Origin of the sequence: Pseudomonas sp. RL (assembly GCF_000647775.1) — a bacterium.
GTDB classification, from domain to species: domain Bacteria; phylum Pseudomonadota; class Gammaproteobacteria; order Pseudomonadales; family Pseudomonadaceae; genus Serpens; species Serpens flexibilis.
The window spans coordinates 54,720-111,406 of the sequence record NZ_JBOY01000001.1 but is presented as its reverse complement, the minus strand read 5'-3'; the positions used below and the strand labels follow the sequence as shown (position 1 = coordinate 111,406).

The window sequence follows — 56,687 nt, the reverse complement described above, 5'->3', positions numbered from 1 at the left end:
CCATGCAGGGCTCCTCCCGACATCCAAGAACCTAGGTATAGATCACTCCCGGACTCGACGAAGGCAGCGCTGCAATTCCCGAATGCTTCATGTAGTATCCCGCGGCTCGGACTACAAGAACGAAACTACTCCCGCGTCCGGGTTAAATCGCAGAGATTCAAGTGAGGCAAGTGATGACTGAGCGCGTTCAAATCGGTGGCTTGCAGGTCGCCAAAGTCCTGTTCGACTTCGTGAACAACGAAGCCATTCCCGGCACCGGCGTCAGCGCCGATGCCTTCTGGGCCGGCGCTGCGAGCGTCATCCATGACCTGGCGCCGAAGAACCGCGCGCTGCTGGCCAAGCGCGACGCGCTGCAGGCCCAGATCGATGCCTGGCATCAGGCGCGCAAGGGTCAGGCCCACGACGCGGTCGCCTACAAGGCGTTCCTGCAGGAAATCGGTTATCTCTTGCCCGAACCCGCCGACTTCAAGGTGACCACCACCAACGTCGACGAAGAAATCGCCACCATGGCCGGCCCGCAGCTGGTGGTGCCGATCATGAACGCGCGCTTCGCCCTGAACGCCGCCAACGCCCGCTGGGGCTCGCTGTACGACGCGCTCTATGGCACCGACGCCATCAGCGAGGAAGGCGGCGCCGAGAAGGGCAAGGGCTACAACAAGGTTCGCGGCGACAAGGTCATCGCCTTCGCCCGCGCCTTCCTGGACGAAGCCGCACCGCTGGCCACCGGCTCGCACGTCGACGCCAGCGGCTACAGCATCGTCGGCGGTCAGCTGCAGGTGTCCCTGAAGGACGGCAGCACTACCGGCCTGAAGGACGCCGCCAAGTTCGTGGGCTTCCAGGGTGAAGCCGCCGCACCGAAGGCCGTGCTGCTGAAGAACAATGGCCTGCACTTCGAAATCCAGATCGACCGCAACAGCCCGATCGGCCAGACCGACGCGGCCGGCGTGAAGGACATCCTGATGGAAGCGGCGCTGACCACCATCATGGACTGCGAAGACTCCGTGGCCGCCGTGGACGCCGATGACAAGGTCATCGCCTACAAGAACTGGCTGGGCCTGATGAAGGGCGACCTGGCCGAGTCGGTCAGCAAGGACGGCAAGACCTTCACCCGCACCATGAACCCGGACCGCAGCTACACCGCCGCCAAGGGCGGCGAACTGAGCCTGCACGGCCGCTCCATGCTGTTCATCCGCAACGTCGGTCACCTGATGACCAACGACGCGATCATCGACAAGGATGGCTTCGAAGTACCGGAAGGCATCATGGACGGCCTGATCACCAGCCTGATCGCCATCCACAACCTGAACGGCAACACCAGCCGCAAGAACACCCGCACCGGCTCGGTGTACATCGTCAAGCCGAAGATGCACGGCCCGGAAGAAGTCGCCTTCGCCAACGAGCTGTTCAACCGCGTCGAAGACGTGCTGGGCCTCAAGCGCAACACCCTGAAGGTCGGCATCATGGACGAGGAGCGCCGCACCACCGTCAACCTCAAGGCCTGCATCCAGGCCGCCAGCGAGCGCGTGGTTTTCATCAACACCGGCTTCCTCGACCGCACCGGTGACGAGATCCACACCTCCATGGAAGCCGGCGCCATGGTGCGCAAGGCCGCCATGAAGGCGCAGAAGTGGATCGCCGCCTACGAGAACTGGAACGTCGACCACGGCCTGAACTGCGGCCTGTCCGGTCGCGCGCAGATCGGCAAGGGCATGTGGGCGATGCCCGACCTGATGGCCGCCATGCTGGAACAGAAAATCGGCCACCCGATGGCTGGCGCCAACACCGCCTGGGTACCGTCGCCGACCGCCGCTTCGCTGCACGCGCTGCATTACCACAAGGTCGACGTGTTCGCCCGTCAGCAGGAACTGGCCAAGCGTCAGTTCGCTTCGGTGGACGACATCCTGACCATTCCGCTGGCCGAGAACACCAACTGGACCGCGGAAGAGAAGCAGAACGAGATCGACAACAACGTACAGGGCATCCTCGGCTACGTGGTGCGCTGGATCGATCAGGGCGTGGGTTGCTCCAAGGTGCCGGATATCAATGACATCGGCCTGATGGAAGACCGCGCCACCCTGCGCATCTCCAGCCAGCTGCTGGCCAACTGGCTGCGCCACGGCGTGATCAGCAAGGAGCAGGTCATCGAAAGCATGAAGCGCATGGCCGTGGTGGTGGACCGCCAGAACGCCGGCGACGCCGCCTACAAGCCGATGGCGCCGAACTTCGACGACAACGTCGCCTTCCAGGCGTCGCTGGAGCTGATCCTCGAAGGCACCAAGCAGCCCAACGGCTACACCGAGCCGGTGCTGCACCGCCGCCGTCGCGAGTACAAGGCCCGGAACGGTCTGTAACCCGCAAACGCTGTGAAAAAACCGCCCCCCCCCGGGGCGGTTTTTTTATGCCTGTCGACGTTGAAGATCGGGTGATCCGGGCCGACACACCTGACGCGCACTTAGCTTTTAGTCATAAAGCGACGTATAATGTCATTCTGACATCGCAGTGTTCAGGCAGCCCCCGCCGCCATGGAGTTCCTCGTGTTCAAGAGTCTGTCGCTGACTGCCAAGCTTTCCCTGGTACCAGCCGTGGCCCTGCTGGGCCTGATTCTCTTCGTCGGTCACACCTCTCTCCAGCTTGCCGAGACCAACGATCGCCTGCTGGTACTGGAAAGTCGCAGCTATCCGATTCTGGAACAAAGCGATGCGGTGATCTTTCAGTTCTCACGCCTGCCGGGGCTGCTCAACAATGCCGTCAGCGCGGGCGAAGCGACGCTGGTCGATGAGGCTCGCCAACTACTCGCCGACATCGAGACGCAACAACAGCAACTGGGCACCCTGCTGAGTGACGCGCAGCGCAGCGGGGAACTGCGGGCCTGGCGCGAGGCGGTCGCGGCGTATGGCCAGAACGCTCTCGAAGTCTCGCGTCAGTTGATAGACGGTTCGGCTTCGTTCGGCGACCTGGGCGACAACCTGCAGCGCATGACTGCCGATCTCGAGCGCGCCCAGGCCCTGGCCTCCGTCTTCCGCACCAGCGCCTACCAGGACTTCCAGCGGACACTGGCCTCCACTCGCAGCGACAACGTCGCGACCACCCAGCTGGGCATCGGCCTCAGCATTTTGCTGATAATCCTGGTGGGCTGCGGTGCCTGGTGGGTGACCGCCAACATCATGAGCAATGTGCGTCGGGTCATCGCCTCCCTGCGCGCCATCGCGAGCGGCGATGGCGATCTGACCCGGCGTATCGAAGGCGTCTCCAATGACGAAATCGGTACCATGATCCAGCTGTTCAACGCCTTCCTCGACAAGTTGCAGGCCACGATCCGCCAGATCGTCGAGGCGGCCAGCCCTCTGGCGCAGATGTCGCAGGACCTCTACCGGCTGACCAGCGAGGCGGAGCGCAACGCCCAATCCCAGCAGGAGCACACCGACTCCATCGGCCGTGACATCCTGACCATGTCGGAGCGCATCGAAGAAGTTGCTCAACGCTCCCGCCAGGCCTCCGACGAGGCGGGTGCCGCTTCGCAACAGGCCAATGCCGCCCGGGAAAACATCGGGGCTCTCGCCGGCGGTATCCAGGACCTGGGCAACAGTGTGATGTCTTCCGTCACCGCCATGACGCAGCTGGAGCAGGAAACCCAGGAAGTCGGCTCGGTTCTCACGGTGATCCGTACCATCGCCGAACAAACCAACCTGCTGGCCCTCAATGCCGCCATCGAGGCGGCGCGCGCCGGCGAACAGGGTCGCGGCTTCGCCGTGGTTGCCGATGAAGTGCGCAACCTGGCGCAGAAGACCGCCAGCTCCACGGAACAGATCCAGGAAATCATCCAGCGCCTGCAGCGCAGCGCCAACGCGGTACTCGATGCCATGACATCCAATGGCGCGAAAGCACGCGCCAGCATCGAACGCTCCAGCGAGGCAACCCGCCTGCTGGATGACATCGCCCGCACCGTCGGTCAGATCGACACCCTGAATGCGGCCATTGCCCGCTTCACCCAGGAGCAGATCGGCCTGTCGAGCTCGATACAACAAGAAACCCGGGTGCTGCAGCAAGGCGCCCAGGCCACCGCTCACGGTGCCGGCACCACCACCCGGCTCGGCGAGCAACTGGTCAGCACCGGCGACCATCTGCACGCAGCCACCGCTCAATTTCGCGTTTAACTCTCAAACCTTCGGGGACTTTCCATGCCTGCATTTCGAGCCATTGGCCTGGCAGCCGCTTGCCTGGCCATCACCCCAGCCTTCGCGCTGGAACAAGGCGACTACCGCTTCAATGCCTTCGGCACTGCCGCCGTCACCTACCTGGGAGGCGAAGCAGAGGGCCGCAACTACGGCATCAATGGCCAGACCACCGATTCCTGGCGCGGCGACCAGTTGTCCAAGCTAGGCACCCAGATGAGCTATGGCCTCACTGACAGCCTGAATGCCACCGCCCAACTGACCGCCAAGGCCGAGCAGGATTCTTGGAAAGCCAATCTCGAGTGGGCATACCTGGCCTGGCAGGCCAATGATCACGTCCTGCTGCGTGCCGGCCGGTTGCGCACCGCGACCTACATGTATTCGGAAACCCTCGACGTCGGCTTCAGCTACCCCTGGCTGCGGCTGCCCGACGAGGTCTATGGACAGATCCAGCTGTCCAACTACGAAGGTGTCGACGTGGTCTACAGCCTGCCGCTGTCCTTCGCCACCCTGAATATCCAGGCCCTCGCCGGTCAGGCCAAGGATCGCGACTATTACCTGTTTGATGAGTTCTACGACACCGATTGGGACAATCTGGTGGGCGCCAGCCTTAGCCTGGCCAGCAACGATTACGGTACCCTGCGCGTGGCCTACAACCAGGCCAAGCTGACCATCGACAACCCGCTGCTGGGCATCGCCGACAGCAAGGGCAGCTTCCTCAGCGTCGGTTACCAGTACGATGACGGCAGTTGGATCAGTGCCAACGAATGGACTCGGCGTACCATCGACGGCCCGATGAGTCCCGACCAGAACGCGTTCTACCTGATGGGCGGCCGCCGCCTGGGCGATTTCCTGCCACACCTCACCTATGCGCAGCTGGACGAGGAGAAGGGCGCACGCCAGTCGTCCTGGACCCTGGGCCTGAACTACAGCCTGATGCCGAACGTGACGCTCAAGGGCGAGTACAAGCAGGTCAAGACCGAGAACGGCTTCGAAGGCATGTTCGTGCCCTCAGCCCTCGAAGTGCTTAGCCAGAACATTCCGGACTTCGACGGCGAGATCATCAGCCTCGGCATCGACTTCGTATTCTGAGGAGACCGACCATGTCGCTTATTTCCCGCATTCTTGGCGTGATCACGCTGAGCGCGCTGGCCGGCGCAGCCCAGGCCCAGGTCGCCGTGATCATTAATCCCGCCGCGCCCAAAGCGCCAACCCAGGCCGAAGTCGCAAACATCTTCCTCGGCAAGGACAAATCCCTGAAGGGCTTTGACCTCAAGGGCTGGAATTCGACCAAGGAGAAATTCTACGGGCAGGTCACCAGCAAGAACGAAGCCCAGCTGAAATCCTACTGGTCCGGCCTGATCTTCACCGGCAAGGGTCAGCCGCTGGCCAGCGTGGCTGACGATGCCGCGATGGTCGCCCAGATCGCCGCGGAAGCGAATGCCATCGGCTACGTCGATGCCGCCGCCGTGACGCCGGCCGTCAAGGTGCTGTTCACGCTGCCGTGAGCCACCCAGAACCCCGGCCAGTGGCCGGGGTTCCAATATCCGGGCTCTAGACTTACGTCCAATGTCGATGCGCGGGTCGACGCACCACCATGCGAAACGACAAGAAGACACCCGGAGGCTCCATGAGCAAGGCAGATGCCTTTGCCGAGGCAGGCAAGACTGCCGTTCTGCAGAACATTCAGGGCACCATCGAATTCCTGCAGAAGCACCCGCCATTCGACCAGATGCAGCAAGGTCATCTGCTGCGCCTGGTGGAAAACTGCCAGTTGCGTTTCTATGCCCAGGGGGAGTCGATCCTGCATCCGGACGAAGGCCCGGTGCAGCATTTTCACATCGTCAAGCAGGGCCGTGTGCAGGGCAAACGCAGCCATCCGGGCGGCCGCCAGGACACCACCTTCGAAATCAGCACCGGTGAGTGCTTCCCCATCGCCGCGCTGCTCGGCGAACGGGCGACCCGCACCGCCCACGTGGCCGGCACGGACTGCTTCTGCCTGCTGCTGCCGCGGGAAATCTTCGTCGAGCTGTTCAGTCTGTCCGCGCCGTTTCGCGACTTCGCCCTGCGTGGCGTGAGCAGCCTGCTCGACAAGGTCAAGCAGCGGGTACAGCTGCACGCGGTGGAAAGCCTCGGCGAAGACTACTCGCTGGATACCCGCCTGGATGAACTGGCGCACCGCGACCCGGTGGCCTGTTCGCCGGACATGCCGCTGCGCGACGCCGTGCGCCTGATGCACGAGCAGAACGTTGGCAGCATCATCGCGGTGGACGACCAGCAAAGCCCCGTCGGCATCTTCACCCTGCGCGATCTGCGCCGGGTGATCGCCGCAGCCAGCGCCAGCCTGGAGCATCCGCTGCGCGACATGATGACTCCAAACCCCTTCCACCTGCCGCCCTCGGCCACCGCCTTCGATGCGGCCATGGCAATGACCGAGCGGCACATCGCCCACGTCTGCGTGGTCGAGAACGACCGGCTGGTGGGCGTGCTGTCCGAGAGGGACCTATTCTCCCTGCAGCGTATCGACCTGGTGCACCTGGCCCGCACCCTGCGCCATGCCGACAGCGTGCAGGCCCTGGCGGACCTGCGCGAGGAAGTCGGTCGCCTGGTGGAGCGCATGCTGGCCCACGGCGCCAGCTCGACACAGATTACCCAGCTGATTACGTTGCTCAACGACCACACCGTCTGCCGGGTGATCGAGCTGACCCTGGCAGAGATGGGCGATCCCGGCGTGCCGTTCAGCTGGCTGTGCTTCGGCAGCGAGGGGCGCCGCGAGCAGACCCTGCACACCGACCAGGACAACGGCATTCTCTTCGAGGCGCGCGATGCTGCCGAAGCGGCCCTGCTGCGCGGCAAGCTGCTGCCGGTCGCCCAGCGCATCAACCAGCACCTGGCCACCTGCGGCTTCACCCTGTGCAAGGGCAACATCATGGCCGGCAACCCCGAGCTGTGCCTGTCGCGCAGCGAGTGGTCGCGCCGCTTCCAGAGCTTCGTGCGCGAGGCGACGCCGGAAAACCTGCTGAGCTCGACCATCTACTTCGACCTGCGGGTGCTTTGGGGGCCGACGGATGGCTGCCAGGCGCTGCAGAAGGAGCTGCTAGCACTGATCGCCAGCAACAGCACCTTCCAGCGCCTGATGGCCGAGAATGCCCTGCGCCATCGTCCGCCGGTCGGTCGCTTCCGCGACTTCCTGGTGGTGCGCAAGGGCGCCGACAAGGACACCCTGGACGTCAAGGTGCAGGGCCTCACGCCGTTCGTCGACGGCGCCCGCCTGCTGGCCCTGGCCAACGGCATCGACGCGACCAGCACCCTGGAGCGCCTGCACCTGCTGGTGCTCAAAGGAGTTATCGACGAGAAGGATGGCGCGGCCTATGAGGAGGCCTACCATTTCATCCAGCAGGTGCGCCTGCAGTTGCACCAGAAGCAGAGCCGGGCCGGGCTGCCATATTCCAACCGCCTCGACCCGGAAACCCTCAACCACCTGGATCGTCGCATCCTGCGAGAATCCTTCCGCCAGGCTCAGCGCCTGCAGAGCAGCCTGGCCCTTCGGTACCAGCTATGAATTCACTTGCCACCTGGTTCAGCCGGCGCAGCACGGCGAGCCTGACCGACAGCCAGCGACAACGTCTCGACCGCCTGCGCGACCCCGCGCCGCTTGCCGAGCAGCCCCTGTTGAAACAGCGTTTCGTGGTGGTTGACGTGGAAACCACAGGACTCAACGTCAGCCGCGACCAGGTCCTGTCCATCGGGGCGGTTGTCATCGACCAGGGCGGCATTCCGCTGGGCCAACAGTTCGAGCGCACCCTGATGCGCGAATACCGCACCCCGGGACCCAGTGTGCTGATTCACGGCATCGCCCCCAGCGAGATCGCCGCCGGTGACGACCCAGCCGAAGTGCTACTGGATTTCATGGAGTTCGTGGGTGACAGCCCGCTCCTGGCCTTCCATGCCCGCTTCGATCAACAGATGCTGACCCGCGCCATGAAGGAGAGCCTGGGCTACAAGTTCCGCCACCCCTTCCTGGATCTGGCCGAGATGGCGCCGATGCTCTGTCCGCAGATGAGCAAGCCGCAGGCCGGCCTGGACGACTGGCTGGAGCTCTTCGGCCTGCAGGTGCAGCAACGCCACAACGCCTGTGCCGACGCACTGGTCAGCGCCGAACTGGCCCTGGTGCTGTTCAACCGGGCGGTGCGCCAGCAAATAGAAAACGTCGGGCGCCTGGCTGAGCGGATGCGGAGCTGGCAGCGTCGACAGAACGCCCATTCGTTCTGAAGCCGGACATAGGGCGGTCAGCGCCGTTCCGGCCGCCGCCCCTGCGGACCAGCCAATAAAAAACCGCGCCGAAGCGCGGTTTTTCCATAACAGCCAACCTTATGCCGCCAACGAACCCTTGAGCTTGTTCATGGCGTTCTTTTCCAGCTGGCGGATGCGCTCGGCGGAAACGTTGTACTTGGCGGCGAGTTCATGCAGCGTGGCCTTCTCCTCGGCCAGCCAGCGCTGGTAGAGAATGTCGCGGCTGCGTTCATCAAGCCCCTCCAGCGCCTCGTGCAGGCTGGCGGTGGAACTGTCGCTCCAGTCAGCATCCTCCAGCTGGCGGGCCGGATCGTAGCGGTGGTCTTCGAGAAAGTGTGCCGGCGACTGGTAGGCGCTGTCGTCGTCGGCGTCGTTGGCCGGGTCGAAGGCCATGTCGTGGCCGGTCAGGCGGCTTTCCATCTCGCGCACTTCGCGCGGGGCGACGCCCAGGCTGTCGGCCACCCGCTCGACTTCATCATTGCTGAGCCAGGCCAGACGCTTCTTCTGGCTGCGCAGGTTGAAGAACAGCTTGCGCTGCGCCTTGGTGGTGGCGACCTTGACGATGCGCCAGTTGCGCAGGATGAACTCGTGAATCTCGGCCTTGATCCAGTGCACGGCGAACGAGACCAGGCGCACGCCCATCTCAGGGTTGAAGCGCTTGACCGCTTTCATCAGGCCGACGTTGCCTTCCTGGATCAGGTCGGCTTGGGCCAGGCCATAGCCGGAGTAGCTCTTGGCGATGTGTACCACGAAGCGCAGGTGAGCCAGCACCATCTGCCGGGCCGCTTCCAGATCCTGCTGGTAGAACAGACGCTCCGCCAATTCACGCTCCTGCTCCTGCGACAGCAACGGAATGCTGTTGACAGCATGCACGTAGGCCTCGAGGTTCGCGCCAGGAGCCAGGGCATAGACAGGTTGCAGAGAAGTTGACATGCAGGTCCTCCAAAGACGATGCCGGGGCAGTGTAGCACCTAGCGCTGAGACAGTGAATTGACCCCAAAAGTTCCCGAAGCAAGGGCGGCCGACCCGTCTGGCCCGGCCCTCCAGGCTAGCGGGGCGCCAGATCCCGCAGGTGCCGGGCCACCGCCAACCAGGCGCCGATATAGCCCAGCAGCACCGCACCAAGCACCAGCGATACGCCATCGGCCAGCGGCACACCGACCAGGCTGAAGTCGCTGTCGTAAAGCCCGGCCAGGCGTACCACCGCCGCGTTGAGCCAGGCCAGCCCGAAGGCCAGCACCGCCCAGGCCAGCAGGCCCGCCCCCAGCCCGTAGAGGGCGCCAAGGTAGAGGAACGGACGCCGCACGTAGCCATCGGTTCCCCCGACCAGCTTGATGACCTCGATCTCGGTACGGCGATTCTCGATGTGCAGCCGTATGGTGTTGCCGATTACCAGTAGCAGGGTCAGCACCAGCAGCACGGTCACGCCGAACAGGAAACGGTCGCCCAGCGCCAGGATGGCACCCAGGCGCTCGACCCACAGCAGATCGAGCTGCGCGAGCTCCACCCCCGGTAGCTCCGCCAGACGCTGGCGCAAGGCTTCCAGCTCGGTCTTGTCCACGGTGGACGGCGTGACCAGGACGCTGCCCGGCAAGGGGTTGTCCGGCAGCTCGCGTAGCGCCTCCGCGAGACCGGAAACCGCCTGAAAATCCTTCAGTGCCTGCTCGCGGCTGATCCAGTCGGCCTGCTCCACCTGCGGCATACCAGCGATGTCGTCGCGCAGCGTCTGGCCTTCGGCGTCGCTGACGCTCATCTCCAGGAACACTGATATGCGCGCGGCGTGCTGCCAGGTGCCGCTGAGCCGTTCGACATTATCCAGCAGCAACGCCAGCCCCATGGGCAGGCAGAGGGCGATGGCCATCACCAGGCAGGTGAAGAACGAGCCGAACGGCTGCTGCCACAGACGCCCAAGGCTGTCACGCAGACTGCCGCGATGGCTGTCCAGCCAGCCGTGCAACTGGCTGGACAGGCTCGGGCCACGGCGTACGGGTTTATCGGCGCCAGCGTCCGTACGGCGAGTGGCGCCACGTCCGGCGGGTCGCAAGTTGGGTTGGCGGTGGACAGTCATTCGGCGGCTCCATCGCCGATCAGGCGGCCACGCTGCAGGGTCAGCATGCGGTGACGCATGCGCGCGATCAGCGCCAAGTCGTGGCTGGCCACCAGCACAGTGGTGCCCAGTGCGTTGATGTCTTCGAACACGCCCATGATTTCGGCTGCCAGGCGCGGGTCCAGGTTGCCGGTGGGCTCGTCAGCCAGCAGCAGCGCCGGTTCATGCACCACCGCGCGGGCAATGCCGACGCGCTGCTGCTGGCCGGTGGACAGATCGTTGGGGAAATCCTTGGCCCGGTCGCGCAGGCTTACCCGGGCCAGCGCCGCATCCACGCGCTCGGCGATCTCCTGGCGGGACAACCCGAGAATGCGCAGAGGCAGGGCCACGTTGTCGAACACGCTGCGATCGAACAGCAGCTTGTGGTTCTGGAACACCACGCCGATCTGCCGGCGCAGGAAGGGGATCTCGGCGGTGGTGATGGTGGACAGGTCCTGCCCGGCCAGCAGCACCTTGCCCGTGGACGGCCGCTCCATGGCCAGCAGCAGGCGCAGCAGCGTGCTCTTGCCCGCGCCGGAATGCCCGGTGATGAACAGGAATTCCCCCGCTTCGACCTGGAAGGACAGCTCGTGCAGGCCGATGTGGCCGTTGGCGTAGCGCTTGCCTACCTGATCGAAGCGAATCATCCAGTTTCCTTTTCGGCGAACAGGGCGCGCACGAAGTCATCGGCGCGGAAGTCGCGCAGGTCGTCGATGCCTTCGCCGACCCCGATATAGCGGATCGGCAGGCCGAACTGCTTGGCCAGGGCGAAGATGACCCCGCCCTTGGCGGTGCCGTCCAGCTTGGTCAGCGCCAGGCCGGTCAGGGTCACCGCCTGGTCGAACTGGCGGGTCTGGTTGATGGCGTTCTGACCGGTACCGGCGTCCAGCACCAGCAACACCTCATGGGGCGCCGTCTCGTCCAGCTTGCCGATCACGCGGCGCACCTTCTTCAGCTCTTCCATGAGGTTGTCCTTGGTGTGCAGACGGCCGGCGGTATCGGCAATCAGCACGTCGACGCCGCGGGCCTTGGCGGCCTGCACCGCATCGTAGATCACCGATGCGGAATCCGCGCCGGTGTGCTGGGCGACCACCGGGATGCGGTTGCGCTCACCCCACACCTGCAGCTGCTCGACCGCGGCAGCGCGGAAGGTGTCGCCGGCAGCGAGCATGACCTTCTTGCCGTCCTGCTGGAGCTTGCGCGCGAGCTTGCCAATGGTGGTGGTCTTGCCGACGCCATTCACGCCAACCACGAGGATCACGTAGGGATGCTTGGCGGTATCGATGACCAGCGGCTGCTCGACCGGAGCGAGCAGGGCGCCCAGCTCGGCCTGCAGCGCCTTGTACAGGGCCTCGCTGTCGGCCAACTCCTTGCGGGCGACGCGCTTGGTGAGGTTTTGCACGATGGCGGTGGTGGCTTCGACACCGACGTCGGCGGTCAGCAGGCGGGTTTCCAGCTCGTCGAGCAGGTCATCGTCTATGGCCTTCTTGCCCAGGAACAGGCTGGCCATGCCTTCGCCCAGACTGGAACTGGTCTTGGACAGGCCCTGCTTGAGCCGTGCGAAGAAGCCCACCTTGTCCCCGGCGGGCTTGACCGGCTCAGCCGCGGGCGCTTCCGGCTCAGGCTCCACGGCAGCACTGGGTTCGGGTTGCATGATCTCAGCCACCGGCTCCACGGGGACGGCAACCGGCTCGGCCTCGGGGATCGGGGTTTGCTCGGGGGCAGGCGTGTCAGCTTCCGGTTTCGCTGCGTCCTGCGGTTTCTTGCGCCACCAGCCGAACAGGCCTTTCTTCTCGCCAGCGTCGGGCTGGGGCTTCTTGTCGTCGTTGGAACCAAACATTGCCGGACTATCTCAAAGGTGCGCCACGCTCGGGCATGGCCGCCGGGAAACGGGATTGGGTATCCTAGCACCTCATCGCCCGGCGGCGTTAAACCTCCCGGGCCGCCGCACAGGTCCCTTTCAAGGTCTCCTCATGAAGCATGTGATCCTGCGCCGCGCCGCGCTGTTGCTCGGCTGCCTGTATTGGCCCCTGATGGCTGTTGGGGCAGCGCCCCAACCCACCCATGAATTCATCCTCGACAACGGCCTTAAGGTCATCGTCCGCGAAGATCATCGTGCGCCGGTAGTGGTCTCCCAGCTCTGGTACAAGGTTGGCTCAAGCTACGAGCAGGCCGGGCTGACCGGCCTGTCTCATGCCCTGGAGCACATGATGTTCAAGGGCAGCGAGAAGCTCGGCCCGGGCGAATCCTCGCGCATCCTGCGTGAACTGGGCGCCGAGGAAAACGCCTTCACCAGCGACGACTACACCGCCTATTACCAGGTGCTGGCCAAGGATCGCCTGGCGGTGGCCTTCGAGCTGGAGGCCGACCGCCTGGCCAGCCTGCAACTGCCCGCCGACGAGTTCGCCAGCGAGATCAAGGTGATCCAGGAAGAACGCCGCCTGCGCACCGATGACCGACCCAGCTCGCTGGCCTACGAACGCTTCAAGGCCATGGCCTACCCGGCCAGCGGCTACCGCCTGCCCACCATCGGCTGGATGGCCGACCTCAAGCGCATGACCGTCGACGACCTGCGCGCCTGGTACCAGCGCTGGTACGCGCCCAACAACGCCACGCTGGTGGTGGTCGGCGACGTCACCCGCGACGAGGTGGAGCAACTGGCCCGCCGCTACTTCGGTCCGATTCCGGCCCGCGAGATCGTCCCGGCCAAGCGCCCGCTGGAGTTGGCCGAGCCCGGCGAGCGCCGCCTGACCCTGCACCTCAAGACCCAGCTGCCCAGCCTGCTGATGGGCTTCAACGTGCCCGGCCTGGCCACTGCCGAGAATCCGCGTGACGTGCACGCCCTGCGCCTGATCGCCGCGCTGCTCGACGGTGGCTACAGCGCCCGCCTGGCCAGCCGCCTGGAGCGCGGCGCCGAGCTGGTGAGCGGCGCCTCCGCCTGGTACAACGCCCACGCCCGTGGCGACAGCCTGTTCGTGCTGTCCGCCAGCCCCAACGTGCAGCAGAAGCGCACCCTGGAACAGGTGGAAGCCGCACTGTGGGAGCAGCTCGACCTGCTCAAGCGCGAGGCGCCCTCGCCCGAGGAACTGCAGCGGGTGCGCGCCCAGCTGATCGCCGGGCTGGTCTACGAGCGCGACTCGATCACCGCCCAGGCCACCACCATCGGCACCCTGGAAACGGTCGGCCTGTCGTGGCGGCTGATGGAGCGCGAACTGGAGGAACTCGAGGCAGTGACCGCCGAGGACATCCAGCGCGCGGCGCGCACCTATTTCACCCGCACGCGCCTCAGCGTCGCCCATGTGTTGCCCGAGGAGGCCGCCCGATGAAATCGTTTGTGAGTCGCAGCCTGTGCGGGCTGCTTGCCCTGGCACTGCTCGGCGGCTGCGCCAGCGGCACTGAGCCGCGCTTGGCGTCGCTGGCCGCACTGAAGGGTGAAGCCCCCGCCCGACGTGATCTGGACATTCAGCAATGGCGCACCGCCGAAGGCGCCAAGGTGCTGTTCGTCGAAGCGCGCGAGCTGCCGATGTTCGACCTGCGCCTGACCTTCGCCGCCGGCAGCAGTCAGGACCGCGGCGTACACGGCCTGGCCCTGCTGACCAACGCCATGCTCAACGAGGGCATCCGAGGCCAGGATGCCGACGCCATCGCCGCCGGCTTCGAGTCCCTCGGCGCCGAGTTCGGCAACGGCGCCTACCGCGACATGGCGGTGGCCAGCCTGCGCAGCCTCAGCGACCCCGCGCGCCGCGAGCCGGCGCTGACCCTGTTTGCCGACGTGGTCGGCCGCCCTACCTTCCCCAACGATGCCCTGTCACGTATCCGCAACCAGCTGTTGTCGAGCATCGAGTTCAACAAGAAGAATCCGGGCAAGCTGGCCAGCCAGGCGCTGTTCGAGGAACTCTACGGCGCGCATCCCTACGCGCATCCCAGCGAAGGCACCGCCCGGTCGCTGAACGGCATCCGCCAGGCCCAGCTGCGTGACTTCCACCGCCGCGCCTACACGGCCAGCAATGCGGTGATCGCACTGGTCGGCGACCTGTCGCGCAGCGAGGCCGAGGCCATCGCCGCCCAGGTGTCGCAGGCGTTGCCCAAAGGTCCGGCACGGCCCCGGACCGCCGAGCCCGTGGCGCCCGCACCCGGCCATCGGCATGTCGAGTTCCCCTCCAACCAGACCCACCTGCAGATCGCCCAGTTGGGTATCGCCCGTGGCAACCCGGACTACGCGGCGCTGTATCTGGGCAATCAGGTGCTTGGCGGGGGCGGCTTCGGGTCGCGGCTGATGGAGGAGGTGCGCGAGAAGCGCGGCCTGACCTACGGCATCTATTCCGGCTTCAGCCCCATGCAGGCGCGCGGGCCTTTCATGATCAGTATGCAGACCCGCGCCGACTACAGCGAAGGCTCCCTGGCACTGATCAAGGAGCTGGTGCGCCAGTTCCTCGCCGAGGGCCCGAGCGAAACCGAGTTGCAGCAGGCCAAGCGCGAGCTGGCCGGCAGCTTTCCGCTGAGCACCGCCAGCAACGCAGCCATCGTCGGCCAGTTGGGCGCTATCGGCTTCTACGATCTGCCGCTGGACCACCTGGAACGTTTCGTGGAAGAGGTGCAGGGGTTGAGCGCAGAACAGGTCAAGGCGGCCATGAACCGCCACCTGGATCCGGACGCCTTCGTGGTGGTCACCGTCGGCCCGACGGTGGCGCAGAGCGAACTGCCGCCGCCCACCGGGTCGACCCAGCCGCAGCCCGCCGGAGTACCGCACTGATGCGCCGACCGAACACCCCCGCGCCCAAGGCGCACGGTGGCACGGGCCAGTTGCGCATCATCGCCGGCGACTGGCGCAGCCGCCGTTTCAGCTTCCCCGACGGCCCCGGCCTGCGCCCGACTCCGGACCGGGTGCGCGAAACCCTGTTCAACTGGCTGGCCGCGTATGTGCCGGGCGCCCGGGTGCTCGACCCGTTCGCCGGCAGCGGCGCACTCTTCCTTGAAGCCCTGTCGCGCGGCGCCGGACAGGCTCTGGCGCTCGACCTCAACCCCGCCTCGGTAGCCTCCCTGCGTAGCCATCTGCAGACCCTGCAGTGTGCCGATGGCCAGGTGCAGCAGGCCGATGCGCTGCGTTACCTGGCCGAGCAGCCGGCGCAGGCGTATGACCTGGTGTTTCTCGATCCGCCGTTCCACCAGAACCTGTTGGTGCCAGCCTGCGAGCTGCTGGAGGAACGCGACTGGCTGGCCCCCGGCGCCTGGATCTACACCGAAAGCGAAGCCGTCCCCTCGGCCCTCGGCCTGCCGGCCAACTGGCGACTGCACCGCGAGAAGCATGCCGGGCAGGTGTACTACAGCCTCTGGCAGCGCCAGGCGTAACGCCGGCAGCGTGCAAGCGTTTGCACAGCGCCCGGCCGGTCCATCGCACCGGAGCGTGGCGGCCATGGCCGGCGCGCTGCTGCGCAACAATCCGCTGGGCCTGAGCAATGCGTTGCGCACAATTGAGTGCGGCCACGCGCAAAAGCCCGCCCACGCCGGCCGATGAAGTCGGCCAAGCCCTTGAACCGCGAGGGATACGGGAAGCTGGCACGCTCCTTGACTCAACTCCAGCCTGGTTCCCGAGCGATCCGCTCGGCATCCGGCGAACGGAGCGCGTGACTCCGCCCGCCTGATCGCGCCCATGGAACGGGGCGTTTCTGCGACGAGGGATAGTCATGTCGAGCACCCGCCTTTCTGTGCAACTGGCCGACCGGGATTGGCGAGTCCTCGCCTTCGAGGCCCAGGAAGCCATCGGCGAGCCGTACCGCATAGTGCTGCGCCTGGTGGCCGAGCACTCCGACCTGCCGCTGGACACGCTGCTGCGCCAGCCCGCCTGGCTCGACCTCGGCAAGGGTCGTGGCCTGCACGGCCTGGTCTGGCGCGCCACGCAAGAAGAAACCGGCAAGCGCCTGAGCCATTACCGCATCGAGCTGCGCCCGGCGCTGGCGTGGCTGGAGCAGCGCCACAACTGCCGGATCTTCCAGCAACGCAGCGTGCCGCAGATTCTCGCCGCGCTGCTGGCCGAGCATGGCATCCAGGGCGACGCCTGCCGCTTCGCCCTGGGCAGCGAGTATCCTCCGCGCGAGCACTGCGTGCAGTACGCCGAGAGCGACCTGAACTTCCTGCAGCGCCTGTGTGAAGAGGAAGGCCTGCATTTTCACTTCCAGCACCAATCAACCGGCCACGCACTGGTGTTCGGCGACGACCAGACCGTCTTTCCGCGGCTTGAAGCCACCCAGTGCTACCAGCCCGAAGCCGGCGCTCCCTCGCTCAGGCGCTTTGGCGTGCGCCTGGAAACCCGCAGCGCCAGCGTCACCCTGCGCGACCACGACTTCAACCAGCCGCGCCTGCTGCTGGAGGCCCAAGCCTCGGTTGAAGACAGGCAAGCAGCCGGCCTGGAGCTGTACGCCTATCCGGGCCGTTTCGATGACCGCAGTCAGGGCCGCCTGCGCGCCCGCCGTTTGCTTGAAGCCACGCGCCTGGACTGCCGGCAGGCCGAGGGCAGCAGCGACCAGCCACTGTTGGCCTGCGGTCACTTCATGGACGTACGCAACCACCCGCGCGAAGACTGCAACCAGCTCTGGCTGTTGACCGGGCTGCAGCACCACGGCTACCAGCCGCAGGCACTGGAGGAATATGCCGAAGCCGACCCGCAGGGAACCGCTGGCCAGCCTGGCTACCACAACCGTTTCACCGCCATACCCTGGGACGTGCCGGTTCGCCTGGCGCCTCGGCATTTGCGACCGCGCGTGCCGGCTACGCAAAGCGCAACAGTGCTTGGCCCGGAGAACGAGGAAATCCATTGCGATGCAGAAGGCCGCGTGCAGGTGCAATTCCACTGGGAGCGCCAGCCGCAGGACTTGAACACACGCGCCTGGCTGCGCGTGGCCAGCGGCTGGGCCGGCAACCGCTACGGCGCCTGGCTCCTGCCCCGGGTTGGCATGCAGGTGCTGGTCGGCTTTCTGGACGACGATCTCGACCAGCCGCTGATCACCGGCTGCCTGTATGACGCCGAGCACACGCCGCCCTACCCGCTGCCCGAGCACAAGACCCGCAGTGTCTTGCGGACCCGCAGCACGCCGGACGGCCAAGCGGGCAACGAGCTGAGCATCGATGATCGTGCGGGTGCCGAACAGCTCTACCTGAACGCCCAGCGTGACTGGGAGCAGCATGTGCGCCACAACCTCAGCATGCGCATCGGCAACCGACATCGGGAAACGGTGCAGGCCAACAGTCACAGCGAACGCCGGGGCGAGGAGCAGCGCATCATCCACGGCAACCGCCTGGTGGAACTCAAGGCCGACGACCACCTGAGCACGCAGGGCAGCCAGCACGTGAAGCTGGGGCAGGGGCAGTTCATCGAGGCGGGCCGGGAGATCCACCTGAACGCCGGGGAAAGGCTGGTGATCGAGGCGGGCAGCGAACTGACCGTGCAGGCCGGCGGCAGCTTCATCAGGCTGGATGCCGGGGGCGTGAGCCTGGTGGGGCCGCAGGTCAAGCTGAACGCAGGAGGCAGCGCAGGACAGGCCCGTACCGCCCAACCGCGGCTGCCCACACCCCCGCAGATGGGGCAAACACCCACAGCAGTGGCCACCCCATCCCGCTCGGCCGAGCGCCCACCGGCGCCTTCGGCACCTCCGCAACCCTCCCAGAGCCAGATGGCGGCCGCGCGGATCACGCGGGAGCTGGGCGCCAGCCGCTGCCCGGTGTGTGAATCCTGCGGCGAGGGACAGTGCCAGCCATGACCACCTCGCCCGCCCACTGGCTCAGTGAACAACAACGTCTGGGCCGCGACCTGTACCTCATCCTCGACCCGCTTGCCGAGGCCGAGCTGAGGGCCAGCCGCCCGGCGTCTGGAACGAGCCTTAACCTCTATGAGGGCAGCGAGGTGTCCCACCTGGCGGCAATCGGCCCCCGTCTGCTCGGCGTGGAGGATGCCGAGGCGGATTGGCTGCGAGCCTGGCTGACGCAGCCGGAGCGGAACTGGGGATGGCTGCTCAGCGCCAAGCCGCTCGACCTCCAGCGACTGGCCGGGCACTGGACGCAACGGTCGGTGGTGCGGGAGCAGGGCCGGCGTGTGCTGTACCGCTTCCAGGACAACCGCGTGATCGCCCGCCACCTGCAAGCCCTCGAGCCCGAACAGCGCCCCCTGCTGCTGGGCCCCGTTGCCAGTGGCCTGGCCTGGGACGGCCAGCGTTGGCAGCGCTTCGAAAACCCCGCGCCCGGCCACTACCCGGTGCCGGGTGACGCGCCCTGGCTGCAGCTGCCAGAGCCCGGCGCGGTCGCCCAGGCCATCCGCCGCCACAACCTCGAGCAATGGCTGTGGCAAAGCCACTGCGCTGCGCTCTGCCGCCTGCTCGAAAAGCGGGACCTTGTCTCCTGGCTGGACGAACAGCTGGCCCAGGCCGACATCTGGGGCTGGCACACCAACGAAGCGGTGAAGTTTCTGCTGGCCCATCAATTGCAGCCCGCGTGGGCCGGGCACGCCGCCTGGTCACCGCGCGAAGGCGAGCTTCCCGAGGCTCATCTGGCGCGTTGCCGCCGCACCTTTTCCGAGGCCATGGCATGAACCGATACCTGTTACGCCCCCTTTGGCTGGCCCTGCTGGCTGCGCCCTTGGGCGGCTGCGGAACTCTCGGCAGCCTGTTTGCCGAGCGCTTCACCTTCGAAGGCGAACTGCCCGCCGATTTCGCCCTGCGCGCCCAGGCGCACTACTACGTTGCCGAGTCCAATTGCCCGGGGCTGGTGTCGCGCAGCCAGCTGACCAAGAGCTTCGAGACGGCGTTCCACTCCGAACCGCACGGCTACCGCTTCGCCATTCCGGTGGGCTATCGGGTGGGGATATGCCAGGCCAGGCTCGCGCGGGTCGGCCTGTACATCAAGGGGCGCTACGGCGATGAGCGCTGGCAGCAGACCTACGACAACGGCGAGCTACGCGTGGTGGATGAGCTGCCGGAAGGCGCGGCGACCTTCCAGCCTGACGGCCACCTCAACAAGCAGGCGGTGTGCGGCTGGTTGTTTCAGATCAGCGCGCTGCGCTACGACATATCCAAATTGCTGAACTGCAAGGGGGCTGGCGCGTATCTGCGGCGAGAGGACCTGCCGGGCAAGACGCTGCGCCTGGATTTTTCGGTGGATCCGGAGGAGAAGCCTGCCCGGGACGATACTTGGATCAGGTTTCCCAAAGGCTGGAAGCCCTGTCTGCCAAAGCCAGGATGGCAGCGCTGCCAGAGTCCTCCCGCTTTCAAAACGTTTGAAATGGACGGGCGCGAATGCACCGTTTATCCCAACTGCACGGAGTAAGCACGGATGCCTACACCAGCCAATCAGGTTGAGGCCTTGGATTGCCCGTTACGCAGCCACTGGGTCAGTTTCCGCGTAGTGAACGAACATGCCCAAGGGTCACCGTATGCCGGCCTTTCCTATCAATTGCACGGCAAAGAAGGACAGATCTACACGGGCACGCTCGATAACGACGGCTTCGCACGGGCGGACAATTTGTTCTGCGGTGTTCTGAGACTGGACCTCTCGACTCCTTGTAATGGAGCATCCGGGACATGGTACGAAGAGCTAATCATCAGACCAGAGTTCAAAATTCCCCTGACAGCCCTGCAAGTCGCCGCCGAGCAGTCTCCCTTCGGCCCGCGCCATAACGGCCAGACCTATCTGGCCAAGGAGCGCGCGGTCGCCGAAGGCGCCAAGTTCTTTCGAGTGGAAGTCAGCGATTTCGTCGAAGCGGCGGCGCATCTGCCGGACCCGGACTCCGGATGGGCCCCCAGGCCACCGAAACTGAAAAACGCCACAGACCAGCAGCAGTTAGGCGTTGATCTGGAGCCCAATCGACATCACGTACTGGAAGTAAAGGCCTTACGCGCCTACCGCCCACTGCTCTCCCGGGACAAGGCTTTCTGTGCATTGAACGCCTATCACCTGGCGGTGATGAGCACCTTCGTCTATGCCCCGTTCAGCAAGGAAGCACCGTTCGGCACGCCGTACCAATCCGCTCCACCTCCTTACAAGGAGCCCGGCAGTATTGGTCACGTGCTGCGCGAAGGCCTGTCATGCGGAAAGCGGCCGACTCAGTTCAATACCGCAGGGCCGTATCACCTGTTGTATGAGGAAGTTCCTTATTCCAAGCGCCTGGAGGTCATGCCTTACGACCCCAGCCGTTACCGGGACGAGGCACTGCGAGGCTGGAATAACCCGGAGGATGTGCATTTCCTCTACCACGAGGACAGCGGAACCCAGGGGTTCATTACCCACAGCGACCGGGTGATCTTGATCTCCATACGTGGCACCCAGGGCCTCAAGGACATTCTGACGGACCTGGATGGCCGCCAGGAACCATTCAGCGGGGGCGTGGGGCAGGCACATCGAGGGTTTCATGGCGGCTTCAAAGCTGCTCAGGCCTTTGTGCAGCGCTATCTGGATGCGTTTTATCACCCCGACCACAGCATCATGGTCTGCGGCCACAGCTTGGGCGGCGCCATCGCCTTGTTACTCGCAGAGTGGTTACGGCGGGAACCGAAACAACCTCAAGTTCAGCTCTACACCTTCGGTGCTCCCCGTGCCGGCGACCGGACCTTCGTACAGGGCGCGCAGGAGCTGATTCACCACCGCCTGGTCAACCACAACGACCTGGTTCCGGGCGTACCCACTCCATGGCTGGATGCCGAGTGGAAGCTGCTGATGGCGGGCACCGCAACCCTGCATCTCTCCTCCCTGGGCGGGGCCACGCTGCTGTTGGCTGGACTCCTCAACCTGAAGGGTGACCCTTACGAGCACCATGGCGAGCAACGGCATTTCATGCCCCGCAAGAAGGACGCCAAGAGCGAGGCCTCGATACTCTGGCAACCGGGTTGCGAAGCCCTGGAAAGCCTGACCTGCGCCCAATACGCTGGCCTTCTCGACTTGCAGGGCGACATGCCACAACGCGGACAGCCCTCCCTGGCGGAACACTCCAGCGATACCGGCTACAGTCGGGCGGCTCTGACCACCCTGCTACGCTGGACTGCCAGCCTGGAGCGGGACGGCGAACTGTTCAGCCGAGAGGAAGCCGACGACCTGGCCGAGCAAGTTAAGGCGCTCGAGAGCGCACTGGCGGACTGGAGGCCTGGGAGCTACCTGCAGTTCCGCCGCGCAGTCCGCTTGCGACATGACCGCCGCTTCTACAACAAAAGCGAGGAGGAGCTGCGTCGCATTTACGATCAAGGCGTCCTGCTGGCCAGCCAGCTGGCCCACAGCCAGCGGCAACAGCTAACGCGCACCCTGCTGCGCCTGCAGACGCAGGGCCAACGCCTGATTACTCCGCAGGCCGTGTTCGGCGAATTCGCTCAGCGGCCCGATCTACCGGAGCTGGTTTCGCAGTGGCGGGCGGCGAAGGAGAACCGCCATGCCGAGCGCTTGGCCCGCTTGCCGGTGCCACAAGAGCGTGCCTACGGGTGACTCCGGAACGCCTATGCCGCCCCAAGGGCTCAGTAGAACGCCACCACCTGCCCATCCCGATCAAACCCCAGGAATTGGCCAATGCTGCCGCTCTCAATGGCGGCCACCATCTGCTTGAGCGGCTGCTCGGCCGCGTCGCTGGAGGGCGCGACGCCACCGCGCCCGGAAAGGCCGGCGACCAACACCAGGTCCCAGCCGATGCCGGTGCGAGCGGCCTCGTCGCGCAAGGCGGGGAAGTCGGTCAGCTCGGCGGGCAACTTGTCCACACAGAGCACCGGGCGCAGGTTGCCCCCCGCGCCGGCCTCGAAACGGCGACGCTCCTCGGCCGTGGCATCGGCGGGCAGCTCCGCACTGACGAACACCATCAGCAGACGTTGCGGCTGTGCCTGCTGCTCGGCGGCGCGCAGCAGATCGGCAAATTCGACGATATTCATGCAGGAAATTCTCTTTGGAAGCGGGCAGCGAGACTCTAGCATCCGGCCCCGACCGTCCCCATCTCTCCAAAGACATAGACCGCCGCGCCGACAACCGCGCTTCCCCTCACTCCGCTGCGCTTCTACGCTGAACTTCCGAGCACGAACGATTCAAGATTCCGACATGCACCCGTTCCGTCCCGCCTGGTGGCTACCTGGCCCGCATCTGCAGACCCTCTGGTCGCCGTTCTTTCGTACACCACCGCAACTGGCGCGCCAGCGCGAGCGGCTGTGGCTGGCGGATGGCGACTTCCTCGATCTGGACTGGCACGGCCCCCACGATGCCCGGGCACCGTTGGTGCTGGTGCTGCACGGACTGACCGGGTCGTCGTCCTCGCTGTATGTGCTCGGCTTGCAGCAGCGCCTGGCGGAGCAAGGCTGGGCGAGCGTCGCGCTGAACTGGCGGGGCTGTTCCGGCGAGCCGAACAGCCTGCCGCGCGCCTATCACTCCGGCGCCAGTGACGACCTGGCCGAGGTTGTCGCCCACCTGCGCGCGCAACGGCCGCTGGCTCCGCTTTACGCGGCCGGCTATTCGTTGGGCGGCAACGTGTTGCTCAAGTACCTGGGCGAAAGCGGCAGCGACTGCCCACTGCAAGGCGCGGTGGCGGTGTCGGTGCCATACCGCCTCGACCAGTGCGCGGACCGCATCGCCCTGGGCTTTTCACGCGTGTACCAGCGCCACTTCATGCAGGCCATGCGTGCCTATGTGCAGACCAAGCAGCAACACTTCCGCGAACAGGGCCTGCAGGAACATCTGCGGTGCCTGGAGGCACTCGGACCCCTCACGCAGCTGCGCACCTTCTGGGACTTCGACGGCCGGGTGACCGCGCCGCTGCATGGCTTCGCCGACGCCGCCGACTACTACCGCCGTGCCTCCAGCCGTTACTACCTGGGCGGTATCCGCGTGCCCACGCTGCTGATCCAGGCGGAGGACGATCCTTTCGTGTTTCGCCACAGCCTGCCGGAGGCCGGGGAGCTGTCCCTCACCACACGCTTCGAGCTCAGCCGCCAGGGCGGGCATGTCGGTTTCATCGAAGGCACGCCCCGCCAGCCCGACTACTACCTGGAGCGGCGCATTCCCGCCTGGCTGGGCGAAGTGCATGGGCGCGCGCAGGCACCCGAACGCCTGCCCAGCGCCAGCGAGCGACCTGCCTGACCCTGCTCAGGCGGCCAGCAGCCGCTCCATGTAAGCCTGCACCGCCTCGCGAAACCCGTCGCTCAGGTAGCCTTCTTCCAGGGCAAGCAGCTGATAGAGCCCGCGCCGCAGCTCGGCTTCATCCAGGCTGGCCGCCGACGCCGTGGTGCACAGGTAACGCACCCAGGACGTCGACAGAATCCAGGCGTTGAGGGCAAGCGCGTCCACCTGGCGCGCGGTCATGCACAGGATGCCGGCATCGACGAAGCCCTGATAGACGTGCCGGGCGTGTTCCAGGCTCTGCGCGGCGAACGTCCGGTAGCGCTCGGCCAGCTGCGCGTCACTGTCCAGCAGGTGTTCCAGGTCGCGGTGCAGGAAGCGGTAGCGCCACATGGCATCCAGCAGCGCCTGCAGGTAGCCGGCCTTGTCGTCCAGGGTCAGCCCGCGCCCGGCGGGCACATGCAGGAAGGTCCGCACCTCCTGCTCATAGGCGGCGAACAGCTCGGCGATGATCGCCTGCTTGTTGCGGTAGTGGTAATACAGATTGCCCGGCGAAATGCCGAGATGGGCGGCGATGTGATTGGTGGTAACGCTGCGCTCGCCCTGGCTGTTGAACAGCTCCAGGCTGGCCTGGACGATGCGCTCGCGGGTGCTGAGGGCTGGTGACATGGCGGACTCGGTAGCAAAGCGGTCGGGCTACGTTACACCGTCCGCACCCGTCGGGTTGCGAACGGCAGCCGAACGCCGACGGCCAGCTTTTCGTTGGGCTGTGATCCATCACAGGGCTTGGCATGCTGAATTGACAGTCTAGAGCATTTACTCTAAACCAGGCATACACAGGCGCGCCTGCCGGCCGCCACATAACAAGGAGACGTGCCATGCCTGCCGATCTGGCCTTTGCCGCGGACGCCGCTGCCTCGACCCAAGCCTCGCTGGAGGGTCTGCTGGCTCGCCAGCGCAGCGCCTTCCTCGCCGATCCCAACCCCAGCGCCGAACAGCGCCGCGCCTGGCTCAACGCCCTGCGCCGGCTGCTCGTGGACGAGCAGGAAGCAATCATCGCCGCCATCAGCCAGGACTTCGGCAACCGCAGCGCCGATGAAACCCGCATGGCGGAGATCATGCCCAGCGTGCTGGGCATCCATTACGCCAGCAAGCACCTCAAGGGCTGGATGAAGCCGTCCAAACGCAGTGTCGGGCTGCCCTTCCAGCCGGCCGCCACCCGGGTGCTCTACCAGCCGCTGGGCGTGGTCGGCGTCATCGTGCCGTGGAACTACCCGCTGTTCCTGGCCATCGGCCCGCTCACCGGCGCGCTGGCCGCCGGCAACCGGGTGATGATCAAGATGAGCGAGTCCACTCCGGTCTTCTCCCAACTGCTCAAGGAGCTGCTGGCGCGCATCTTCCCCGAGGACCTGGTGGCGGTGGTCACCGGCGAGGTGGATGTCGGCGTCGCCTTCTCCAGGCTGCCGTTCGACCACCTGCTGTTCACCGGCGCCACCAGCGTCGGCAAGCACGTGATGCGCGCCGCCGCGGAGAACCTCACCCCGGTGACCCTGGAGCTGGGCGGCAAGTCGCCAGCAATCGTCTCCACTGACGTGCCGATGAAGCACGCCGCCGAGCGCATCGCCTGGGGCAAGACCCTGAACGCCGGGCAGACCTGCATCGCGCCCGACTATGTGCTGGTGCCCGAATCGCGGGTGGAGGAGTTCGTTACCTGCTACCGCGAAGCAGTGCAGCGGTTTTTCCCGCGCCTGGCGGACAACCCCGACTACACCTCGATCATCAATGAGCGCCAGCTGCGCCGCCTGGAGGGCTACCTGAGCGACGCCGAAGCCCAGGGGGCCCGTCGCGTGCCGCTGTTCGCCGAGCACCAGGCCCGCCGCCTGCCGCACTGCCTGCTGCTTGACACCCGCGATGACATGCAGGTGATGCAGGAGGAGATCTTCGGCCCGCTGCTGCCGGTGCTGCCCTACCGCAGCCTCGACCAGGCGCTGGACTACATCAACGACCGCCCGCGCCCGCTGGCGCTCTACTACTTCGGCTACGACAAGGCCGAGCAGCAGCGCGTACTGGAGAACACCCGCTCGGGTGGCGTGTGCCTGAACGACACCCTGTTGCACGTGGCCCAGGACGACGCGCCATTCGGCGGCGTCGGCGCCTCCGGCATGGGCCACTACCATGGCCGCGAGGGCTTCCTGACCTTCAGCACCGCGCGCACGGTGTTCAGCAAGCAACGCTTCAACGCCGCCCGGCTGATCTACCCGCCGTACGGCAAGCTGCTGCAGAAGCTGGTCTACCGGCTATTCATCCGCTGAGCCGGAGGATTGACCATGACCACCCTGACCGCACCTGTCATCGGCCGCCGCAGCCTGCTCAAGATCGGCCTGCTCGGCAGCGCCGTGCTGGCCACCGCCGGCGTCACCGTCGCGCTGGTGGATCGTTTCGCCAGCGCACCTGCCGAGGGCTACCAGGCGCTGCGCCCCGCCGACCTGCCGGTCCTCGCCGCCCTGGTGCCGGTGATGCTGGAAGGCGCCGTGGAGCTGCCCCGCCTGGCGGACGCCTCGGCCGCCACCGTTCAGGGGCTGGATCATCAGCTCGCCCACCTGTCGCCGGAAATGCTCAAGCTCACCCGACAGATGCTTGACGTGCTGGCACTGCCGGTCACCCGGGGGCCGCTGACCGGCATCTGGGGCGGCTGGGAAACGGCCAGCCCCGAGGCGGTCCGCAACTTTCTCGCCCGCTGGGAAAACAGTTCGCTGGCGTTGCTGCGCATGGGTCATGCCTCGCTGCTGCAGTTGGTGATGATGGCCTGGTACGCGCGCCCGGAATCCTGGGCGCGTTGCGGCTACCCCGGCCCGCCGACCGTCTGAATCCCGGCCATAACAAGAACACGAGGGCGCCTCTGCCATGCCTGTACCCGATCTGTTCGCCGACGGGATTGCCCGCGGCTGGAAAACCCACGACGGCTCGCGTCTGGAAAACGACCTGACCCTGGAAACCGATGTCGTGATCGTCGGCAGCGGGGCCGGCGGCGGCACCAGCGCGGAAATCCTCAGCGCCGCCGGTTTGAAGGTGCTGATCGTCGAGGAAGGCCCGCTGAAGACCAGCACCGACTTCCGCATGCAGGAAAGCGAGGCCTATCCGGCGCTCTACCAGGAAGGCATCGGCCGCATGAGCAAGGACGGCGCCGTGACCATCCTGCAGGGCCGCGCGGTGGGCGGCACCACGCTGATCAACTGGACCTCCAGCTTCCGCACCCCCGAGCCGACCCTGGAACACTGGGCCCGCGAACATGGCGTACGTGGTCTGAGCGCGGCGGAAATGGCCCCCTGGTTCGAGCGCATGGAACAACGCCTGGGCGTGCAACCCTGGGCCATGCCGCCGAACGCCAACAACGATGTGCTGCGCGCCGGTTGCGAGAAGCTCGGCTACCACTGGGCGGTGATCCCGCGCAACGTTAAGGGCTGCTGGAATCTCGGCTACTGCGGCATGGGCTGCCCGGTGAACGCCAAGCAGTCGATGCTGGTCACCACCCTGCCGGCGACGCTGGAACAGGGCGGCGAGCTGCTCTACATGGCGCGCGCCCAGCGTCTGCTGATCGACGGCGACCGGGTGGTCGGCCTGGAATGCCAAGGCATGGACGCACGCTGCGTCGAACCCAGCGGCCGGCGCGTCCTGATCAAGGCGCGTCATTACCTGCTGGCCGGCGGCGGCATCAACACCCCCGGGCTGCTCATGCGCTCCGCCGCGCCGGATCCGTACCAGCGCACCGGCAAGCGCACCTTCCTGCATCTGGTGAACTTCTCGGCGGCACAGTTCGAGCAGGTCATCAACCCCTTCTACGGCGCGCCGCAATCGGTGTATTCAGATCACTTCCAGTGGCAGGACGGCGTCAGCGGCCGCATGTCCTACAAGCTGGAAGTGCCGCCGCTGCACCCGGCGCTGGCCAGCACACTGCTCGGCCGCTTCGGCGTAGACAACGCTCTGCGCATGGAGCAACTGCCACACACCAACATGATGCTGGCGCTGATGCGCGACGGCTTCCACCCGAACAGCGCCGAAGGTACCGTCGAGCTGCGCGGCGACGACACGCCGGTACTCGACTACCGCATCACCGATTACACGTGGGATGGTCTGCGTCGCGCCTTCCATCACATGGCGGAGATCCAGTTCGCCGCCGGCGCCAAGGCGGTGTTGCCGCTACATGCCGACGCCGGTTACGTCAGCAGCCTCGGCGAGGCGCGCACGCTGATCGATGGACTGCGCCTGGAGAAATACCGCACCCGCCTGGGCTGCGCCCACGTCATGGGCGGCTGCGCCATGGGCGAGGACCCCCGCCAGGCGGTGGTGGACAGCCTCGGTCGCCACCATCAGCTGGAGAACCTGTCGATTCACGACGGCTCGCTGTTCCCCACCAGCATCGGCGCCAACCCGCAGCTGTCCATCTACGCCCTGACCGCCAAGCTCAGCGCCGCGCTGGTGGAACGGCTGGGCGCCTGATTACGGAACGCCGCTCGGCTCGACTTCCCCTGTGGGGCCGCGCGGCGCACCGAAAACCCCGCTTTTTCGCACACAGACTCACGGCAACGCGGCGCATCCGGCGCTTTGCGGGACAAATCCCCTGCGTTACCATCCGCGCTTCTCAACCCAGCAGGACGTCGCGATGAACCGTGTGCTTTACCCGGGCACTTTCGACCCCATTACTCGAGGCCATGGCGATCTCATCGAACGCGCCTCGCGGCTGTTCGAACAGGTGATCGTCGCGGTCGCCGCCAGCCCGAAGAAGAACCCGCTGTTCTCCCTGGAGCAACGGGTAGAGCTGGCCAAGGAAGTCACCAAGCACCTGCCGAACGTGCAGGTGGTGGGCTTCTCCACCCTGCTGGCGCACTTCGTCCGCGAACAGCAGGCCAACGTGCTGCTGCGCGGCCTGCGCGCGGTGTCCGACTTCGAGTACGAATTCCAGCTGGCCAACATGAATCGCCAACTGGTGCCCGACGTGGAGAGCATGTTCCTCACCCCGTCGGAGAAGTACTCCTATATTTCCTCGACCCTGGTGCGCGAGATCGCCTGCCTTGGCGGCGACATCAGCAATTTCGTCCACCCGGCGGTGGCCGAGGCGCTGGCCCAGCGCTTCAAGGGCTGATACCCGGCGCCGGTGCTGCGCACCGCGCGCCAATCCGGCACAATTCGCCGCAAACTGGTCACGTAGTCACGGCTGGGCGCCGTGACGGGAGCTGTAGCATGTCCCTGAAAATCACCGACGACTGCATCAACTGCGACGTCTGCGAACCCGAATGCCCCAACGGCGCCATCTCCCAGGGCGAGGAGATCTACGTCATCGACCCCAACCTGTGCACCGAATGCGTCGGCCACTACGACGAACCCCAGTGTCAGCAGGTGTGCCCGGTGGACTGCATCCCGCTCGACGAAAACAACGTCGAGAGCAAGGACGAGCTGATGCAGAAGTACCTGATCATCACCGGCAAGGCCTGAGCCTGGCACGGGACACCAAAGCCCGCCTGATGGCGGGCTTTTTGTTGCTGATGAGTCAACCCTCGCTGACGATGCGCTTGCGCCGCAGCGAAATCCACAGCGTCAGCATCAGCAATCCCGCCGCCGCAGCCAGGCTGACCGCATTGAACCCGGTTTCGAGCGCTTGCTTGGCGAACGCCAGCATGGCTTGCCCCTGCGCCATTCCCTGTGCGGCCAGATGCGCCTCATCCAGGCTGCTGCCAGCGGCAACGGCATAGTCGCTGCCCCGCAGCACGGCCAGATAGACGCCGGTCATCAGCGAGCCAAACAGCGTCACGCCCAGTGCACCACCGAACTCAAAGGCCACACCCTCTAACGAGCCAGCCATGCCGGCCCGTTCGGCGCTGACATGGCTGATGACCAGCGAGCCGGATGCCGTCAGGCTGGAGCCGACGCCAACGCCACATAGCGCCAGCGCGATGATCTGCAGGCCGACCGCGCCGTCCCGCAGCAGCACATGGCTCGCCAGCCCCAGGACGGTCATCAACAACCCGGCCAGCAGCACCCGCAGCACACCGATGCGGCCAATAACGAAGCCCGCCAGCGGACCGGCGATAAACGAACCCAGCGAAACCGGCAACACGAACGCGCCCGCAGCCAGCGGGCTTTTTTCCAGCACCAGTTGCAGCCGCTGACTGAGCGCCAGCTCGAAGCCGATGAGCGTCAATGACGCGACCAGCGCCACCAGAATGCCGGTGGCGATCTGCGGCGTCCCCAGGATGCGCAGGTCTACCAGCGGGAAGGGCAGCCGCAACTGGCGGCGCACGAACACCGTCAGGCCCAGGACCCCAAGGCCCAGTGCGCCCGCCGCCAGCGCCAGACTGGGTTCGGGCTGGGCAAATTCCTTCATGCCGAAGGCCAGCGCCACCATGCCGACCGTGCTCTGCACACAACTGAGCCCATCGATCGGCTGGCTCGATTGACCCGGGTAGGCCGGCACCAGCAGCAGCGTACTGGTCACTGCCACGGCAATCACCGGCACGTTGATCAGGAATACCGAGCCCCACCAGAAGTGTTCCAGCAGAAAGCCCCCGAGCAGCGGCCCCACCGCCGCGCCGCCCGAGGCAATCGAGCCCCAGATGCCAATGGCCAGCGCCTGCTCCTTGGGATCGTGGAAGGTCAGACGAATCAGCGCCACGGTGGCGGGAATCATCGCCGCGCCGCCAATCGCCAGCAGCGCCCGCGCCAGGATCAGCACCTGCGCCGACGGTGCGAACGCCGCCAGCAGGGACGCCGCGCCAAACGCCAGCATGCCGAACACGAACACCCGCCGTTGCCCCAGGCGGTCACCCAGCGCGCCGAACACCGGCATCAGCCCGGCCATGCCCAGCGAATAGGCATTCAGGATCCACAGTTTTTCCGAGGCGGTGGTCTGCAGAGCCTGCGCCAGGCTGGGCAGCGCGGTGTACAGCACCGTCATGTCGATCACCACCAGGAACAGGGCGGCGGAAACGATGACGAGGGTGAGCCAGCGGCGGGATCCGCCCATGCCGAGTTCCTTTTGATAGTGCGCAAAGCCTGGCGGAACGAAGCCTGCCGATTCGTCGCAAAGCGATTTTCGGGGACAGCCCTGCGCTACCACAAGGGCAGCAACCGGACCAGAAAGAAGAAAGCCCGGCAAACGCCGGGCTTTCTCTGAAGCGCCTTACGGGCTGGCTATCAGCCGTCCAGCAACGCCTTGTCGCGCACCGCGCCCTTGTCCGCGCTGGTGGCCAGCAGGGCATAGGCCTTGAGCGCCGTGCTCACCTTGCGGGCGCGCGGTTGGGCGGGCTTCCAGCCCTTCTTGTCCTGCTCGGCGCGGCGGGCAGCCAGCTCGTCATCGGACACCAGCAGGTTGATGCTGCGCTGCGGGATGTCGATGAGGATCTTGTCGCCGTCCTTAATCAGGCCGATGGCGCCGCCGGACGCGGCTTCCGGCGAGGCGTGGCCGATGGACAGGCCCGAGGTGCCGCCGGAGAAGCGGCCGTCGGTGAGCAGGGCGCAGTCCTTGCCCAGGCCCTTGGATTTCAGGTAGCTGGTCGGGTAGAGCATTTCCTGCATGCCCGGGCCGCCCTTCGGGCCTTCGTAGCGGATGATCACGACGTCGCCGGCCTTCACTTCGTCGCCGAGGATGCCCTTCACGGCGGCATCCTGGCTTTCGAACACCTTGGCGGTGCCTTCGAACACGTGGATGGATTCGTCCACGCCGGCGGTCTTCACCACGCAGCCGTCCAGGGCGATGTTGCCGTACAGCACGGCCAGGCCACCTTCGGTGGAATAGGCGTGCGCCACGGAGCGGATGCAGCCTTCGGCGCGGTCCAGGTCGAGGCTCGGCCAGCGGGTGTTCTGGCTGAACGCGGTCTGGGTCGGGATGCCGGCCGGACCGGCCTTGAAGAACTCGTGCACGGCCGGGTCACTGGTCTGGGTGATGTCCCACTGGGCGATGCCCTCGGCCATGGTCTTGCTGTGCACGGTCGGCACGTCGGTGTGCAGCAGGCCGCCACGGGCCAGCTCGCCGAGGATGGAGAAGATGCCGCCGGCGCGGTGCACGTCTTCCATGTGGTACTTCTGGATGTTCGGCGCCACCTTGCACAGCTGCGGCACACGGCGGGACAGACGGTCGATGTCGCGCAGGTCGAACGCTACATCCGCCTCCTGGGCGGCGGCCAGCAGGTGCAGGATGGTGTTGGTGGAACCGCCCATGGCGATGTCCAGGGTCATGGCGTTCTCGAAGGCCTTGAAGTTGGCGATCGAGCGCGGCAGGGCCGATTCGTCACCCTCGCCGTAGTAGCGCTGGCACAGCTCGACGATCAGGCGGCCGGCGCGCAGGAACAGCTGCTCGCGGTCGGCGTGGGTGGCCAGGGTGGAGCCGTTGCCCGGCAGGGCCAGGCCCAGGGCTTCGGCCAGGCAGTTCATGGAGTTGGCGGTGAACATACCCGAGCAACTGCCGCAGGTGGGGCAGGCGCTGCGCTCGTACTCGGCGACCTTCTCGTCGGAGCAGGAGCTGTCGGCGGCGACCACCATGGCGTCCACCAGGTCCAGGCCGTGGGCGGACAGCTTGGTCTTGCCGGCTTCCATCGGGCCGCCGGAGACAAACACCACCGGAATGTTCAGGCGCAGGGCGGCCATCAGCATGCCGGGGGTGATCTTGTCGCAGTTGGAGATGCATACCAGCGCGTCGGCGCAGTGGGCGTTGACCATGTATTCCACGGAGTCGGCGATGATCTCGCGGCTGGGCAGCGAATACAGCATGCCGTCGTGGCCCATGGCGATGCCGTCGTCCACGGCGATGGTGTTGAATTCCTTGGCCACGCCGCCGGCCTTCTCGATCTCGCGGGCGACCAGCTGGCCCAGGTCCTTCAGGTGCACGTGGCCGGGCACGAACTGGGTGAAGGAGTTGGCGATGGCGATGATCGGCTTCTTGAAGTCTTCGTCCTTCATCCCGGTGGCGCGCCACAGGGCGCGGGCGCCGGCCATGTTGCGGCCGTGGGTGGAGGTTTTCGAGCGGTAATCGGGCATGACGGGGTCCTGCTGAAGGCTAATCGGCGCGGCACGGCTGGCCGCATTGTTCTGCGTAAGGTGAGCGCGACAGGCGCCGAAGGGCAATCAACGGTGACGAGTTGCCGAGGACGGGGGGCCTGGTGGTCGAGCGGGATCGCCGCCGACCGGGCCACGCGGGCTCACGGGTCCGCCTGGATGGACAGGATGCCCGGGATTCTAAGCCCATGCACCGCGCGGGCGGAAGCCACTGAGCGCCGCCCGGTCAGTCGGCGGGGGCCAGGCGCAGGCGCGCGGCGCGCCGGCGCAGCAGCTCTATGGTCACCAGCAGGGCGATGGAGAACAGGATCAGCAGGGTGGCGATGGCCAGAATGCTCGGATTGATCTGCTCGCGCAGCCCCGAGAACATCTGCCGCGGAATGGTGCGCTGCTGCGGCCCGGCGAGGAACAGGATGACCACCACCTCATCGAACGAGGTGATGAAGGCGAACAGCGCGCCGCTGATCACTCCGGGCCGGATCAGCGGCACGATGATGTCGAAGAACATGCGCCACGGCGTGGCACCCAGGCCCAGCGCAGCGCGCGCCAGGCTGTAGTCGAAGCCGGTCAGCGCGGCGGTCACGGTGATCACCACGAACGGCGTGCCCAGCGCGGCATGCGCAAGGATCACCCCCAGGTGGGTGCCGGCCAGGCCCAGGCTGGAATAGAAGAAGAACATGCCGGCGGCGGTGATGATCAGCGGCACTATCATCGGCGAGAGCAGCAGGGCAGTGATCAGCCGGCGCATCGGCATGTCGGCACGCGCCAAGCCGAGCGCCGCACAGGTACCCAGCACGGTGGCCAACGCCGTGGCGAAGAGGCCGATGATGAAGCTGTTCCTGATCGCCAGACGCCAGCGCGGATCGCTGAACACCTGCTCGTACCAGCGCAGCGAGTAGGCCTCCGGCTGCAGGGTGAGCATGCCTTCGGTGAAGCTGAAGAACGGCTCGACGTTGAACGACAGCGGCACGATCACCAGGATCGGCAGGATCAGGAACAGCAGCACCAGCCAGGCGCCGAGTCTCAGCAGCAGACGCCCCAGGTGATGCCAGAAACCGTAGTACGCGGGTGTGCTCGCCATGCGCTACCCCAGTCGTATGTTGCCGGCGCCGACCAGGCGGTCGTACAGCCAGTAGAGCAGCAGGATCAGCGCCAGCAGCAGCGAGCCCAGCGCGGCGGCCAGCTCCCAGTTGTTCGAGCGCTGCATGTGGAAGGCGATGATGTTGCTGATCATCTGCCCGTCGGTGCCACCGACCAGTGCCGGGGTGATGTAGTAGCCCACCGAGATGATGAACACCAGCAGCGTGCCGGCGCTCAGCCCCGGCAGGGTCATCGGGAAGTAGATGCGTGCGAACGCCGGCAACGGCCGGGCGCCCAGCGACAGGGCGGCGCGCAGGTAGCTGGGGTCGATGCCGCGCATCACGCTGTACAGCGGCAGGATCATGAACGGCAGCAGGATGTGGGTCATGGCCACCACGGTGGCGAACGAGGTGTAGAGCATTTCCAGAGGCTGGTCGAGCAGCCCGCTGCCGGTCAGCAGCGTGTTGATCACCCCATTGGTCTGCAGCAACGCGATCCAGGCGGTGGTGCGCACCAGCAGCGAGGTCCAGAACGGCAGCAGCACCAGGACCAGCAGCAGGTTGGCGCGGTGCTCGGGCAGGCTCGCCAGGTAGTAGGCCAGCGGGTAGCCGAGCAGCGCGCAGAGCAGGGTGATGACCAGCGCCAGCTTGAGGGTCTTGGCGTACAGCTGCAGGTAGATCTGCGTGTCCTGACGGACCCGCAGGCCCTGTTCGGCGTCCACTTCCAGGTCCAGCGCGGTCAGGTAGTAGTCATAGGTGTAGACGCGGCCGGCCCGCTCGATGGCCCGCCACAGTTCCGGCTTGCGCCAGTTGGCGTGGCTGTCCAGCAGCGTGGCCACGCCCTCCGTGGCCAGCGCCGGCTCATCCAGCCGGCCGAGGCGCCGCGCGGTGCTCTTCACCACGCTGGACATGCCGGCATAGGCGCGGTTGAACTCCTCGGCCAGGCGCCCGGACTGGCGCTCGCGGTTCAGCGCGTACAACTCCTCGACGAACCGTTGCAACGCCGGCTCGCCGGGCAGGCCCTGGCCATCCCACTGGCGCAGTTCGACCAGGGTGTGCGGAATCATCTCCGCCACCGCCGGGTGGTACAGGCTGCGCCACAGCATGCTGCCGATGGGCACCACGAAGCTGAGCAGGATGAACAGCAGCAGCGGCAGCACGAAGGCCAGCGCCAGCAGCCGCTTGCGGCGGCGCACGACGGCGGCCTGGCGGGCTTCGCCGGCGGTCAGGGCATGCAGTAGCGCGCTACGACTGGGCATGGCGTCTCCCTGGCCCCGCCGCGGGCGGCGAGGCCGGCACGGTTCAGCGCAACAACCACTCGTTGAACTTCTCGCCCAGCGATTCGCCGTAGTCGGCCCAGAACTCGGAGCCGGCCTGGATGCCCTGGTCCAGGTGCGCGGTCGGCAGGTGCGGGGTGGCGCTCTGGTCGGCCAGTGGCATGGAGGATTTGCGGGTCGGGCCGTACGCCACGTCGGGCATGCCGGCCAGCGGCTTGGAGCCGGTGGCATAGGCGATGAACTTCAGCGCCAGTTCCTTCTTCGGCGAGCCCTTGACGATGGCCCAGGCGTCCAGGTCGTAGACATGGCCGTCCCAGACGATCACGAACGGCTTGTTCTCCTGGCGGATGGCGTCGTAGAAGCGCCCGTTGGCCGACTGCACCAGCACCGCGCCGCCGTCGTTGAGCAGTTGCGGCGCCTGCGACCAGGAGTCGAACCACACCAGATCGTTGCGGATGCTGTTCAGCTTGTCGAAGGCGCGCTGCTGGCCCTCGGCGGTCGCCAGCACCTCGTAAACATCCTCGGGCGCCACGCCGTCGGCCATCAGCGCCCACTCCAGGTTGACCTGCGGGCGCTTGCGCAGCGCGCGCTTGCCGGGAATCTTCGCGGTGTCGAAGAAATCCTCCAGGCTGGCCGGCTTGGCGCCGCCGATGGTGCGCTCGTTGTAGGCGAACACCACCGACCAGACAATGTTGCCGACCGCGCATTCGCTGGCCAAAGCCTCGGGGATGAAATCCTGGGCGGCCGGCGTGCCATCGACGCCGGGCGGCAGGATGTCGCGCGGAATGTCCTCCAGCAGGCCCTCGGAGCAGGCGCGCTCCAGGTCGATGACCTCGAAGTCGACCACATCCCACTGGATGTTGCCGGACTCGACCTGCGCCTTGATCTCGGCCACGCCGCCCGTGTAGTCCTCGAACAGCACGCGCACGCCGGTCTCCTTCTGGTACGGGTCGATGACGTGCTTCTTCTGCGCCGCGCCGTAGGCGCCGCCCCAGGACACCACGGTGAGCGATTCCTGGGCGAGTGCGGCGCCGCTGCCGGCGGCGAGCGCCACGGCCAGGAGCAGATGGGGCAGGTGTTTCGGTGGTCTAGCCATTGCGGTGACTCCTTGGCCGGGAGGCCGTGTGGGGGTAGTCAGGGCGTCGTGGCGACTGCCGGTCGGTCCAGCGCCTGGCTGTCTTCCGGCAGCCAGGCCAGGGTGACCTCTTCCCGTGCGCGCAGGTGCGGTGCCGAGCCGTCGTTCAGGCTCTTGACCACCAGCGGCGTGCCGCCGGCGGTGGTGAAGTGGTAGCGGATGAATTCGCCTACGTAATGGCGATCGACGAAGCGGGCCTGGATGCGGTTGCCGACGGCGCCCAGGCGGTCAGTGAAGGTGAGCTTCTCGGGGCGTACCGAAACGGTGGTGGCGGCTCCCGGCGTGGTGCGATTGGCCTTCAGGGTGCGCACCCGCGTGCCGTCGTCCAGGCGCACGCTGACGCTGTCGGCTTCGACCGCCTCGATGACCCCGCCAAGCTTGTTGCTCTCGCCGATGAAGTCGGCGACGAACAGGTTGGCCGGCCGCTCGTAGAGGACGTTGGGGGGCGCGCACTGCTGTACCACGCCCTCGTTGAACACGGCGATGCGGTCGCTCATGGTCAGCGCCTCGGTCTGGTCGTGGGTCACGTAGATCACCGTGAACTCCAGCTGCGCGTGTAGACGCTTGATCTCGAACTGCATCTGCTCGCGCAGCTTCTTGTCCAGGGCGCCCAGCGGTTCGTCCATCAGGACGATGTCCGGGGCGAAGATCAGCGCACGCGCCAGCGCCACGCGCTGCCGCTGTCCCCCGGAGAGCTGCGCCGGATAGCGCCCGGCGAATCCCTGCAGCTCGACCAGCGCCAGGTATTCGTCGACCCGCGCGCGGATCTCGGCGGCCGGCCGTTTGCGCAACTTGAGCGGGTAGGCGAGGTTCTCGCGGAGGGTCATGTGCGGGAACAGCGCGTACTGCTGGAAGACCATGCCGATATTGCGACGGTAGGGCGGGATGCTGGTGATGTTGCGGCCGTTGATGAGGATCTCGCCGCTGGTCACGTCCTCGAAGCCGGCAAGCATCATCAGGCAGGTGGTCTTGCCGGAGCCGGAAGGGCCGAGCAGGGTGATGAATTCGCCGCGCGCCACCTCCAGGCTGAAGTCCTTCACCACCAGCGTCTGCTGGTCGTAAGTCTTCTTCACGTTGGAGAAGGTCAGGAACGCCGTATCCGCGCCGTGGCTCGCCATGATCCGTCATCGCCCTCAGGCTGCCGGCAAGCCGTGCCGGCAGCGGTCCGTTTCCGGCTAAGACTAGACCAGCGACGCCGGCGCGCCTCGGGCTCGCTCCGAGGCGCAGCGACAGGGTGGATCAGGCGTTGGGCAGGATCCGGCAGGTCAGGCTCTTGATGTAGCGGGTTTCCGGGATGGCCGGATGCACCGGATGGTCCGGGCCCTGGGCGCCGCGCTCGAGCAGTTGGATGTTGCGGTCCAGGTGGCGGGCGCTCTGCAGCAGGATGTTCTGCAGATCGTCCTCGGGCAGGTGCATGGAGCAGCTGGCGCTGACCAGGATGCCGTCCTTGTTGAGCATGCGCATGGCCATCTCGTTGAGGCGGCGGTAGGCAGCCTCGCCGTTCTTCAGGTCCTTCTTGCGCTTGATGAACGCCGGCGGGTCGGCGACCACCACGTCGAAGCGCTCCTCGGCGGCCTTGAGCTCCTTGAGGGCGGCGAACACGTCGCCCTCCACGCAGGTGACCTTTTCGGCCACGCCGTTCAGCGCGGCGTTGCGTTCCACGCCGTCCAGGGCGAAGGCCGAGGCGTCCACGCAGAACACCTCGCTGGCGCCGAAGGCGGCGGCCTGCACGCCCCAGCCGCCGATGTAGCTGAACAGGTCGAGCACGCGCTTGCCCTTCACGTAGCCGGCCAGGCGGGCACGGTTCAGGCGGTGATCGTAGAACCAGCCGGTCTTCTGTCCGGCCAGCACCGGCGCCTGGAACTTCACGCCGTTCTCTTCCAGGTCGACCCACTCGGGCACCACGCCGAAGGCGGTGTCCACGTAGCGCTCCAGGCCTTCGGCGTCACGGGCGGCGGAGTCGTTCTTGAACAGGATGCCGCGTGGCTTGAGCACCTGCACCAGCGCCTCGATCACCGCGTCCTTGTTGCGTTCCATGGTGGCGCTGGCCAGCTGCACCACCAGGTGGTCGCCGAAGCGATCCACCACCAGGCCGGGCAGGAAGTCGGAGTCGCCGTACACCAGGCGGTAGCAGGGCTGCTCGAACAGCCGCTCGCGCAGGCTCAGGGCCACCTGGATGCGGTGCACCAGCAGGGACTTGTCCAGCGTGTGGCCGGTGTCGCGCGACAGCAGGCGCGCGCAGATCAGGTTGTTCGGGCTGACACCGACGATGCCCAGCGGCTTGCCGTTGGCCATTTCCAGGATCGCCTGGTCGCCGGGCTGGAAGCCGTTCAGCGGCGTGGCTGCCACGTCCACCTCGTTGCTGTAGACCCACAGGTGGCCGGCGCGCAGACGGCGTTCGGCATTGGCTTTGAGGCGTAGGCTGGGCAGGGACATGGCGGGCGGGCTCCGGGTGGGGGGCGGGCATTATACAGGCCCTGCATGCCGGGCCGCGCGCCGGTGTGCCGTAGGCCCGTATGCCCGGACATTCAGTGACATAACATCAGAGCGCCAGCCCCGCCGAGGCAGGATAAAATGCCGCGCATCTCTCTTCGGACTAGCCGCCATGTCGCCTGAAATCTCCACCGAACAGCTTCGGGGCATCCTGCAGGGCATCAGTGTTCCGCCCCAGCCGCAGATCATGGTCGATCTGCAGATGGAGCAGATGCAGCCCTACCCGGACGTCAACAACATCGCGCGCCTGATCAGCCAGGACCCGGGCCTGTCCGGCGCCCTGCTGAAGCTGGTCAATTCGCCGTTCTACGGCCTGTCCAACCGCATCAGCTCGATCCAGCGCGCCATCAACCTGCTGGGCACCAACACGGTGATCAACCTGATCAACGCCCAGGCCATCAAGGGCGCCCTGGACGACGACGAGATCGTTGCCCTCAACGGCTTCTGGGACAGCGCCCAGGATATCGCGCAGACCTGCCTGATGCTGGCCAAGCGCATCGGCTTCCAGTCGTCGGACGAGGCCTATGCCCTCGGGCTGTTCCACAACTGCGGCATTCCGCTGATGCTCCAGCGCTTCCCCAATTACTTCGAGGTCCAGGAGGAGGCGTATTTCCGCGCGTCGGGGGACAACCGCGTGGTAGACACAGAGAACCGCCTGCTCAACACCAACCATTCGGTGGTCGGCTATTTCATCGCCCGTTCCTGGCGGCTGCCGGAGCGAGTCTGCGAGGCGATTGCCAACCATCACAACGCCCGTTCGATCTTTACCGACGACTCCACCCGGCACACCCAGCTGAAGAACCTGCTGGCGATCCTCAAGATGGCCGAGCACATCTGTGGCTGCTACCGCATCCTGGGCCGCCAGGAGGTGGATCACGAGTGGGAAAGCCTGAGTGCGCTGGTGCTCGACTATGTCGGCCTGAGCGAATACGACTTCGACAACCTGCGTGAGGCGGTGAAGGAAGCGGGCATCGGCGGCAGCTACTACTGAGTCGTACACCCTCGGTACACTGCCGGCCCGCTTTTCACAGTCGTATCGCCATGCCCGAACTACCCGAAGTCGAAACCACCCGCCGCGGCATCGAGGCGCATCTGCTCGGTCAGCGTGTCAGCCGCGTGCTGGTGCGCGAGTGCCGACTGCGCTGGCCGATTCCCGAGGATCTCGACGCGCGCCTGTCCGGCCAGCGCATCCTGCGGGTCGGCCGGCGCGCCAAGTACCTGCTGATCGAGGCCGAGGCCGGCACGCTGATCGTCCACCTGGGCATGTCCGGCAGCCTGCGGCTGGTGGAGCAGGGCCTGCCCGCCGGTCGCCACGAGCATGTGGACATCGAGCTGGAGTCCGGACTGGCGCTGCGCTACACCGACCCGCGCCGCTTCGGCGCCCTGCTGTGGAGTCCTGAACCGCTGCAGCATGTGCTGCTGCAGAAGCTCGGCCCGGAACCGCTGACCGAGGCCTTCGACGGCGCCCGGCTGTTCGAGCTGTCACGCGGCAAGACCATTGCGGTGAAGCCGTTCATCATGGACAACGCGGTGGTGGTCGGCGTCGGCAACATCTACGCCAGCGAGGCGCTGTTCGCCGCCGGCATCGACCCGCGCAAGCCGGCCGGCACGATTTCCCGGCCCCGCTACGAGCGCCTGGCCGCCGAGATCAAGCGCATCCTGGCCATCGCCATCGAGTGCGGCGGCACTACGCTACGCGACTTCGTCGGCGGTGACGGCAAACCCGGCTACTTCCAGCAGGAGCTGTTCGTCTACGGGCGTGCCGGAGAGTTCTGCAAGGTCTGCGGCGGCACGTTGCGCGAGGTGCGTCTCGGCCAGCGTTCCAGCGTGTACTGCGGGCGTTGCCAGCGCTGAGCCGCGCATTATGATGGCCACCTGACAAGAAGAACCGAGGTCGTTGGATGTCCGGTAATTTTCTGCCGCCCAATCCGTTCGCCGAAACACTGGGCCGCTGCGTGCTGAAACTGATGGGCTGGCGGGTCGAAGGCCAACTACCGGCGCTCGACAAGTTCGTGATGATCGGCGCCCACCACACCTCCAATTGGGACTTCGTGGTGTTCATCGCCGCCAAGTTCGTGCTGCGCGTCAACGCGCGCTGGTTCGGCAAGCACAGCATCTTCCGCTGGCCGTTCCGCGGCATCCTGCGGCGCTGGGGCGGCATTCCCATCCGCCGCGACCAGGCGGCCAACGTGGTTGAGCAGGCCGTGCAGAGCTTTCGCGAGCACGCCCAGTTCATCCTGATCCTGTCTCCGGAAGGCACCCGCAAGCGGGTGGAGCGCTGGAAGACGGGCTTCTACCATATCGCCCGCGGCGCCGGGGTGCCGGTGGTGCCCGGCGCACTGGACTACGTGAACAAGCGCATCGTCATCGGCGCGCCGTTCTGGCCTACCGGTGACGAAAAGGCCGACCTGCGCAGCCTGCTGGCGTTCTTCAAACCCTACGTGCCGAAAAAACCCGAGTACGCGTTCCACGGCGATTGAAGGGCGTCACGCTGGCGCACGGGTGAGCGAGCTATAGTCGCGGCACCCATCACCCGCCGAAGGACCGCCCCATGACCCCGTTTCGCTCCCTGGCCGCCGCCCTGGCGCTGACCACCGGGCTGCTGAGCCTGCCGGCCCAGGCCAACCCCAGCGGCGACCCCCTCTACAACGCCGATGCCCCACCGGCCTACGCGATGATCGGCGACCTGCTGATCGCCCGGCCGCTGCTGATCGCCGGCACCGTCATCGGCACCGGGGTGTTCATCGTCAGCCTGCCGTTCACCCTGCTCGGCGGCAATGTCGGCGACGCAGGCCAGGCGCTGGTGGTCGAGCCGGCCAAGGCCGCCTTCGTGCGCTGCCTGGGCTGCACCGAGAGCGGCTATAAGCGCGACTGATCAGCCACGCACGTTCCGCCGCCCAGCGCACTTAGCCCAAAGCCTACGCGCCCGCTCTGGCCGGGCGCTTCCCGCCCCGACACTTCCCGGCTAGGCTGTGCGTCGCCCGTTTCGTGGGCGTTCCTTTTTCGGCGGATTGGCGACGTGAAGCAGTATTCGAAATCCCTTCTCATCCTGGCGGGCATGGCGGCCCTTGGCTGGTCGTTCTGGTCCAGTTCGGGCTGGCTGCAGCTGTGCGCTGGCCTGGCCCTGTTTCTGTTCGGCATGCAGTGCCTGGAGGAAGGGCTGCAGGAGCTGGCCGGCGGCAAGCTGGAACAGCTGCTCGGGCGCAGCACCTCGACGCCCTTCCGAGCCCTGTTGTTCGGTACCGGCGCCACCTTCCTGCTGCAGTCCAGCACCCTGGTGTCGCTTCTGACCATCGCTTTCCTGAGTACCGGCCTGATCCAGCTGGCCGGCGGCATCGCGGTGATCTTCGGGGCCAACCTGGGCGCCACCAGCGGCATCTGGTTGCTGGCCATGGCCGGCCAGAACCTCAGTCTGTCGCCGCTGGCCCTGCCGCTGCTGGTGTTCGGCGTGCTGGCCAGCTTCACCGGCCCGGCCGGCAAGGGCGGTGGCCGCATCCTGCTGGGCATCGCCTTCATCTTCCTGGCCATCGACCAGATCAAGGGCGGCTTCGCCAGCTTCGGCGATGCCATGGACCTGACCGCCTACAGCGGCGGCGGCTTGCTCGGCACGCTGCTGTTCACCGGCATCGGCATTGCCATCACCGTGGTGCTGCAGTCCAGCCACGCCACCCTGATGCTGACCCTGGCGGCCCTGGCCGGCGGCCAGGTCGGCCTGGAACAGAGCCTGGCGATCGCCATCGGCTCCAACGTCGGCAGCGCGGTGACCACCGGCGCCATGGGCATGCTGGGCGGCAACCGCAGCGGTCAGCGCCTGGCCCTGGCCCACGTCATCTTCAACGTCAGCAGCGCCCTGGTCAGCCTGACGCTGTTCGTGCCGCTGACCTGGCTGGTGCTCTGGGGCACCGGCCTGCTCGGCCTCGGCAATAACAGCCTGATCCAGCTGGCGCTGTTCCACACGCTGTTCAACGTGCTGGGCGTGCTGCTGTTCTGGCCGTGGCAAAAGGCGTTCGCCGAGCTGCTGGCGCGCCTGCTGCCCGAGTTACCCGAACCGCGCGTGTTGATCACCGAGATGGCGTCCGCCCAGGCGGAACCGGAGCGCACCCGTGCCCGCTACCTGGTGGAGGGCGCGCTGAACTCCGCGGATGCCGCCGCCAGTGCCGTGGCTCAGGAGCTGCAGCACCTCGAACGCCTGAGTCTGGAGGTGATCTGTCACGCCCTGTACCTGCCGGTCGATCAGCTCTATGGACCGCAGATAGACGAAGCACTGGTCGCCGCGCGCCCGGATCTGCACGGACTGGATGCCGACGGCCTCTACCAACGGCACATCAAGGGCGTGCATGCCGACCTGCTGAGCTTCATGGGCCGCCTCGACCTGCCCCTGGACGAACCTCACCAGGCCTTCTGGATCTCCGGCCAGGTCGCCGCCCTGCAGCTGGTGGATGCGGTCAAGGATGCCAAGCACCTGCAGAAGAACCTCGGTCGTCACCTGGGTCGCGAGGACTCGGCCATGCGCCGCGCCTATGTGGAACTGCGCCGGCATCTGCTCAACGCGCTGCGCGAGGTGAATGAGCTGAACCGCTCCAACCTGCCGGAGGCACAGTGGAACGCCCGGCTGCGTCTGCTCGACGACACCGCGGCGAACTTCGACGCCCGCTTCCGTCAGCGGCTGTTCGCCGGCATCCGTTCCGGGGAGCTGGACGGCCTGCAGACCAGTTCGCTGATGAACGACCTCGGCTACACCAGCCGCATCATCCAGAGCCTGCGCAACGTCCTGCTGATCAGCGAGGGTCACGAGCTGTCCCGCCAGTTGCGCGCCCTGTTCGGCCAGCAGCAGGAACCCCTGATCCAGCTATCCTGATCGCCGGGCCGGGCGTCGCCGCGACGCCCGGCCGGAAGCGAGCGCTTGACAGCTCCCGGTGGCGCTCCCAGCATGTGCAAAAAAACGCACGAGGCGTTCAAAATGACTGCCAGTGGGATTGCCGACTCCGCCGTTGAACGCTTCGCCGCCCGCGAGCGGCAGCGTTTTCTCGATAGCCATCCCGCCAGCGTTCGGCTGGCCGAGCGCGCGCGCCACAGCCTGTATGGCGGCGTGCCCATGCACTGGATGAGCGACTGGTCCACCCCGGCGCCGCTGTTCGTGGCCGAGGCGCGCGGAGCTCGCCTGCTCGACGTGGACGGCCATGAATACCTGGATTTCTGCCTGGGCGACACCGCCAGCATGTTCGGCCATTCGCCGGCGCCCATCGCCCGCGCGCTGGCCGAGCAGGGTGCCCGGGGACTGGCCACCATGCTGCCCGGCGAGGACGCCGTGCGCGCCGGCGAACTACTGGCCGGGCGCTTCGGCCTGCCCTGCTGGCAGGTAGCCGGGTCGGCCAGCGACGCCAACCGCTTCGTGTTGCGCTGGGCGCGAGCCATCACCGGCCGCAAGGTGATTCTGGTGTTCGACGGCTGCTACCACGGCAGCGTCGACGAAACCCTGGTGCGCGGCCGCGAAGGCCGCACGGTACATCGCCCCGGGCTGATCGGCCAGGCACGCAACCTGACCCAGCACACCCGCGTGGTGCCGTTCAACGACCCAGCCGCCCTGGAGGCCGCTTTGAGCCAGGGCGACATCGCCGCGCTGCTCTGCGAACCCGCGATGACCAACATCGGCCTGGTGCTGCCCGAGGCGGGCTTCCTGCAGCAGGCCCGGGAGCTGACAAGCCGTTATGGCAGCCTGCTGATCCTCGATGAAACCCACAGCCTGTCGGCCGGCCCGGGTGGCTGCACCCGTGCCTGGGGCCTGAAGCCGGACTTCCTCACCCTCGGCAAGGCGATTGCCGGCGGTGTGTCCTGCGCCGTGTACGGTTTCAGCCGCGCCATGGCCCAGGCCATGCAGCTGGCCCAGCAGCATGCCCGCGAGCCGCTGGCCGCTCCGGAGATCAATGGCCACGGTCACAGCGGCATGGGCACTACCCTGGCGGCCAATGCGCTGGCCATGCACTGCCTGCGGGTCAACCTGGAGGAGGTGATGACCGACACCGCCTACCAGCGGATGCTGGGCAGTGCCGCGCAGCTGGCCGAGGGACTGCGCGATCTATTTGCCGCCCACCGGCTGGACTGGACGACCAGCGAGCTCGGCGCACGCTGCGAGTTCCAGTTCCGTGTCCACCCACCGCGCAATGGGGCCGAGGCCGAAGCCGCCTTCCACGACGCGCTGCAGCAGGCGCTGCATCTCTACCTGATCAACCGGGGCGTGCTGATCACCCCCTTCCACAACATGCTGCTGTGCAGCCCGGAAACCGGGCCCGACGAGGTGCAGCGCCTGCTGGGCGCGCTCGACGAGGGGCTTGGCGAGCTGCTGGCACTCCCCGGCGCCCGAGGCTGAACCGGAGCGGACAGGAGGTCCCATGCGTTTTGCCGATCCCGCGGAGGCCGAAGCCTTCCTTGCCACGCATCCCGAGGTGCGCCTGGTCGAACTGTTCCTCATCGACAGCAACGGCGTGCCCCGCGGCAAGCTGCTGCACCGCGACGAGCTGCTGGCGATCTACCGCGACGGTCGGCCGCTGCCCAGCACCATCCTCGGCCTGACCATCAACGGTGAGGATGTCGAGGAGACCGGGCTGGTCTGGGAAGTCGGCGATGCCGACTGCTGGAGTTATCCGCTGGCGGGCAGCCTCTGCCTGCAGCCCTGGCGCACTCAGCCCACCGGCCAAGTGCAGGTCAGCATGCATCCCGAGCAGGGCCGCCCGGCCAGCCACGCCGACCCGCGCCACGTGCTGGCTCGGGTCGTCGAGGCGCTGCAGGCTGACGGCTATCAGCCGGTGATGGCGGCCGAGCTGGAGTTCTACCTGCTGGATCGGCGCGAGGATTCGCAGGCCGAGCCGCAGCCGGCCCGCCAGGACAACGGCCTGCGCCCGCAGAGCGTGCAGGTCTATGGGGTCTACGAGCTGGAGCAGCAACAGGCGTTTCTCGATGACCTGTACGCCGCCTGCGAGGCACAGGGCCTGCCGCTGCGCACGGCGATCTCCGAGTACGCACCGGGCCAGCTGGAGCTGACCCTGGAGCATCGCTTCGATGCGTTGCAGGCGATGGACGAAGCCGTGCGCTACAAGCGCCTGGTCAAGGGCGTGGCGCATCGGCACGGCAAGCAGGCCTGCTTCATGGCCAAGCCGTTCGCCGCACGTGCCGGCAACGGTCTGCACCTGCATGTCAGCCTGGCCGACGCCGCAGGACGCAACCTGTTTGCCAGCGAGCATCCGGCCGGCACGCCGCTGCTGCGCCAGGCGCTGGCCGGCATGCAGGCCACATTACTGGAGTCCCTGGCGCTGTTCTGCCCGCACGCGAACTCGTTCCGACGCTTCCAGGCCCACAGCTACGCGCCGCTGAACTGCAGCTGGGGCGTCAACAACCGCACCGTCAGCCTGCGCATCCCCGGCGGCCCGCCCGCCAGCCGGCATATCGAACACCGCATCTGCGGCGCCGACGCCAATCCCTACCTGGCCGCTGCGGCGGTGCTGGCCGGCGCGCATCTCGGCCTCCGCGAACGCCTGGATCCCGGCGAGCCAGTGACCGGTAACGGCTATGCCCAGGGCCAGCCCGCCTTGCCCTGCGACTGGCTCAGCGCACTGGACAGCCTGGAGGCCTCCGCCTGGGCGCGGCAGGCGCTCGGAGCCGATTATCTGCGTGTCTACCTGGCCATCAAGCGCGAGGAGTACCGGCAGTTCATGGCCGAAGTGGGCGAACAGGACTGGCGCTGGTACCTCGGGCAGGCGTGACGGGCTGACCGGCACGACAGCCCTATAAGACTGATAGGCAATTGACAGGCGACAGAATGCCGCACCTCAGGTATTGTTCCGCCCGTTTTCCGCAATAGAGCTGGTGTACCACGATGGACTACCCCGCCGGAGTCTCCGAACTCTCGATGTCGGTGCTGATGACCCCCGACAAGGCCAATTTCTCGGGCAATGTGCACGGTGGCGTGCTGCTCAAGTACCTGGACGAAGTGGCCTACGCGTGCGCCAGCCGCTACGCCGGCCGTTACGTGGTGACCCTGTCGGTCGATCAGGTGATGTTCCGCCAGCCCGTGCATGTCGGTGAACTGGTGACCTTCATGGCCTCGGTGAACTACACCGGCCGCACCTCCATGGAGATCGGCATCAAGGTCATCACCGAGGACATTCGCCAGCGTTCGGTACGCCACACCAATAGCTGCTTCTTCACCATGGTGGCGCTCGACAGCAGCGGCAAGCCCACCGCCGTGCCGCCGCTGGAACTCAAGACCCGCGAACAACGCCGCCGCTTTGCCCAGGCCGAACAGCGCAGGCGCATCCGCGCCGAGCTGGAGCAGCGCTACAAGGCGCTGCGCGAAGGCCAGCCGGACCTCTGAGCCTCAGGGGTCGGGCGACTCCGCCACACCATCCACCACCAGGCGGTTGCGCCCCAGCTGCTTGGCCCGATACAGGGCCAGGTCGGCACGCTGGAAAACCTCGTCGGCCGCCTCTTCATCGGGGCCAAAGCAGGCCAGACCGGCGGACAGGGTGACTGGCAACCGCTCACCCTTGAAGTGGAAGGGACAGGTCTGGATGCTCGACAGCAGGTCCTCCAGCAGCAGGCGGCCGGCAGGCAGATCGTAGCCGGGCAGCAGCAGCACGAATTCCTCGCCACCGTACCGTGCAAGGAATCCACCCGTCGGCATGCGCCGCTTGATGATTTCCGCGATCAGCTTGAGCACCTTGTCACCGGCCAGGTGGCCAAAGCGGTCATTGACCTGCTTGAAGTGATCCACGTCCAGCACCGCCAGTGCCAGCTCGCCGCCCTGTTTGCGCCGGCGCTCCAGCGCCTGCTGTACCTCGGCGTTCCAGGCCGTGCGGTTGGCCAGCCCGGTGAGCGGGTCACGCAGCGCCTCGCGCCGCTGCTCGTTGAGCTGGTCGCGACAGACCTCCGCCTCGCGCTCGAGCTCCATGATGCGCGTCGACAGTTGCTGCAACGATGCCGTCAGGGCCAGGTCGCGCACCTCGCGCTGCGAACGCTGCTCGGCAAGCCCATCCAGCAGCGCCTCCAGCCGACAGGAGATGCTCTGCTTGAGGGCCTCCAGGTCCGTCGCACCGCTCACGGCCGCCTGCATGTCGTCCACCTGGCGCCGCAGTGACTGGTCGAGATCCTCGGCCAACGCGGAGCCCTCCGCCCTCTCGGCGCCAAGGCTTTCCAGGCCGGTCTGCAACTGAGCCAGGCGTTCGTTGAGTCCGGTCAGGAAATCCAGCAACTGCAGCTGATCTTCGCCCGCCTCGAGTACCAGCTCGCCCAACCCATCGACCAGACCGATCAGCGCGTCCGTCTCGACCTCGCCGTGCAACCGCCCGAGCAGCCGACGCAACTGGATCTGGTACTTCATGGGCAACGCCGACTGGCTGAGCAGGGCGCGCAAGACCTCGGCGAAACCATCAATCAGGGGCTGCGGCGTGATAGCGAGGACCGGGGTGGCCTCCTGGCTGCCCAGCAAACGCTTGAACAGGCCCGCCGACGGGTTGCGCTGGGCGAGTGAGTGTTCGATCACCTGCCACTGCAGGTCGCCGAAGGCCTTTTGCAGCGCCACCAGTTCGACCTGCTGGGGGAGCGCCCCGGTCAGGTTGCGGGCAAACTCGCCGATGGCCTCGCGCAAGGCCGGTGGCAGCGACTGCCCCTCCAGGCGTGCCACCTGGGCGGACAGCGCCACCAGTTCCCGGCTCATGCGACTGGCTCGCAGGTATTCGCTTTCCGCCAGCACGTTTTCCAGGCGGGGCAGCAGGGCGCGCAGACCGGACAGCGTTTCCTTGCCGCGTAGCGCCTGGCGCAGATCGCGCAGGCACAGCTCGATGGCCGGCGCAGGATCACGGATGGCCAGGGTGCAACGCACCAGGGTGCGGCGCAGCAGGTCGATTTCGGTCAGCAGCGCCTGTTCGCGCAGGCGCTGCTGCTGTTCAAGGGACGGGTGGGCAGTCTGGCCGTCAAGGGTGCGCGTCATGCGGGTCACTCGCGCCGCTGGGGAAGCTGGTCGACCGAACCGTGCGGCAGACGAATGTCCACCGCCACCGGCAGGTGGTCGGAAATCGGCGCGTCCAGCACCTCGACCCGCTCCAGCCCCAGCTCCGGGCTGAGCAGGATATGGTCCAGACAACGCTGCGGGCGCCAGCTGGGGAACGTGGCGCACACCTGGGGAGCGATCAACCCGAGATCACGCAGCGGCGAATGCTCGAGCAGCTCCACCGCCTGGGTATTCATGTCGCCCATCAACACCATGTGACGGAAGTCGCCGAGCAGTTCGCGGATGTAGGACAGCTGGCGGGTGCGCGCGCGCGCGCCCAGTGCCAGATGCATCATCACCACCGCCAGGGCGTCCGGACCCTCGCCGAAGCGCAGCAGCATGGCGCCGCGCCCGGCGGGGCCGGGCAGCGGATGGTCTTCCAGATGCTGCGGGCGCAGGCGGCTGAGCACGCCGTTGCTGTGCTGGGCGAAACGACCGAGGTTGCGATTGAGCTGCTGATACCAGTAGGGGAAATCGCCGAGCTGCGCCAGGTGCTCGACCTGGTTGACGAAACCCGAGCGCAGACTGCCGCCGTCCACCTCCTGCAAGGCCACCAGGTCGTAATCGGCCAGCAGCTCGCCGATGCGCTGCAGGTTCATCCCGCGCCCGGCGTGTGGCAGCAGGTGCTGCCAGCCGCGGGTCAGGTAGTGGTGATAGCGCTGGGTGGAAATGCCCACCTGGATGTTGAAGCTGAGCAGGCGCAGGCGCCCGTCCGCCGGCAGGCCCGCGGGCTTGCCGCTGCGGGGATTGACGCGCGGTTCACGTTGCGAAGGAGCTCTCACGATACGCTGTCTGAGCATGATCGGAACCGCGCCACTCGGGCGTCTCTACTGCGCTGCCCGCTCGCGGGCGATCAGATGGTCGGCCAGGGCAACGGCCTGCTGGGGACCGCCCGCCGAGCCCAGGTCCAGCCGGTACTTGCCGTTGACCACCAGCACCGGAACGCCAGTGACCTGGTAGGCCATGGCCAGCTTCTTGGCCTTTTCCATCTGGCTCTTTACGCCGAAGGAGTTGTAGGTCTTCAGGAATGCCTCGGAATCGACACCCTGGGCCGCCAGGAATTCGGCCATCTCCTTCGGCGTGGCCAGCTTACGGCCTTCACGGTGAACTGCGGCAAAGATCGCCTCATGCACCTGCGGCTCGACCTTCATGGCCTCCAGGGCGATGAACAGCTGTCCATGGGTGTTCCACACGCCGCCGAACAGGGCCGGCACGCGGACAAAATTCACATCATCGGGCAGGGTTTCCACCCAGGCGTTGAGCACCGGTTCGAATTCGTAGCAGTGCGGGCAGCCATACCAGAACAGCTCGACGACTTCGATCTTGCCAGGTTGCGACACCGGGACCGGGCTGTTCAGTTCGACATAGTGCTTGCCGGCACGGTAGTCGGCGGCGTGGGCGGGGATGGAAAGCAGACTGGCAACGGCCAGCAGGGCACTGAAAAGCAGCGTGCGCATGCAAAGAACTCCTCGACTGAAAAATCGGCGTCGGCCGTTTGGCCGCTGTGCCGCCGGTGCGTTGCCCGGATTTTAACCACAGGTGCAAAAAAAAAGGGCGGCTCGCGCCACCCTTTTTCCGTCTTCACGACAATCAGTGCAGGCCCTGGATATAGCTGGACAGCGCCTGGATGTCTTTGTTGCTCAGCTTGGCGGCGATGGCGCGCATGATCATGGTGTCGCCATCGTTGGTGCGTACGCCTTCGCGGAAGTCGGTCAGCTGCTTGGCGATGTAGGCAGCGTGCTGGCCGTTCAACTTGGGATAGGCGGCGGCGGCGTTGCCGATGCCGTTCGGGGCGTGGCAGCCGGTGCAGGCGGGCATGCCCTCGGCCAGCTTGCCACCGCGCCACAGGGCCTCGCCACGCTCGACCAGCGCCGGGTCGGCGGCACCGATGCTGCCCTTCTGGCTGGCGAAGTAGGCGGCGATGTCTTCCAGGTCCTGATCGCTGAAGGTATCCAGCATGCCGGTCATTTCCAGCACCTTGCGGCCTACACCTTCGGGGGCGCCCGGGGTGGAACCGGCCTTGATGTCCTTCATCTGCTTGAGCAGGTAACGCTCACCCTGGCCAGCCAGCTTCGGGAAGTTCGGCGCTGCGCTGTTGCCGTCCGCGTTGTGGCAGGCGGAGCAGAGCATGACCTTGTTCTGACCGGCTGCGGCGTCGCCGGCGGCCTGTGCGGCGCCGGTCAGGCCCAGGGTCAACAGCAGACTCACGAGTACTTTGTTCATCAGCTAATCCAATAACGGCTAAGGGTGAGAGGGAGCTCGGTCCGAAGGCCCGCGTCTGTGCGCGTTCTGGCGTCATGGTCCCGTTCGGCTTCGCTCCGGCAGTGGAGCAAAGCGCACACAAAATCGGCGGCATTATATACTTGCGCCGCTGAAACGGAAACGAAACCGCCCCCTGCGACCCCGGGTCGCACCTTGGAAATCCTCATGTCTACCAAGAATCCGATCCTCGGGTTGTGCCAACAGGCCACCTTTCTCATCAGTGCTGCGAAGGTGGATCAATGCCCGCCCGACCTCGGCCGCGAGATCGCCTTTGCCGGCCGTTCCAACGCCGGCAAGTCCAGCGCCCTGAACACCCTGACGCATGCCAACCTGGCGCGCACCTCGAAGACGCCGGGCCGCACCCAGCTGCTCAACTTCTTCCGCCTGGACGATGAGCGTCGCCTGGTTGACCTGCCCGGCTACGGCTACGCCAAGGTGCCGATCCCGCTCAAGCAGCACTGGCAGATGCACCTGGAGGCCTACCTGGGCAGCCGCGCCAGCCTGGCCGGCGTGGTGCTGATGATGGATATCCGCCACCCGCTGACCGAGTTCGACCGCATGATGCTCGACTGGGCGCACACCAGTGGCATGCCGCTGCATATCCTGCTCACCAAAGCCGATAAGCTGGCTTTCGGCGCTGCCAAGAACGCCCTGCTCAAGGTGCAGAAGGACGTGCGCCAGGGCTGGGGGGACGGCATCAGCGTGCAGCTGTTTTCCGCCCCCAAGCGCCAGGGCATCGAGGAGGCCCAGGCCGTGCTGGCCCGCTGGCTGGGCCTGGGTGAAGAAGCCCGCGCGGACGCCTGACGCGGGAGCAGAATCGCAGGCAAAAAAAACCTCGAACTTCGTATGGGGAGGGGGAAGTTCGAGGTTCAACTCCGACTCGCCAAGCGGCGATCAGATATCTGCCAACACTAAACACAACAAGGAGCATTGAACGGCTTCACCCATTCAGAGGCTCTGACACACCCTCTTCGGAATAAGTTCAGCCGACCGTGAAAAAATTTTCGCGGCCGACCACATCCTTAGTGCGCCTCGTCCCAATTCGCACCCTCGCCGGCCTCGACCAGCAGCGGCACGGACAGCTCCGCAGCCTGGCTCATCAGGCCGATCAGCGGCGCGCGTACCTGCGCCAGCAGGTCCTCGCGCACCTCCAGCACCAGTTCGTCGTGCACCTGGAGAATCACCCGGGCGTCCAGGCCGCTCTCGCTCAGCCAGCCGTCCACCGCCACCATGGCGCGCTTCATGATGTCGGCGGCAGTGCCCTGCATGGGCGCGTTGATCGCGGTGCGCTCGGCGGCCTTGCGCATGGCGCCGTTGCGCGACTGGATTTCCGGCAGATACAGGCGGCGGCCGAACAGGGTTTCCACGTAGCCCTGCTCGCGTGCCTGCTCGCGGGTGCGTTCCATGTAGGCCAGCACGCCCGGGTAGCGGGCGAAGTACAGGTCGATGTAGGCCTGGGCCTCCTTGCGGTCCACGCCGAGCTGCTTGGCCAGGCCGAACGCGCTCATGCCGTAGATCAGGCCAAAGTTGATCGCCTTTGCGCGGCGGCGCTGCTCGCCGCTGACCTGGTCCAGCGGCACGCCGAACACTTCGGCGGCGGTCGCACGGTGTACGTCCAGTCCCTGACGGAAGGCGTTCAGCAGACCGGCGTCCTGCGCCAGGTGCGCCATGATGCGCAGTTCGATCTGCGAGTAGTCGGCGGCCAGCAGCCGGTAGCCGGGCGGCGCGACGAAGGCCTGGCGGATGCGGCGGCCCTCCGCGGTGCGGATCGGGATGTTCTGCAGGTTCGGGTCGCTGGAGGACAGGCGACCCGTGGCGGTCACCGCCTGGTGATAACTGGTATGGATGCGCCCGGTGCGCGGATTGATCTGCTCCGGCAGACGATCCGTGTAGGTGCTCTTCAGCTTGCTGACCTGGCGGTAGTACATGATCACCTGCGGCAGCGGATAGCCGTCCTCGGCCAGCTCGGCCAGCACGCTTTCCGCGGTGGACGGCTGGCCGGTGGCCGTCTTGGCCAGCACCGGCAGGCCCAGCTTGTCGTAGAGGATGGCGCACAGCTGCTTGGGTGAGCCGAGGTTGAACTCCTCACCGGCGATCGAGTAGGCCTCGCGCTCCAGCTCCACCATGCGCTCGCCCAGCTCCAGGCTCTGCTTGCCGAGCAGTTGGGCATCCACGTAGGCGCCATTGCACTCGATGCGCGCCAGCACCGGCATCAGCGGCATCTCGATGTCGCGCAACACGCCGGCCAGGCTGGGAATCGCCTGCAGGCGCTCCCACAGCACCCGATGCAGCGCCAGCGCCACGTCCGCGCCTTCGGCGGCGTAGGGACCGGCCTGATCCAGGGCCACCTGGTCGAAGCTGAGCTGTTTGGCGCCCTTGCCGGCGATATCTTCCAGGCGTGTGGTGCTGCGCCCCAGATACTTCAGCGCCAGGCTGTCCAGGTCGTGGCGGGTGGCAGTGGAGTCCAGCACGTAGGATTCGAGCATGGTGTCGAAGGCCACGCCGCGCAGGGCGATGCCGTAGCGCACCAGCACCTCGATGTCCGCCTTGCCGTGCTGGACGATCTTCGGCCGCGCCGGATCCTCCAGCAGCGGCTTGAGCGCGGCCAGCGCCTCGCTGCGATCGATCTGCGCCGGCACGCCCATGTAGCTGTGCGCCAGCGGCAGGTAGGCCGCCTCGCCAGGCGCCACGGCGAAGGCCAGGCCGACCAGCTCGGCCTGCTGCGGGTCGGCGCCGTTGAGCTTGGTATTGAAGGAGATGTACTCGGCCGTGCCCAGCCGCTTCAGCCAGGTCTGGAAGTCGGCCGGATCGGTGAGGGTCACGTACTGCGCGGGCGCGGCTTCTGCACCCGCCGACTCGGCAAACAGGTCGTCCGTGGCGCCTGCAGCGACCGGTGCAGCCGGCGCCTCGCGCAGCAGTGCGTCCAGCCAGGCGCGGAATTCCAGCTGGCGATACAGCTCAATCAGCGCCTCGCGCTGCGGCTCGCCCGGATGCAGTGCCTCGATGTCCACCTCCAGCGCCACATCGGTCTTGATGGTTGCCAGCTGATAGGACAGATAGGCCGCCTCCCGGTGTTCGGCGAGCTTGGCCCCCAGCGTCTTGGCGCCGCGGATCGGCAACGCGGCAACCTGATCCAGATTGGCGTACAGGCCATCCAGCCCGCCGGCGATACCGTTCAGCAGGCCCTGCGCGGTCTTCTCGCCGACCCCGGGCACGCCGGGGATGTTGTCGACCTTGTCGCCCATCAGCGCCAGGTAGTCGATGATCAGCTCCGGACCGACGCCGAACTTGCTCTTCACGCCTTCCACGTCATAGACACTGCCGGTCATGGTGTTGACCAGGCACACGCGCGGGCAGACCAGCTGCGCCATGTCCTTGTCACCGGTGGAAATCACCACGTCGCGGCCGGCGTCGGCACAGCGCCGCGCCAGCGTGCCGATCACGTCGTCGGCCTCCACGCCGTCCACGCACAGCAGCGGCAGACCGAGCGCCCGCACCGTGGCATGCAGCGGCTCGACCTGCACACGCAGGTCGTCGGGCATCGGCGGGCGGTGCGACTTGTAGTGCTCGAACAGTTCATCGCGGAAGGTCGGCCCCTTGGCGTCGAAGACCACCGCGAAGGGGCTGTCCGGATACTGCTTGCGCAGGCTGAGCAGCATGTTCAGCACACCCTTCACCGCCCCGGTGGGCAGGCCGGTCGAAGTGGTCAGCGGCGGCAGGGCGTGAAAGGCGCGGTACAGGTAGGACGAACCGTCCACCAGGACGAGGGGCGCTTGACTCATGTGCAGACCTTTTGCGCGGGCACGGCGCTAGAATGTCCGTACCTGTTTATGGAAATGTCGGGGCAAAGGGTACCATGCGCGCTTTCAATCACCTGCTGTTGGCTGGCCTGCTGGCCCTGCCGTTGTACGCTGCGGCCCAGGATTCGGTGGATGCCGAACCGGACGTCACCATCCGCCAGGAGGGCGACAAACGCATCGAGGAATTCCGGGTCAACGGCTTCCTGTACGCGATCAAGATAACGCCCAAGAACGGTAAGCCTTACTACCTGGTGCGCGCCGACGGCAGCGACAACTTCGTACGCGCCGACAAGCCCGACATGCTGATCCCCGCCTGGGAAATCTTCCGCTGGTAGTGCCGCCATGTCCGTGTTCACCCCGCTCGAGCACCACGAACTGGAAGACTTCCTGGCCCCGTATGGGCTAGGTCGCCTGGTGGATTTCCAGGGCATCGCCGAAGGCACCGAGAACAGCAACTTCTTCGTCAGCCTGGAGCAGGGCGAGTTCGTGCTGACCCTGGTGGAACGCGGCGCGCAGGACGAACTGCCATTTTTCATCCAGCTGCTCGACGTGCTGCATGACGCCGGACTGGCGGTGCCCTTCGCCCTGCGTACCCGCGAGGGTCAAGCCCTGCGGCGGCTGGCCGACAAGCCCGCGCTGCTGCAACCGCGCCTGCCCGGCCGGCACGTGCATGCGCCGAATGCGCACCAATGCGCCGAGCTGGGCGACTGGCTGGCGCGCCTGCACCTGGCGACCTGCGATGCCCCCCTGGAGCGCCCCAGCGACCGCGGACTGGCCTGGATGCTGGAGCAGGGTCCCAGCCTGGCCCTGGGCCTGCCCGAGGAGCACCTGCCACTGCTGCGTGGCGCGCTGACCGAACTGCACGACCAGGCCGGCCGCCTGCGGTCCCTGCCGAGGGCCAACCTGCACGCCGACCTGTTCCGTGACAACGCACTGTTCGAAGGCAGCCACCTGACCGGCGTGATCGACTTCTACAACGCCTGCTCGGGCCCGATGCTCTACGACCTGGCGATCAGCGTGAATGACTGGTGCTCGGACGCCGACGGGCATCTTGACCCGGCGCGCACCGAGGCGCTGCTGGGCGCCTACTCGGCGCGACGGCGCTTCCATCCGGCCGAAGCCGAACTCTGGCCAACCATGCTGCGCGTCGCCTGCCTGCGATTCTGGCTGTCGCGCCTGATCGCCGCCGAGGAGAACCGCGGGCGTGATGTGCTGATCAAGGACCCGGACGAGTTCCGCCGGCTGCTCGCCCGGCGGCAGCAGGTCGACTCGGCATTGCCTTTCGCGCTCTGAGCGGAGCAAGCTCGACGCATCGTTTCGTGCGGAGTCGTTGCCATGGACCAAAGCCAGTCGTTGCCGAACAGCCTGTATGCCGAACTGCGCAGCGGCTGGGCCGCCCGTGCCAGGGCCAACCCGCTGATTACCTATGGCCTGCTGGCAGCCGCCGCCGTGGTGATCGGCCTGTTGATCGCCAGCATCGTCTACGCCCTGCGCAACGGCCACAGCGTACACCTCAACTACGCGCTGCTCGGGGGCGGCGCCGGCTTTGCCACCACCGCACTGGGCGCGCTGCTGGCAGCGGGGCTGCGCACCATCCATGTACGTACCCAGGACAGCATGCTGGGGTTCACCGCCGGCATGATGCTGGCGGCCAGCGCCTTCTCGCTGATCCTGCCGGGCCTGGAGGCGGCCGAAGGCATTTTCGGCAACGCGCCGGCCGCGGCGTTCACCGTGGTGACCGGCCTGGCGCTGGGCGTGCTGCTGATGCTCGGCCTCGACTATTTCACCCCCCACGAGCACGAGAGCACCGGCCCCTGCGGCCCGGATTGCGAGCGCTTGAACCGGGTGTGGCTGTTCGTGCTGGCGATCATCCTGCACAACATCCCGGAAGGCATGGCCATCGGCGTCAGCTTCTCGGCCGGCGACCTCGGCGTCGGCCTG

General features: G+C 66.5%; 50 protein-coding genes (2 of these 50 cut by a window edge). 31 read left to right on the top strand and 19 right to left on the bottom strand.

Features of this window, described 5'->3' with window-relative positions:
- A protein-coding gene (locus AS93_RS0100545; RefSeq protein WP_027588755.1) for an ACT domain-containing protein crosses the window boundary here: on the bottom strand, window positions 1–4 show its start. 530 nt of this gene lie to the left of the window's left edge; only the first 4 of its 534 coding nucleotides appear in the window; the start codon lies at window positions 2–4; the stop codon falls past the left edge of the window.
- Between the two features lie 169 nt (window positions 5–173).
- On the opposite strand from AS93_RS0100545, the gene AS93_RS0100540 reads away from it, so the two are divergent.
- The 6 genes from AS93_RS0100540 to AS93_RS0100515 all read left to right on the top strand — a co-directional run bounded on the left by AS93_RS0100540 (window position 174) and on the right by AS93_RS0100515 (window position 8,444).
- Entirely contained in the window at window positions 174–2,351 is a 2,178-nt protein-coding gene (locus tag AS93_RS0100540; protein ID WP_027588754.1) for a malate synthase G, read from the top strand.
- A 183-nt stretch (window positions 2,352–2,534) separates the two neighbouring features.
- Window positions 2,535–4,154, top strand: coding sequence for a methyl-accepting chemotaxis protein (locus AS93_RS0100535; RefSeq protein ID WP_027588753.1), 1,620 nt, complete (start codon window positions 2,535–2,537; stop codon window positions 4,152–4,154).
- 24 nt (window positions 4,155–4,178) lie between these two features.
- A complete protein-coding gene (locus AS93_RS0100530; protein WP_027588752.1) occupies window positions 4,179–5,264 on the top strand; it encodes a porin in 1,086 nt (361 codons plus the stop codon).
- A gap of 11 nt (window positions 5,265–5,275) precedes the next feature.
- Complete coding sequence (locus AS93_RS0100525; RefSeq protein ID WP_027588751.1) at window positions 5,276–5,680, top strand: hypothetical protein; 405 nt, start codon at window positions 5,276–5,278, stop codon at window positions 5,678–5,680.
- Between the two features lie 122 nt (window positions 5,681–5,802).
- Window positions 5,803–7,734, top strand: coding sequence for a putative nucleotidyltransferase substrate binding domain-containing protein (locus AS93_RS0100520; protein ID WP_027588750.1), 1,932 nt, complete (start codon window positions 5,803–5,805; stop codon window positions 7,732–7,734).
- Window positions 7,731–8,444 carry a 3'-5' exonuclease gene (locus AS93_RS0100515; RefSeq protein ID WP_027588749.1) on the top strand — a complete coding sequence of 238 codons (714 nt, stop codon included), beginning with the start codon at window positions 7,731–7,733 and terminating at the stop codon, window positions 8,442–8,444. The genes AS93_RS0100520 and AS93_RS0100515 overlap by 4 nt, the downstream gene beginning before the upstream one ends.
- Before the next feature lie 99 nt (window positions 8,445–8,543).
- Here the strand turns inward: AS93_RS0100515 and rpoH are convergent, their stop codons facing one another.
- The 4 genes from rpoH to ftsY all read right to left on the bottom strand — a co-directional run bounded on the left by rpoH (window position 8,544) and on the right by ftsY (window position 12,391).
- Complete coding sequence (rpoH, locus tag AS93_RS0100510; RefSeq protein ID WP_027588748.1) at window positions 8,544–9,398, bottom strand: RNA polymerase sigma factor RpoH; 855 nt, start codon at window positions 9,396–9,398, stop codon at window positions 8,544–8,546.
- Between the two features lie 115 nt (window positions 9,399–9,513).
- A complete protein-coding gene (gene ftsX, locus AS93_RS0100505) occupies window positions 9,514–10,533 on the bottom strand; it encodes a permease-like cell division protein FtsX (RefSeq protein ID WP_027588747.1) in 1,020 nt (339 codons plus the stop codon).
- On the bottom strand, window positions 10,530–11,198 hold the full coding sequence (gene ftsE / locus AS93_RS0100500; protein WP_027588746.1) for a cell division ATP-binding protein FtsE: 669 nt from the start codon (window positions 11,196–11,198) through the stop codon (window positions 10,530–10,532). Before ftsE ends, ftsX begins: the two co-directional genes overlap by 4 nt.
- Complete coding sequence (gene ftsY, locus AS93_RS0100495) at window positions 11,195–12,391, bottom strand: signal recognition particle-docking protein FtsY (RefSeq protein ID WP_027588745.1); 1,197 nt, start codon at window positions 12,389–12,391, stop codon at window positions 11,195–11,197. Before ftsY ends, ftsE begins: the two co-directional genes overlap by 4 nt.
- A 133-nt stretch (window positions 12,392–12,524) precedes the next feature.
- On the opposite strand from ftsY, the gene AS93_RS0100490 reads away from it, so the two are divergent.
- The 7 genes from AS93_RS0100490 (at window position 12,525) to AS93_RS0100450 (ending at window position 22,005) form a co-directional block, all read left to right on the top strand.
- Entirely contained in the window at window positions 12,525–13,877 is a 1,353-nt protein-coding gene (locus AS93_RS0100490) for a pitrilysin family protein (RefSeq protein WP_027588744.1), read from the top strand.
- Entirely contained in the window at window positions 13,874–15,304 is a 1,431-nt protein-coding gene (locus AS93_RS0100485; RefSeq protein WP_027588743.1) for a pitrilysin family protein, read from the top strand. The genes AS93_RS0100490 and AS93_RS0100485 overlap by 4 nt, the downstream gene beginning before the upstream one ends.
- A complete protein-coding gene (rsmD, locus tag AS93_RS0100480) occupies window positions 15,304–15,900 on the top strand; it encodes a 16S rRNA (guanine(966)-N(2))-methyltransferase RsmD (protein WP_027588742.1) in 597 nt (198 codons plus the stop codon). The genes AS93_RS0100485 and rsmD overlap by 1 nt, the downstream gene beginning before the upstream one ends.
- A gap of 335 nt (window positions 15,901–16,235) precedes the next feature.
- Window positions 16,236–18,305 (top strand): type VI secretion system tip protein TssI/VgrG, encoded by a 2,070-nt coding sequence (tssI, locus tag AS93_RS0100470; protein ID WP_027588741.1) that lies wholly within the window; start codon window positions 16,236–16,238, stop codon window positions 18,303–18,305.
- Entirely contained in the window at window positions 18,302–19,129 is an 828-nt protein-coding gene (locus tag AS93_RS0100465) for a DUF4123 domain-containing protein (RefSeq protein WP_027588740.1), read from the top strand. Before tssI ends, AS93_RS0100465 begins: the two co-directional genes overlap by 4 nt.
- Complete coding sequence (locus AS93_RS0100460) at window positions 19,126–19,863, top strand: hypothetical protein (protein WP_027588739.1); 738 nt, start codon at window positions 19,126–19,128, stop codon at window positions 19,861–19,863. The genes AS93_RS0100465 and AS93_RS0100460 overlap by 4 nt, the downstream gene beginning before the upstream one ends.
- 6 nt (window positions 19,864–19,869) lie before the next feature.
- Window positions 19,870–22,005: a lipase family protein gene (locus tag AS93_RS0100450; protein WP_177324714.1), complete on the top strand. Its 2,136-nt coding sequence runs from the start codon at window positions 19,870–19,872 to the stop codon at window positions 22,003–22,005.
- A gap of 29 nt (window positions 22,006–22,034) precedes the next feature.
- Here the strand turns inward: AS93_RS0100450 and AS93_RS0100445 are convergent, their stop codons facing one another.
- Complete coding sequence (locus tag AS93_RS0100445) at window positions 22,035–22,439, bottom strand: hypothetical protein (RefSeq protein ID WP_027588737.1); 405 nt, start codon at window positions 22,437–22,439, stop codon at window positions 22,035–22,037.
- Window positions 22,440–22,602: 163 nt separating this feature from the next.
- On the opposite strand from AS93_RS0100445, the gene AS93_RS18490 reads away from it, so the two are divergent.
- Window positions 22,603–23,634, top strand: a complete 1,032-nt coding sequence (locus tag AS93_RS18490) for a hydrolase (RefSeq protein ID WP_051587291.1) — start codon at window positions 22,603–22,605, stop codon at window positions 23,632–23,634.
- A 6-nt stretch (window positions 23,635–23,640) separates the two neighbouring features.
- Here AS93_RS18490 and AS93_RS0100435 read toward each other — a convergent pair whose 3' ends face one another.
- Window positions 23,641–24,282, bottom strand: a complete 642-nt coding sequence (locus AS93_RS0100435) for a TetR/AcrR family transcriptional regulator (protein WP_027588736.1) — start codon at window positions 24,280–24,282, stop codon at window positions 23,641–23,643.
- Between the two features lie 209 nt (window positions 24,283–24,491).
- Here AS93_RS0100435 and AS93_RS0100430 point away from each other — a divergent pair, with 209 nt between their 5' ends.
- From AS93_RS0100430 to AS93_RS0100410, 5 genes are all read left to right on the top strand, one after another.
- Window positions 24,492–25,925 (top strand): coniferyl aldehyde dehydrogenase, encoded by a 1,434-nt coding sequence (locus tag AS93_RS0100430; RefSeq protein ID WP_027588735.1) that lies wholly within the window; start codon window positions 24,492–24,494, stop codon window positions 25,923–25,925.
- 9 nt (window positions 25,926–25,934) lie between these two features.
- Window positions 25,935–26,480 (top strand): hypothetical protein, encoded by a 546-nt coding sequence (locus AS93_RS0100425; RefSeq protein WP_027588734.1) that lies wholly within the window; start codon window positions 25,935–25,937, stop codon window positions 26,478–26,480.
- Between the two features lie 37 nt (window positions 26,481–26,517).
- Complete coding sequence (locus tag AS93_RS0100420; RefSeq protein WP_027588733.1) at window positions 26,518–28,110, top strand: GMC family oxidoreductase; 1,593 nt, start codon at window positions 26,518–26,520, stop codon at window positions 28,108–28,110.
- Between the two features lie 163 nt (window positions 28,111–28,273).
- Window positions 28,274–28,753 carry a pantetheine-phosphate adenylyltransferase gene (coaD, locus tag AS93_RS0100415; RefSeq protein ID WP_027588732.1) on the top strand — a complete coding sequence of 160 codons (480 nt, stop codon included), beginning with the start codon at window positions 28,274–28,276 and terminating at the stop codon, window positions 28,751–28,753.
- 98 nt (window positions 28,754–28,851) lie between these two features.
- Entirely contained in the window at window positions 28,852–29,103 is a 252-nt protein-coding gene (locus AS93_RS0100410; protein WP_008568547.1) for a YfhL family 4Fe-4S dicluster ferredoxin, read from the top strand.
- Between the two features lie 55 nt (window positions 29,104–29,158).
- Here the strand turns inward: AS93_RS0100410 and AS93_RS0100405 are convergent, their stop codons facing one another.
- The 7 genes from AS93_RS0100405 to AS93_RS0100375 form a co-directional block, all read right to left on the bottom strand.
- Window positions 29,159–30,631 (bottom strand): MFS transporter, encoded by a 1,473-nt coding sequence (locus tag AS93_RS0100405; protein ID WP_027588731.1) that lies wholly within the window; start codon window positions 30,629–30,631, stop codon window positions 29,159–29,161.
- A 170-nt stretch (window positions 30,632–30,801) separates the two neighbouring features.
- A complete protein-coding gene (ilvD, locus tag AS93_RS0100400) occupies window positions 30,802–32,640 on the bottom strand; it encodes a dihydroxy-acid dehydratase (protein ID WP_027588730.1) in 1,839 nt (612 codons plus the stop codon).
- 244 nt (window positions 32,641–32,884) lie between these two features.
- On the bottom strand, window positions 32,885–33,739 hold the full coding sequence (locus tag AS93_RS0100395) for an ABC transporter permease (RefSeq protein WP_027588729.1): 855 nt from the start codon (window positions 33,737–33,739) through the stop codon (window positions 32,885–32,887).
- Between the two features lie 3 nt (window positions 33,740–33,742).
- Window positions 33,743–34,975: an ABC transporter permease gene (locus AS93_RS0100390; RefSeq protein WP_027588728.1), complete on the bottom strand. Its 1,233-nt coding sequence runs from the start codon at window positions 34,973–34,975 to the stop codon at window positions 33,743–33,745.
- Window positions 34,976–35,039: 64 nt separating this feature from the next.
- Complete coding sequence (locus tag AS93_RS0100385) at window positions 35,040–36,110, bottom strand: ABC transporter substrate-binding protein (RefSeq protein ID WP_027588727.1); 1,071 nt, start codon at window positions 36,108–36,110, stop codon at window positions 35,040–35,042.
- A gap of 38 nt (window positions 36,111–36,148) precedes the next feature.
- The gene (locus tag AS93_RS0100380; RefSeq protein WP_027588726.1) at window positions 36,149–37,267 is read right to left on the bottom strand and encodes an ABC transporter ATP-binding protein; all 1,119 of its coding nucleotides are present in this window, start codon (window positions 37,265–37,267) and stop codon (window positions 36,149–36,151) included.
- A 121-nt stretch (window positions 37,268–37,388) separates the two neighbouring features.
- Window positions 37,389–38,585 (bottom strand): class I SAM-dependent rRNA methyltransferase, encoded by a 1,197-nt coding sequence (locus AS93_RS0100375; protein ID WP_027588725.1) that lies wholly within the window; start codon window positions 38,583–38,585, stop codon window positions 37,389–37,391.
- Between the two features lie 169 nt (window positions 38,586–38,754).
- Here AS93_RS0100375 and AS93_RS0100370 point away from each other — a divergent pair, with 169 nt between their 5' ends.
- From AS93_RS0100370 to AS93_RS0100335, 8 genes are all read left to right on the top strand, one after another.
- Window positions 38,755–39,633, top strand: coding sequence for an HDOD domain-containing protein (locus AS93_RS0100370; protein WP_027588724.1), 879 nt, complete (start codon window positions 38,755–38,757; stop codon window positions 39,631–39,633).
- A 50-nt stretch (window positions 39,634–39,683) separates the two neighbouring features.
- On the top strand, window positions 39,684–40,496 hold the full coding sequence (gene mutM, locus AS93_RS0100365; protein WP_027588723.1) for a bifunctional DNA-formamidopyrimidine glycosylase/DNA-(apurinic or apyrimidinic site) lyase: 813 nt from the start codon (window positions 39,684–39,686) through the stop codon (window positions 40,494–40,496).
- 47 nt (window positions 40,497–40,543) lie between these two features.
- The gene (locus AS93_RS0100360; RefSeq protein WP_027588722.1) at window positions 40,544–41,122 is read left to right on the top strand and encodes a lysophospholipid acyltransferase family protein; all 579 of its coding nucleotides are present in this window, start codon (window positions 40,544–40,546) and stop codon (window positions 41,120–41,122) included.
- 71 nt (window positions 41,123–41,193) lie between these two features.
- A complete protein-coding gene (locus AS93_RS0100355) occupies window positions 41,194–41,517 on the top strand; it encodes a hypothetical protein (protein WP_027588721.1) in 324 nt (107 codons plus the stop codon).
- A gap of 144 nt (window positions 41,518–41,661) precedes the next feature.
- Window positions 41,662–43,500, top strand: a complete 1,839-nt coding sequence (locus AS93_RS0100350) for a Na/Pi symporter (protein ID WP_027588720.1) — start codon at window positions 41,662–41,664, stop codon at window positions 43,498–43,500.
- A gap of 102 nt (window positions 43,501–43,602) precedes the next feature.
- Window positions 43,603–45,009 carry an aspartate aminotransferase family protein gene (locus AS93_RS0100345; RefSeq protein ID WP_027588719.1) on the top strand — a complete coding sequence of 469 codons (1,407 nt, stop codon included), beginning with the start codon at window positions 43,603–43,605 and terminating at the stop codon, window positions 45,007–45,009.
- Window positions 45,010–45,031: 22 nt separating this feature from the next.
- Entirely contained in the window at window positions 45,032–46,399 is a 1,368-nt protein-coding gene (locus tag AS93_RS0100340) for a glutamine synthetase family protein (RefSeq protein WP_027588718.1), read from the top strand.
- A 113-nt stretch (window positions 46,400–46,512) separates the two neighbouring features.
- Entirely contained in the window at window positions 46,513–47,010 is a 498-nt protein-coding gene (locus tag AS93_RS0100335; protein ID WP_037008239.1) for an acyl-CoA thioesterase, read from the top strand.
- A 3-nt stretch (window positions 47,011–47,013) separates the two neighbouring features.
- Here the strand turns inward: AS93_RS0100335 and AS93_RS18485 are convergent, their stop codons facing one another.
- The 4 genes from AS93_RS18485 to AS93_RS0100315 form a co-directional block, all read right to left on the bottom strand.
- Entirely contained in the window at window positions 47,014–48,624 is a 1,611-nt protein-coding gene (locus AS93_RS18485; RefSeq protein WP_051587290.1) for a GGDEF domain-containing protein, read from the bottom strand.
- Between the two features lie 5 nt (window positions 48,625–48,629).
- The gene (locus AS93_RS0100325) at window positions 48,630–49,484 is read right to left on the bottom strand and encodes an endonuclease/exonuclease/phosphatase family protein (RefSeq protein WP_027588716.1); all 855 of its coding nucleotides are present in this window, start codon (window positions 49,482–49,484) and stop codon (window positions 48,630–48,632) included.
- Between the two features lie 27 nt (window positions 49,485–49,511).
- Entirely contained in the window at window positions 49,512–50,141 is a 630-nt protein-coding gene (locus tag AS93_RS0100320; protein WP_027588715.1) for a thiol:disulfide interchange protein DsbA/DsbL, read from the bottom strand.
- 133 nt (window positions 50,142–50,274) lie between these two features.
- Complete coding sequence (locus AS93_RS0100315) at window positions 50,275–50,907, bottom strand: c-type cytochrome (protein ID WP_027588714.1); 633 nt, start codon at window positions 50,905–50,907, stop codon at window positions 50,275–50,277.
- Between the two features lie 204 nt (window positions 50,908–51,111).
- Between AS93_RS0100315 and yihA the strand changes: the two genes are divergently transcribed.
- Entirely contained in the window at window positions 51,112–51,750 is a 639-nt protein-coding gene (gene yihA / locus AS93_RS0100310; RefSeq protein WP_027588713.1) for a ribosome biogenesis GTP-binding protein YihA/YsxC, read from the top strand.
- Between the two features lie 218 nt (window positions 51,751–51,968).
- Here the strand turns inward: yihA and polA are convergent, their stop codons facing one another.
- Window positions 51,969–54,728 (bottom strand): DNA polymerase I, encoded by a 2,760-nt coding sequence (gene polA / locus AS93_RS18480; RefSeq protein ID WP_037008238.1) that lies wholly within the window; start codon window positions 54,726–54,728, stop codon window positions 51,969–51,971.
- A gap of 74 nt (window positions 54,729–54,802) precedes the next feature.
- On the opposite strand from polA, the gene AS93_RS0100295 reads away from it, so the two are divergent.
- The 3 genes in view from AS93_RS0100295 to AS93_RS0100285 are tightly spaced (at most 42 nt apart) and all read left to right on the top strand, a layout consistent with a single transcriptional unit that may run on beyond the window.
- Window positions 54,803–55,081 (top strand): DUF2782 domain-containing protein, encoded by a 279-nt coding sequence (locus AS93_RS0100295; RefSeq protein WP_027588712.1) that lies wholly within the window; start codon window positions 54,803–54,805, stop codon window positions 55,079–55,081.
- 7 nt (window positions 55,082–55,088) lie between these two features.
- Window positions 55,089–56,039 carry a homoserine kinase gene (locus tag AS93_RS0100290; protein ID WP_027588711.1) on the top strand — a complete coding sequence of 317 codons (951 nt, stop codon included), beginning with the start codon at window positions 55,089–55,091 and terminating at the stop codon, window positions 56,037–56,039.
- Between the two features lie 42 nt (window positions 56,040–56,081).
- Window positions 56,082–56,687: the 5' portion of a ZIP family metal transporter gene (locus tag AS93_RS0100285; RefSeq protein WP_037008237.1), read on the top strand. The gene runs 336 nt beyond the window's last position; 606 of the gene's 942 nt are visible here — the first part of the coding sequence; its start codon is at window positions 56,082–56,084; its stop codon lies beyond the right edge, outside the window.

Excerpts from the sequence above, each read along its gene's own strand:
- yihA (WP_027588713.1), top strand. The coding sequence starts at position 51,112 with ATGTCTACCAAGAATCCGATCCTCGGGTTGTGCCAACAGGCCACCTTT.
- AS93_RS0100345 (WP_027588719.1), top strand. The coding sequence starts at position 43,603 with ATGACTGCCAGTGGGATTGCCGACTCCGCCGTTGAACGCTTCGCCGCC.
- ftsE (WP_027588746.1), bottom strand. The coding sequence starts at position 11,198 with ATGATTCGCTTCGATCAGGTAGGCAAGCGCTACGCCAACGGCCACATC.
- coaD (WP_027588732.1), top strand. The coding sequence starts at position 28,274 with ATGAACCGTGTGCTTTACCCGGGCACTTTCGACCCCATTACTCGAGGC.
- AS93_RS0100380 (WP_027588726.1), bottom strand. The coding sequence starts at position 37,267 with ATGGCGAGCCACGGCGCGGATACGGCGTTCCTGACCTTCTCCAACGTG.
- AS93_RS18490 (WP_051587291.1), top strand. The coding sequence starts at position 22,603 with ATGCACCCGTTCCGTCCCGCCTGGTGGCTACCTGGCCCGCATCTGCAG.
- mutM (WP_027588723.1), top strand. The coding sequence starts at position 39,684 with ATGCCCGAACTACCCGAAGTCGAAACCACCCGCCGCGGCATCGAGGCG.
- AS93_RS0100360 (WP_027588722.1), top strand. The coding sequence starts at position 40,544 with ATGTCCGGTAATTTTCTGCCGCCCAATCCGTTCGCCGAAACACTGGGC.
- ftsX (WP_027588747.1), bottom strand. The coding sequence starts at position 10,533 with ATGACTGTCCACCGCCAACCCAACTTGCGACCCGCCGGACGTGGCGCC.
- AS93_RS0100375 (WP_027588725.1), bottom strand. The coding sequence starts at position 38,585 with ATGTCCCTGCCCAGCCTACGCCTCAAAGCCAATGCCGAACGCCGTCTG.
- ftsY (WP_027588745.1), bottom strand. The coding sequence starts at position 12,391 with ATGTTTGGTTCCAACGACGACAAGAAGCCCCAGCCCGACGCTGGCGAG.
- AS93_RS0100410 (WP_008568547.1), top strand. The coding sequence starts at position 28,852 with ATGTCCCTGAAAATCACCGACGACTGCATCAACTGCGACGTCTGCGAA.
- AS93_RS0100525 (WP_027588751.1), top strand. The coding sequence starts at position 5,276 with ATGTCGCTTATTTCCCGCATTCTTGGCGTGATCACGCTGAGCGCGCTG.
- AS93_RS0100485 (WP_027588743.1), top strand. The coding sequence starts at position 13,874 with ATGAAATCGTTTGTGAGTCGCAGCCTGTGCGGGCTGCTTGCCCTGGCA.
- AS93_RS0100355 (WP_027588721.1), top strand. The coding sequence starts at position 41,194 with ATGACCCCGTTTCGCTCCCTGGCCGCCGCCCTGGCGCTGACCACCGGG.
- tssI (WP_027588741.1), top strand. The coding sequence starts at position 16,236 with ATGTCGAGCACCCGCCTTTCTGTGCAACTGGCCGACCGGGATTGGCGA.
- polA (WP_037008238.1), bottom strand. The coding sequence starts at position 54,728 with ATGAGTCAAGCGCCCCTCGTCCTGGTGGACGGTTCGTCCTACCTGTAC.
- AS93_RS18485 (WP_051587290.1), bottom strand. The coding sequence starts at position 48,624 with ATGACGCGCACCCTTGACGGCCAGACTGCCCACCCGTCCCTTGAACAG.
- AS93_RS0100450 (WP_177324714.1), top strand. The coding sequence starts at position 19,870 with ATGCCTACACCAGCCAATCAGGTTGAGGCCTTGGATTGCCCGTTACGC.
- AS93_RS0100295 (WP_027588712.1), top strand. The coding sequence starts at position 54,803 with ATGCGCGCTTTCAATCACCTGCTGTTGGCTGGCCTGCTGGCCCTGCCG.
- AS93_RS0100315 (WP_027588714.1), bottom strand. The coding sequence starts at position 50,907 with ATGAACAAAGTACTCGTGAGTCTGCTGTTGACCCTGGGCCTGACCGGC.
- AS93_RS0100530 (WP_027588752.1), top strand. The coding sequence starts at position 4,179 with ATGCCTGCATTTCGAGCCATTGGCCTGGCAGCCGCTTGCCTGGCCATC.
- AS93_RS0100290 (WP_027588711.1), top strand. The coding sequence starts at position 55,089 with ATGTCCGTGTTCACCCCGCTCGAGCACCACGAACTGGAAGACTTCCTG.
- AS93_RS0100465 (WP_027588740.1), top strand. The coding sequence starts at position 18,302 with ATGACCACCTCGCCCGCCCACTGGCTCAGTGAACAACAACGTCTGGGC.
- AS93_RS0100405 (WP_027588731.1), bottom strand. The coding sequence starts at position 30,631 with ATGGGCGGATCCCGCCGCTGGCTCACCCTCGTCATCGTTTCCGCCGCC.
- AS93_RS0100490 (WP_027588744.1), top strand. The coding sequence starts at position 12,525 with ATGAAGCATGTGATCCTGCGCCGCGCCGCGCTGTTGCTCGGCTGCCTG.
- rsmD (WP_027588742.1), top strand. The coding sequence starts at position 15,304 with ATGCGCCGACCGAACACCCCCGCGCCCAAGGCGCACGGTGGCACGGGC.
- AS93_RS0100515 (WP_027588749.1), top strand. The coding sequence starts at position 7,731 with ATGAATTCACTTGCCACCTGGTTCAGCCGGCGCAGCACGGCGAGCCTG.
- AS93_RS0100335 (WP_037008239.1), top strand. The coding sequence starts at position 46,513 with ATGGACTACCCCGCCGGAGTCTCCGAACTCTCGATGTCGGTGCTGATG.
- AS93_RS0100430 (WP_027588735.1), top strand. The coding sequence starts at position 24,492 with ATGCCTGCCGATCTGGCCTTTGCCGCGGACGCCGCTGCCTCGACCCAA.
- AS93_RS0100435 (WP_027588736.1), bottom strand. The coding sequence starts at position 24,282 with ATGTCACCAGCCCTCAGCACCCGCGAGCGCATCGTCCAGGCCAGCCTG.
- AS93_RS0100340 (WP_027588718.1), top strand. The coding sequence starts at position 45,032 with ATGCGTTTTGCCGATCCCGCGGAGGCCGAAGCCTTCCTTGCCACGCAT.
- AS93_RS0100420 (WP_027588733.1), top strand. The coding sequence starts at position 26,518 with ATGCCTGTACCCGATCTGTTCGCCGACGGGATTGCCCGCGGCTGGAAA.
- ilvD (WP_027588730.1), bottom strand. The coding sequence starts at position 32,640 with ATGCCCGATTACCGCTCGAAAACCTCCACCCACGGCCGCAACATGGCC.
- AS93_RS0100385 (WP_027588727.1), bottom strand. The coding sequence starts at position 36,110 with ATGGCTAGACCACCGAAACACCTGCCCCATCTGCTCCTGGCCGTGGCG.
- AS93_RS0100325 (WP_027588716.1), bottom strand. The coding sequence starts at position 49,484 with ATGCTCAGACAGCGTATCGTGAGAGCTCCTTCGCAACGTGAACCGCGC.
- AS93_RS0100320 (WP_027588715.1), bottom strand. The coding sequence starts at position 50,141 with ATGCGCACGCTGCTTTTCAGTGCCCTGCTGGCCGTTGCCAGTCTGCTT.
- AS93_RS0100445 (WP_027588737.1), bottom strand. The coding sequence starts at position 22,439 with ATGAATATCGTCGAATTTGCCGATCTGCTGCGCGCCGCCGAGCAGCAG.
- AS93_RS0100395 (WP_027588729.1), bottom strand. The coding sequence starts at position 33,739 with ATGGCGAGCACACCCGCGTACTACGGTTTCTGGCATCACCTGGGGCGT.
- rpoH (WP_027588748.1), bottom strand. The coding sequence starts at position 9,398 with ATGTCAACTTCTCTGCAACCTGTCTATGCCCTGGCTCCTGGCGCGAAC.
- AS93_RS0100540 (WP_027588754.1), top strand. The coding sequence starts at position 174 with ATGACTGAGCGCGTTCAAATCGGTGGCTTGCAGGTCGCCAAAGTCCTG.
- AS93_RS0100520 (WP_027588750.1), top strand. The coding sequence starts at position 5,803 with ATGAGCAAGGCAGATGCCTTTGCCGAGGCAGGCAAGACTGCCGTTCTG.
- AS93_RS0100460 (WP_027588739.1), top strand. The coding sequence starts at position 19,126 with ATGAACCGATACCTGTTACGCCCCCTTTGGCTGGCCCTGCTGGCTGCG.
- AS93_RS0100370 (WP_027588724.1), top strand. The coding sequence starts at position 38,755 with ATGTCGCCTGAAATCTCCACCGAACAGCTTCGGGGCATCCTGCAGGGC.